47 protein-coding genes and 1 pseudogene (1 of these 48 running past the window's edge) are annotated in these 57,671 nt (G+C 65.1%); 30 read left to right on the plus strand and 18 right to left on the minus strand.

Features of this window, described 5'->3' with window-relative positions; translation table 11 throughout:
• Nucleotides 1-163: 163 nt before the first annotated feature.
• Nucleotides 164-1,381 carry an argininosuccinate synthase gene (locus WCE05_RS15190; protein WP_225788131.1) on the minus strand — a complete coding sequence of 406 codons (1,218 nt, stop codon included), beginning with the start codon at nucleotides 1,379-1,381 and terminating at the stop codon, nucleotides 164-166.
• A gap of 128 nt (nucleotides 1,382-1,509) precedes the next feature.
• Nucleotides 1,510-2,469: an OmpA family protein gene (locus WCE05_RS15195; RefSeq protein ID WP_368816134.1), complete on the minus strand. Its 960-nt coding sequence runs from the start codon at nucleotides 2,467-2,469 to the stop codon at nucleotides 1,510-1,512.
• A 130-nt stretch (nucleotides 2,470-2,599) separates the two neighbouring features.
• Between WCE05_RS15195 and pyrC the strand changes: the two genes are divergently transcribed.
• Both pyrC and rnt read left to right on the plus strand, forming a co-directional pair.
• Nucleotides 2,600-3,646 (plus strand): dihydroorotase, encoded by a 1,047-nt coding sequence (gene pyrC, locus WCE05_RS15200; RefSeq protein ID WP_225788129.1) that lies wholly within the window; start codon nucleotides 2,600-2,602, stop codon nucleotides 3,644-3,646.
• Nucleotides 3,643-4,314 carry a ribonuclease T gene (gene rnt, locus WCE05_RS15205; RefSeq protein WP_225788128.1) on the plus strand — a complete coding sequence of 224 codons (672 nt, stop codon included), beginning with the start codon at nucleotides 3,643-3,645 and terminating at the stop codon, nucleotides 4,312-4,314. Before pyrC ends, rnt begins: the two co-directional genes overlap by 4 nt.
• Nucleotides 4,315-4,406: 92 nt before the next feature.
• Here rnt and WCE05_RS15210 read toward each other — a convergent pair whose 3' ends face one another.
• Nucleotides 4,407-5,009: a peroxiredoxin gene (locus tag WCE05_RS15210; RefSeq protein ID WP_225788127.1), complete on the minus strand. Its 603-nt coding sequence runs from the start codon at nucleotides 5,007-5,009 to the stop codon at nucleotides 4,407-4,409.
• Between the two features lie 215 nt (nucleotides 5,010-5,224).
• On the opposite strand from WCE05_RS15210, the gene WCE05_RS15215 reads away from it, so the two are divergent.
• Both WCE05_RS15215 and bfr read left to right on the plus strand, forming a co-directional pair.
• Complete coding sequence (locus WCE05_RS15215) at nucleotides 5,225-5,446, plus strand: bacterioferritin-associated ferredoxin (RefSeq protein ID WP_225788126.1); 222 nt, start codon at nucleotides 5,225-5,227, stop codon at nucleotides 5,444-5,446.
• Between the two features lie 201 nt (nucleotides 5,447-5,647).
• Entirely contained in the window at nucleotides 5,648-6,121 is a 474-nt protein-coding gene (bfr, locus tag WCE05_RS15220; RefSeq protein ID WP_225788125.1) for a bacterioferritin, read from the plus strand.
• A gap of 240 nt (nucleotides 6,122-6,361) precedes the next feature.
• Here the strand turns inward: bfr and grxD are convergent, their stop codons facing one another.
• Entirely contained in the window at nucleotides 6,362-6,697 is a 336-nt protein-coding gene (gene grxD / locus WCE05_RS15225) for a Grx4 family monothiol glutaredoxin (protein WP_043206518.1), read from the minus strand.
• Between the two features lie 91 nt (nucleotides 6,698-6,788).
• The gene (locus tag WCE05_RS15230; RefSeq protein WP_368816135.1) at nucleotides 6,789-8,897 is read right to left on the minus strand and encodes a molybdopterin oxidoreductase family protein; all 2,109 of its coding nucleotides are present in this window, start codon (nucleotides 8,895-8,897) and stop codon (nucleotides 6,789-6,791) included.
• Nucleotides 8,898-9,261: 364 nt separating this feature from the next.
• Between WCE05_RS15230 and argF the strand changes: the two genes are divergently transcribed.
• The gene (gene argF / locus WCE05_RS15235) at nucleotides 9,262-10,182 is read left to right on the plus strand and encodes an ornithine carbamoyltransferase (protein WP_368816136.1); all 921 of its coding nucleotides are present in this window, start codon (nucleotides 9,262-9,264) and stop codon (nucleotides 10,180-10,182) included.
• Nucleotides 10,179-11,288, plus strand: coding sequence for an ABC transporter ATP-binding protein (locus WCE05_RS15240; protein ID WP_225788122.1), 1,110 nt, complete (start codon nucleotides 10,179-10,181; stop codon nucleotides 11,286-11,288). Before argF ends, WCE05_RS15240 begins: the two co-directional genes overlap by 4 nt.
• Before the next feature lie 62 nt (nucleotides 11,289-11,350).
• Here WCE05_RS15240 and ybaK read toward each other — a convergent pair whose 3' ends face one another.
• Entirely contained in the window at nucleotides 11,351-11,821 is a 471-nt protein-coding gene (gene ybaK / locus WCE05_RS15245) for a Cys-tRNA(Pro) deacylase (RefSeq protein ID WP_225788121.1), read from the minus strand.
• A gap of 303 nt (nucleotides 11,822-12,124) precedes the next feature.
• Here ybaK and WCE05_RS15250 point away from each other — a divergent pair, with 303 nt between their 5' ends.
• The 11 genes from WCE05_RS15250 to WCE05_RS15300 all read left to right on the plus strand — a co-directional run bounded on the left by WCE05_RS15250 (nucleotide 12,125) and on the right by WCE05_RS15300 (nucleotide 24,521).
• Nucleotides 12,125-12,976, plus strand: a complete 852-nt coding sequence (locus WCE05_RS15250) for an MIP/aquaporin family protein (RefSeq protein WP_225788120.1) — start codon at nucleotides 12,125-12,127, stop codon at nucleotides 12,974-12,976.
• Between the two features lie 65 nt (nucleotides 12,977-13,041).
• Nucleotides 13,042-14,532: a glycerol kinase GlpK gene (gene glpK, locus WCE05_RS15255; RefSeq protein WP_225788119.1), complete on the plus strand. Its 1,491-nt coding sequence runs from the start codon at nucleotides 13,042-13,044 to the stop codon at nucleotides 14,530-14,532.
• A 174-nt stretch (nucleotides 14,533-14,706) separates the two neighbouring features.
• The gene (glpR, locus tag WCE05_RS15260) at nucleotides 14,707-15,462 is read left to right on the plus strand and encodes a DNA-binding transcriptional repressor GlpR (protein WP_225788118.1); all 756 of its coding nucleotides are present in this window, start codon (nucleotides 14,707-14,709) and stop codon (nucleotides 15,460-15,462) included.
• Nucleotides 15,463-15,712: 250 nt separating this feature from the next.
• Entirely contained in the window at nucleotides 15,713-17,251 is a 1,539-nt protein-coding gene (gene glpD, locus WCE05_RS15265) for a glycerol-3-phosphate dehydrogenase (protein WP_253091429.1), read from the plus strand.
• Nucleotides 17,252-17,666: 415 nt separating this feature from the next.
• A complete protein-coding gene (locus tag WCE05_RS15270) occupies nucleotides 17,667-18,584 on the plus strand; it encodes a glutamate/aspartate ABC transporter substrate-binding protein (protein WP_225788116.1) in 918 nt (305 codons plus the stop codon).
• 144 nt (nucleotides 18,585-18,728) lie between these two features.
• Entirely contained in the window at nucleotides 18,729-19,475 is a 747-nt protein-coding gene (locus WCE05_RS15275) for an amino acid ABC transporter permease (RefSeq protein WP_225788115.1), read from the plus strand.
• Entirely contained in the window at nucleotides 19,475-20,146 is a 672-nt protein-coding gene (locus tag WCE05_RS15280) for an amino acid ABC transporter permease (RefSeq protein WP_225788114.1), read from the plus strand. Before WCE05_RS15275 ends, WCE05_RS15280 begins: the two co-directional genes overlap by 1 nt.
• Complete coding sequence (locus tag WCE05_RS15285) at nucleotides 20,143-20,877, plus strand: amino acid ABC transporter ATP-binding protein (RefSeq protein ID WP_225788113.1); 735 nt, start codon at nucleotides 20,143-20,145, stop codon at nucleotides 20,875-20,877. Before WCE05_RS15280 ends, WCE05_RS15285 begins: the two co-directional genes overlap by 4 nt.
• Nucleotides 20,878-20,942: 65 nt before the next feature.
• Nucleotides 20,943-22,847 (plus strand): ATP-binding protein, encoded by a 1,905-nt coding sequence (locus tag WCE05_RS15290; protein ID WP_368816137.1) that lies wholly within the window; start codon nucleotides 20,943-20,945, stop codon nucleotides 22,845-22,847.
• On the plus strand, nucleotides 22,844-24,169 hold the full coding sequence (locus WCE05_RS15295; RefSeq protein ID WP_368816138.1) for a sigma-54-dependent transcriptional regulator: 1,326 nt from the start codon (nucleotides 22,844-22,846) through the stop codon (nucleotides 24,167-24,169). The genes WCE05_RS15290 and WCE05_RS15295 overlap by 4 nt, the downstream gene beginning before the upstream one ends.
• Before the next feature lie 16 nt (nucleotides 24,170-24,185).
• The gene (locus WCE05_RS15300; protein WP_225788110.1) at nucleotides 24,186-24,521 is read left to right on the plus strand and encodes a GlpM family protein; all 336 of its coding nucleotides are present in this window, start codon (nucleotides 24,186-24,188) and stop codon (nucleotides 24,519-24,521) included.
• 89 nt (nucleotides 24,522-24,610) lie between these two features.
• Here WCE05_RS15300 and WCE05_RS15305 read toward each other — a convergent pair whose 3' ends face one another.
• Nucleotides 24,611-25,606 (minus strand): alpha/beta fold hydrolase, encoded by a 996-nt coding sequence (locus WCE05_RS15305; RefSeq protein ID WP_225788109.1) that lies wholly within the window; start codon nucleotides 25,604-25,606, stop codon nucleotides 24,611-24,613.
• 197 nt (nucleotides 25,607-25,803) lie between these two features.
• Here WCE05_RS15305 and metR point away from each other — a divergent pair, with 197 nt between their 5' ends.
• On the plus strand, nucleotides 25,804-26,721 hold the full coding sequence (gene metR / locus WCE05_RS15310) for a transcriptional regulator MetR (RefSeq protein WP_225788108.1): 918 nt from the start codon (nucleotides 25,804-25,806) through the stop codon (nucleotides 26,719-26,721).
• On the opposite strand, the gene WCE05_RS15315 is transcribed toward metR, so the two are convergent.
• Nucleotides 26,705-27,118, minus strand: coding sequence for an NUDIX domain-containing protein (locus tag WCE05_RS15315; RefSeq protein ID WP_225788107.1), 414 nt, complete (start codon nucleotides 27,116-27,118; stop codon nucleotides 26,705-26,707). The genes metR and WCE05_RS15315 overlap by 17 nt on opposite strands.
• A gap of 182 nt (nucleotides 27,119-27,300) precedes the next feature.
• Here WCE05_RS15315 and WCE05_RS15320 point away from each other — a divergent pair.
• Nucleotides 27,301-31,452, plus strand: a pseudogene (locus tag WCE05_RS15320) (DEAD/DEAH box helicase); the annotation flags it as partial.
• Nucleotides 31,453-31,516: 64 nt separating this feature from the next.
• Here WCE05_RS15320 and WCE05_RS15325 read toward each other — a convergent pair.
• Nucleotides 31,517-31,777, minus strand: coding sequence for a type B 50S ribosomal protein L31 (locus WCE05_RS15325; RefSeq protein WP_225788105.1), 261 nt, complete (start codon nucleotides 31,775-31,777; stop codon nucleotides 31,517-31,519).
• 178 nt (nucleotides 31,778-31,955) lie between these two features.
• Between WCE05_RS15325 and WCE05_RS15330 the strand changes: the two genes are divergently transcribed.
• Nucleotides 31,956-33,575 (plus strand): FMN-binding glutamate synthase family protein, encoded by a 1,620-nt coding sequence (locus WCE05_RS15330; RefSeq protein ID WP_253168352.1) that lies wholly within the window; start codon nucleotides 31,956-31,958, stop codon nucleotides 33,573-33,575.
• Nucleotides 33,576-33,623: 48 nt separating this feature from the next.
• Here the strand turns inward: WCE05_RS15330 and WCE05_RS15335 are convergent, their stop codons facing one another.
• Nucleotides 33,624-35,045 (minus strand): amino acid permease, encoded by a 1,422-nt coding sequence (locus WCE05_RS15335; RefSeq protein WP_253168353.1) that lies wholly within the window; start codon nucleotides 35,043-35,045, stop codon nucleotides 33,624-33,626.
• A 427-nt stretch (nucleotides 35,046-35,472) separates the two neighbouring features.
• On the opposite strand from WCE05_RS15335, the gene WCE05_RS15340 reads away from it, so the two are divergent.
• The 3 genes from WCE05_RS15340 (at nucleotide 35,473) to WCE05_RS15350 (ending at nucleotide 40,013) form a co-directional block, all read left to right on the plus strand.
• Nucleotides 35,473-38,595, plus strand: a complete 3,123-nt coding sequence (locus WCE05_RS15340; protein ID WP_368816139.1) for a transglycosylase domain-containing protein — start codon at nucleotides 35,473-35,475, stop codon at nucleotides 38,593-38,595.
• A gap of 126 nt (nucleotides 38,596-38,721) precedes the next feature.
• A complete protein-coding gene (locus WCE05_RS15345) occupies nucleotides 38,722-39,255 on the plus strand; it encodes a PadR family transcriptional regulator (RefSeq protein WP_225788101.1) in 534 nt (177 codons plus the stop codon).
• Nucleotides 39,252-40,013, plus strand: a complete 762-nt coding sequence (locus tag WCE05_RS15350) for a siderophore-interacting protein (protein WP_225788100.1) — start codon at nucleotides 39,252-39,254, stop codon at nucleotides 40,011-40,013. Before WCE05_RS15345 ends, WCE05_RS15350 begins: the two co-directional genes overlap by 4 nt.
• A gap of 140 nt (nucleotides 40,014-40,153) precedes the next feature.
• Here WCE05_RS15350 and WCE05_RS15355 read toward each other — a convergent pair whose 3' ends face one another.
• Nucleotides 40,154-40,804 (minus strand): Pr6Pr family membrane protein, encoded by a 651-nt coding sequence (locus tag WCE05_RS15355; RefSeq protein ID WP_225788099.1) that lies wholly within the window; start codon nucleotides 40,802-40,804, stop codon nucleotides 40,154-40,156.
• A complete protein-coding gene (locus tag WCE05_RS15360) occupies nucleotides 40,805-41,026 on the minus strand; it encodes a VF530 family DNA-binding protein (RefSeq protein ID WP_225788098.1) in 222 nt (73 codons plus the stop codon).
• Nucleotides 41,027-41,346: 320 nt separating this feature from the next.
• Here WCE05_RS15360 and WCE05_RS15365 point away from each other — a divergent pair, with 320 nt between their 5' ends.
• The 7 genes from WCE05_RS15365 to cmoB all read left to right on the plus strand — a co-directional run bounded on the left by WCE05_RS15365 (nucleotide 41,347) and on the right by cmoB (nucleotide 52,374).
• Nucleotides 41,347-43,401 carry a TonB-dependent receptor gene (locus WCE05_RS15365; RefSeq protein ID WP_368816140.1) on the plus strand — a complete coding sequence of 685 codons (2,055 nt, stop codon included), beginning with the start codon at nucleotides 41,347-41,349 and terminating at the stop codon, nucleotides 43,399-43,401.
• A gap of 315 nt (nucleotides 43,402-43,716) precedes the next feature.
• Complete coding sequence (locus WCE05_RS15370; protein WP_225788096.1) at nucleotides 43,717-45,063, plus strand: carbohydrate porin; 1,347 nt, start codon at nucleotides 43,717-43,719, stop codon at nucleotides 45,061-45,063.
• A 30-nt stretch (nucleotides 45,064-45,093) separates the two neighbouring features.
• Nucleotides 45,094-47,505 carry a glucose/quinate/shikimate family membrane-bound PQQ-dependent dehydrogenase gene (locus WCE05_RS15375; protein ID WP_253091437.1) on the plus strand — a complete coding sequence of 804 codons (2,412 nt, stop codon included), beginning with the start codon at nucleotides 45,094-45,096 and terminating at the stop codon, nucleotides 47,503-47,505.
• 150 nt (nucleotides 47,506-47,655) lie between these two features.
• Nucleotides 47,656-50,076: an endopeptidase La gene (gene lon, locus WCE05_RS15380; protein ID WP_225788094.1), complete on the plus strand. Its 2,421-nt coding sequence runs from the start codon at nucleotides 47,656-47,658 to the stop codon at nucleotides 50,074-50,076.
• Nucleotides 50,077-50,195: 119 nt separating this feature from the next.
• A complete protein-coding gene (locus WCE05_RS15385) occupies nucleotides 50,196-50,588 on the plus strand; it encodes a protease inhibitor I42 family protein (RefSeq protein WP_225788093.1) in 393 nt (130 codons plus the stop codon).
• Nucleotides 50,589-50,677: 89 nt separating this feature from the next.
• Nucleotides 50,678-51,421 carry a carboxy-S-adenosyl-L-methionine synthase CmoA gene (cmoA, locus tag WCE05_RS15390; protein WP_225788092.1) on the plus strand — a complete coding sequence of 248 codons (744 nt, stop codon included), beginning with the start codon at nucleotides 50,678-50,680 and terminating at the stop codon, nucleotides 51,419-51,421.
• Entirely contained in the window at nucleotides 51,418-52,374 is a 957-nt protein-coding gene (cmoB, locus tag WCE05_RS15395; protein WP_225788091.1) for a tRNA 5-methoxyuridine(34)/uridine 5-oxyacetic acid(34) synthase CmoB, read from the plus strand. Before cmoA ends, cmoB begins: the two co-directional genes overlap by 4 nt.
• A gap of 38 nt (nucleotides 52,375-52,412) precedes the next feature.
• Here cmoB and pdxJ read toward each other — a convergent pair whose 3' ends face one another.
• From pdxJ to lepA, 6 genes are all read right to left on the minus strand, one after another.
• Nucleotides 52,413-53,156 (minus strand): pyridoxine 5'-phosphate synthase, encoded by a 744-nt coding sequence (gene pdxJ / locus WCE05_RS15400; protein WP_253081250.1) that lies wholly within the window; start codon nucleotides 53,154-53,156, stop codon nucleotides 52,413-52,415.
• 43 nt (nucleotides 53,157-53,199) lie between these two features.
• Nucleotides 53,200-53,883: a DNA repair protein RecO gene (recO, locus tag WCE05_RS15405; RefSeq protein WP_225788089.1), complete on the minus strand. Its 684-nt coding sequence runs from the start codon at nucleotides 53,881-53,883 to the stop codon at nucleotides 53,200-53,202.
• A gap of 51 nt (nucleotides 53,884-53,934) precedes the next feature.
• Nucleotides 53,935-54,837, minus strand: a complete 903-nt coding sequence (gene era / locus WCE05_RS15410; RefSeq protein WP_225788088.1) for a GTPase Era — start codon at nucleotides 54,835-54,837, stop codon at nucleotides 53,935-53,937.
• Nucleotides 54,830-55,519 carry a ribonuclease III gene (rnc, locus tag WCE05_RS15415; RefSeq protein WP_225788087.1) on the minus strand — a complete coding sequence of 230 codons (690 nt, stop codon included), beginning with the start codon at nucleotides 55,517-55,519 and terminating at the stop codon, nucleotides 54,830-54,832. The genes era and rnc overlap by 8 nt, the downstream gene beginning before the upstream one ends.
• Before the next feature lie 163 nt (nucleotides 55,520-55,682).
• On the minus strand, nucleotides 55,683-56,537 hold the full coding sequence (lepB, locus tag WCE05_RS15420; protein WP_225788086.1) for a signal peptidase I: 855 nt from the start codon (nucleotides 56,535-56,537) through the stop codon (nucleotides 55,683-55,685).
• A 5-nt stretch (nucleotides 56,538-56,542) separates the two neighbouring features.
• Nucleotides 56,543-57,671, minus strand: partial view of a translation elongation factor 4 gene (lepA, locus tag WCE05_RS15425; RefSeq protein ID WP_225788085.1) — the 3' portion only. 671 nt of this gene lie beyond the right edge of the window; only the last 1,129 of its 1,800 coding nucleotides appear in the window; its start codon lies beyond the right edge, outside the window; the stop codon is at nucleotides 56,543-56,545.

Here is a 57,671-nt window from a genome sequence, read left to right on the forward strand (position 1 = left end):
GCCCGCTCCCACAAGCTACGCTGCAAACCTCGAGGAATGCACGATCCTGTAGGAGCGGGCTCGCCCGCGAAGGGCTGCAAGGCAGCCCCAATCGATGTCATATCCGACTTAAGTGAGCAGCATTACGGCACAAGGCCGGGGGTCTGTCTGCCCTACATGCCGATCAGAGCAGCGAACGGCCCTTGTTGGCGGCAATGCGCATGCGCAGTGCATTGAGCTTGATGAAGCCAGCGGCATCGGCCTGGTTGTAGGCGCCACCGTCTTCCTCGAAGGTCGCGATGTTGGCATCGAACAGCGAGTCGTCCGACTTGCGGCCGACGACGACGACGTTACCCTTGTACAGCTTCAGGCGCACCACGCCATTCACGTTGACCTGGGAGGCGTCGATCATCTGCTGCAGCATCAGGCGCTCCGGGCTCCACCAGTAGCCGGTGTAGATCAGGCTGGCGTACTTGGGCATCAGCTCATCCTTCAGGTGAGCGACTTCGCGGTCCAGGGTGATCGACTCGATGGCACGGTGGGCCTTGAGCATGATGGTGCCGCCGGGGGTTTCGTAGCAGCCGCGGGACTTCATGCCGACATAGCGGTTCTCGACGATGTCCAGGCGACCGATGCCGTTCTCGCCGCCGATGCGGTTGAGGGTGGCCAGCACGGTGGCCGGGGTCATCTCGACGCCGTCGATGGCGACGATGTCACCGTTGCGGTAGGTGAGCTCGATGTAGGTCGGCTTGTCGGGGGCGTTCTCCGGGGAGACGCTCCAGCGCCACATGTCTTCCTCGTGCTCGGTCCAGGTATCTTCCAGGACACCGCCCTCGTAGGAGATGTGCAGCAGGTTGGCGTCCATCGAGTACGGCGACTTCTTCTTGCCGTGGCGCTCGATCGGGATGCCGTGCTTCTCGGCGTAGTCCATCAGCTTCTCGCGGGACAGCAGGTCCCATTCGCGCCATGGCGCGATGACCTTGACGCCTGGCTTGAGCGCATAGGCGCCCAGCTCGAAGCGCACCTGGTCGTTGCCCTTGCCGGTGGCGCCATGGGAAATGGCGTCGGCGCCAGTTTCGTTGGCGATCTCGATCAGGCGCTTGGCGATCAGCGGACGGGCGATGGAAGTACCCAGCAGGTACTCGCCTTCATAGACGGTGTTGGCGCGGAACATCGGGAAGACGAAATCGCGCACGAACTCTTCGCGCAGGTCGTCGATGTAGATTTCTTTCACGCCCAGGGCCTGTGCCTTGGCGCGGGCCGGCTCGACCTCCTCGCCCTGCCCCAGGTCAGCGGTGAAGGTCACCACTTCGCAGTTGTAGGTATCCTGCAGCCACTTGAGAATCACCGAAGTATCAAGGCCGCCGGAATACGCCAGTACGACCTTTTTTACGTCCGCCATGCCATCACTCCACGGGGTTGTACGGAAAGCCGTCGATTCTACCGGCCCTGCCGAAAAATTTACAGTGGGGCGACAGCTTGTGACGACAAAGCGACAAGAACTGTCGAGAGCGCGACCACCGGTCGCACTCAGGACGCCTTGCCGGCCGGTGGTACGGCGGTAGCAGGGGCCGGTGCGTTGGCTGCCGGCGCCGCAGGTGGCTGCGCAGCAGGCTTTTGCTGGGGCTGCTCGACCGGCGTGACACGATCGAGGGTGATGTTGACCCGGCGGTTGCGCGCACGGTTGGCGGCACTGTTGTTCTTCACCAGCGGGTAGCGCTCGCCATGGAAGCGCACGCTGATCTGCTCGTCGGGCACGCCGTGGGCCTTGAGGTAGTCGGCGACCGCCAGGGCCCTGCGCCGCGAGGTGTCACGGTTGGTCAGGCGATTGCCGCTGTTGTCGGAGTGACCGTCGAGCTCGATGTGGTTCACCGACGGGTCGGCCTTGAGGTAGTCGAGGATCACGTCCAAGCGGGCGCGGGCCGCGCTGTCCAGGTCGATGCCCGCGCTGGGGAAGCCTACCTGGGTCTGGCGGATCTGGTCGAAGTTCATCGGCAACAGCTTGCCCACGCACAGCTGGTAGTCGCTGTAGGCCTTGGCGAAACTCACCGGCAGCACGCGCACTTCCATGGGCCTGCCACCTTCGCCGGTGTAGTTGCGCACCACCGTGCTGCGCCCATCGAGCAGGCCATTGATCAAACGGCTGGCCTGGCCCTGGGAGGAGCTCAAGAGCACCCCGCTGCGCCCCAGTCGTACCGCGCCGAGGTTGATGTCGCCCCGCCCGGGCTGCCAGGGCGCCGCGGCGGCCAGCAAGGTCGCCGAGCCTGCGCCCAGGACGTTGCTGTGCGAGCGCAGTTGGAAAACCGCCTGTTCACCGGCTCGCCGCACGAACTCGCCACTGCCGAAACCGTCGATCGGCTGGACCAGCCGGCATTCGAACTGATCGCCCTCGACTGTCCAGGCGATGTTCTCCACGCGCGTCTGGAAGGTCAGTGCCCCAGCCGGCAGGCTGGCAAGCAGGGTGAACAGGGCTAGGTAACGCTGGCGCACAGGCGGCTCCACAGATTCTGGCGGCTTACCAGCAGGCTATCGGACGCCGCCCGGAAAACTTGATAGCCGTGCTCGCCCCGGGGTTTTCCGGTAGCATTCGTCCTTGAGTTCGAACCGCCTGGAATCCCCAATGTCCGATCGCCTGACCCTCCTGCGCCCCGACGACTGGCACATCCATCTGCGCGATGGTGCCGTCCTCCCCCATACCGTCGGCGATGTGGCGCGCACCTTCGCCCGCGCCATCGTCATGCCCAATCTCGTTCCGCCGGTGCGCGATGCCGCCGAAGCCGGTGCCTACCGTGAGCGTATCCTCGCCGCGCGGCCTGCCGGCAGCCGCTTCGAGCCGCTGATGGTGCTGTACCTCACCGACCGCACCAGCCCCGAGGATATCCGCGCGGCCAAGGCCAGCGGTTTCGTGTACGCCGCCAAGCTGTACCCGGCCGGCGCCACGACCAACTCCGATTCGGGCGTGACCAGCATCGACAATATCTTCCCAGCCCTCGAGGCCCTGGCCGAGGCCGGTATGCCGCTGCTGGTGCACGGTGAGGTGACGCGCGCGGAAATCGACGTGTTCGATCGCGAGAAGCGCTTCATCGACGAGCATATGCGGCGTGTGGTCGAGCGCTTCCCCACGCTGAAGGTGGTGTTCGAGCACATCACCACTGCCGATGCCGCGCAATTCGTCACCGAGGCGCCCGCCAACGTCGGCGCGACCATCACCCCCCAGCACCTGCTGTACAACCGTAACCACATGCTGGTGGGCGGTATCCGCCCGCACTTCTATTGCCTGCCGATCCTCAAGCGCAACACCCACCAGGTGGCGCTGCTGGACGCGGCCACCAGCGGCAACCCCAAGTTCTTCCTCGGCACCGACTCGGCGCCGCATGCCCGCCATGCCAAGGAAGCCGCCTGTGGCTGCGCCGGCTGCTACACCGCCTATGCGGCCATCGAGCTGTATGCCGAGGCATTCGAGCAACGCAACGCACTGGACAAGCTGGAAGGCTTCGCCAGCCTGCACGGCCCGGCCTTCTATGGCCTGCCGGCCAACACCGACACCATTACCCTGGTCCGCGAAGAGTGGGCCGCCCCGGACAGCCTGCCGTTCGGCGACAACACCGTGGTCCCGCTGCGCGCCGGTGAAAAACTGCGCTGGCGCCTGCTGGAGGGCAAGGCGTGAGCGAAGTTCTCTTTGATGATGACCAGGAAGGTCAAGGCGGTGGTTCGCGCCATCCGATGGCCGAGCGTTTTCGCGGCTACCTGCCGGTGGTGGTCGACGTCGAGACCGGTGGCTTCAACTGCGCCACCGATGCGTTGCTGGAGATCGCCGCGGTCACCATCGGCATGGACGAGAAGGGTTTCCTGTTCCCGGAGCACACCTACTTCTACCGCGTCGAGCCGTTCGAAGGCGCCAACATCGAGCCGGCGGCCCTGGAGTTCACCGGTATCAAGCTGGATCACCCGCTGCGCATGGCGGTGAGCGAGGAAACCGCGCTCACCGACATCTTCCGCGGGGTGCGCAAGGCATTGAAGGCCAATGGCTGCAAGCGGGCGATCCTGGTCGGCCACAACAGCAGCTTCGACCTGGGCTTCCTCAATGCCGCGGTGACGCGCAACGACCTCAAGCGCAACCCGTTCCACCCCTTCTCGAGCTTCGACACCGCCACCCTGGCGGGCCTTGCCTACGGCCAGACCGTCCTGGCGCGAGCCTGCCAGAGCGCCGACATCGACTTCGACGGCCGCGAGGCCCACTCGGCACGCTACGACACGGAGAAGACTGCCGAGCTGTTCTGCGGCATCGTCAATCGCTGGAAGGAAATGGGCGGCTGGCGGGACTTCAACGACTGAGCGGCAAGCGAGAGTCGGGCACGAACAGCTTTTTCTCGAAACCCCAAGCGAAAAAAAACCGGCCGCGAAGGCCGGTTTTTTTTCGCGGGCGATTACAGCTTGCCGGCGTTCTCGCTCAGGTAGGCAGCGACGCCTTCCGGCGAAGCGGTCATGCCCTTGTCGCCTTTCTTCCAGTTGGCCGGGCAGACTTCGCCGTGCTCTTCGTGGAATTGCAGGGCGTCGACCAGGCGCAGCAGTTCGTCCATGTTACGGCCCAGCGGCAGGTCGTTGATGATCTGCGAGCGAACGACACCGTTCTTGTCGATCAGGAAGGCGCCACGGAAGGCAACGCCGCCCTCGGACTCGACGTCATAGGCCTTGCAGATCTCATGAGAGATATCGGCCGCCAGGGTGTACTTGACCTGGCCGATACCGCCCTTGTCGACCGGGGTGTTACGCCAGGCGTTGTGAGTGAAGTGCGAGTCGATCGACACGCCGATCACTTCCACACCGCGCGCCTGGAAGTCAGGAATGCGGTTGTCCAGGGCGATCAGCTCGGACGGGCAGACGAAGGTGAAGTCCAGCGGGTAGAAGAACACCAGGCCGTACTTGCCCTTGATGGCCGAAGCCAGGTTGAAGCTGTCGACGATCTCGCCGTTGCCCAGCACGGCTGGAACGGTGAAATCCGGGGCTTGTTTACCAACGAGCACGCTCATTCGTTATCTCCTGATGATGGTGAAAAACCGTGGCCCGGACGGGTAGGCCCGCCCGGCATCCGACAAAGGCCGCCCATCATACACGGCTTCGCGTGACAGGCCGAATGCCAACCGCCGGTCGCGCGAATGCGCACCGGGCGAGAATGCGCTTTGACAAGCATTCTCATTACCATTAATCTCCAAGCCATCAAATCAACCAGCGATGGTCTGACCTTATGTATGTGTGTCTTTGTGTCGGCGTTACCGACGGACAGATCCGCGATGCGATCTATGAAGGATGCTGCAGCTACAAGGAAGTCCGAGCCGCCACCAATGTCGGCAGCCAATGCGGCAAATGCGCCTGCCTGGCCAAGCAGGTGGTCCGCGAAACCCTGACCGACCTGCAGGTCAGCCAGCAAGCCGCCCTGCCCTACCCCGTTGAATTCAACGTGGCCTAGAGACAACGAATTCGAAGAACCGGACCTTGTGTCCGGTTTTTTTATGTCTGAAATTCAATAAGTTAGCACCATAACGCGGTTCACAAACATTCTTATTCCTATTAAATTTCACTTATTATTCAATAACTTAGGTTTGACAGAAGAAGTTATCGGGCTCAAACTTCCTTGTATTGGCACACTTCTACAGGGCAGGAACCCGACATGAAAGGCGACGTAAGCGTCATCCAGCATCTCAACAAGATCCTCGGAAACGAGCTGGTCGCGATCAACCAGTACTTCCTGCACGCGCGCATGTACGAAGATTGGGGCCTGAACAAGCTCGGCAAGCACGAGTACAAGGAATCCATCGACGAGATGAAGCACGCTGACAAACTGATCAAGCGTATCCTCTTCCTCGAAGGCATCCCCAACGTGCAGGACTTGGGCAAGCTGCTGATCGGCGAGCACACCAAGGAAATGCTCGAATGCGACCTGAAGATCGAGCAGAAAGGCCTGGTCGACCTCAAGGCCGCCATCGCCCACTGCGAGACTGCCGGCGACTTCGGTTCGCGCGAGCTGCTGGAAGACATCCTCGAATCCGAGGAAGAACATATCGACTGGCTGGAAACCCAGCTGGGCCTGATCGACAAGATCGGTATCGAGAACTACCTGCAGTCGCAGATGGGCGAAGAATAAGGCAAGCAATGGTCAGGGCTGCCTCGCAGTCCTTTCACGACACAAGGCCGCTTCCACACGCACAGCGCTTTATGAAGAATAGCGCCATGCCTGTGGAGCGGCCTTGTTTCATATGCCAGCCAGGCAAGCGGCATTGAGGCTGCTCGCCGGCAAACCGGCGATGGGCCGCGAAGCGGCCCCAGAATGGCGGCTGAAAGACCGGCCGTGAATACGTCAGCGGCCTCCCAGACGATGGCCGATTCAGGCCTCGGAAGCCTTGGCCTTGGCGGCAGCTTCCTTGATCAGGGTCTGCAGCTCACCCTTCTCGAACATCTCGAGCATGATGTCGCTGCCGCCGACCAGCTCACCGCCGACCCACAGTTGCGGGAAGGTCGGCCAGTTGGCGTACTTGGGCAGGTTGGCGCGGATTTCCGGGTTCTGCAGGATGTCGACGTAGGCGAACTTCTCGCCACAACCCATCACGGCCTGCGCGGCACGCGCCGAGAAGCCACACTGTGGGGCGTTCGGCGAGCCTTTCATGTAAAGCAGAATGGTGTTGTTGGCAATCTGCTCTTTGATTGTTTCGATGATATCCATGGAGCACCTCGGCTGAACTTTCCGACGCGGTCGTCGGCACGGTGACGCATTGTAACGGAAAGCCGAGCAGCATGCTCGGCCCTGCCGGCCTTCAGGCGGCCTCCACATGCACAGGGACGCCATTGAGCACGGCATTGCCCGATACAGCATCGAGCAGGTGCTCGTCGGTGAGGTCATTGGCGCTGACCCCGGGCTGGCTGCTGGCGATGCGCAATTGCGCGCCCTGGCGCCCGTGCCCGTAGCCATGAGGCAGGCTGACCACGCCCGGCATCATCTCCTCGCTGGCCTGGACCTGCACTTCCAGCTCACCTGTACGCGAGCGGATCCGCACCCATTGGCCATCCGCCAGCCCGCGCGCCTGCAGGTCCTGCGGATGCATCAGCAACTGATGGCGTGGCTTGCCTTTCACCAGCCGATGGAAATTATGCATCCAGGAATTGTTGCTGCGCACATGCCGGCGACCGATCAGCAGCAGTTGGTCCGGTGCAGGCGGCCTCTGCCGAGCCAGGCGTTGCAGGTCGTCCAGCAAGGCCGCAGGCGCCGCCTCGATGGCCTGGCTGGCGGTGCGCAGGCGCCCGGCCAGGTTCGGCCGCAACGGCCCCAGGTCCAGGCCGTGGGGATGGCGATCCAGGGTCTGCAGCGACAACCGCCAGGGTGAATCGTCGCCATGGCGGCCCTGGCGCAGGGCCAGGTCGATCATCTGCGCCGGTGCCAGGGTCGGCTTGAGTGCCAGCCCGGCACGCTCGGCGTAGGCCCTGGCCAGGCCGACGAAGATCTCCCAGTCGTGCAACGCGCCCTCCGGCCTGGGCAGGATCGCCCGGTTGAAGCGCGTGACATTGCGCACCGCCAGCAGGTTGAAGGTGGTGTCGTAGTGGTCGTTTTCCAGCGCCGAGGTAGAAGGCAGGATCAGGTCGGCGTGACGGGTCGTCTCGTTGATGTACAGGTCGATGCTGAGCATGAAGTCGAGCCCCGCCAAGGCCTCGTCCAACTGCCGGCCATTGGGCGTGGATAACACCGGATTGCCGGCCACGGTCACCAGCGCCCGCACCTGCCCCTCGCCGGGCGCCAGGATTTCCTCGGCCAAGGCAGCCACCGGCAGCTCGCCACCATATTCCGGCAGGCCCGAGACCCGGCTCTGCCACTGGTTGAAATGCCCGCCCGAGGTACTGCCCACCAGGTCGACCGCAGGCTCGGTGCACAGCGCCCCACCCTCGCGGTCGAGATTGCCGCTGACCAGGTTGATCAATTGCACCAGCCACTGGCAGAGGGTCCCGAAGGCCTGGGTGGAAACGCCCATGCGCCCATAGCACACCGCCCGCTCGGCCGCCGCGAAATCCTCTGCCAGTTGGCGGATATCGGCCGCCGCGATACCGCACAGCCCGCTCATCGCCTCGGCGCTGAACGGCATAATCGCCTCGCGTACCTGCTCGAGCCCGTTCACTGGCAGGTGCGAGCCCTGGGCCAGGCCCTCGGCGAACAGGGTGTTGAGCATCGCCGCCAGCAGCGCAGCGTCGCCACCGGGGCGAATGAACAGGTGACGGTCGGCCATCGCCGCTGTCTCGCTGCGCCGAGGATCCACCACCGCCAGCCGACCACCCCGCGCACGCAGGGCCTTCAGGCGCTTCTCCACATCCGGCACGGTCATGATGCTGCCATTGGAAGCCAGCGGGTTGCCGCCGAGGATCAGCATGAAATCGGTGTGGTCGATATCCGGCACCGGCAACAGCAGGCCATGGCCGTACATCAGGTAGCTGGCCAGATGGTGGGGCAATTGGTCCACCGAGGTGGCGGAAAAACGGTTGCGGGTCTTGAGTAGGCCGAGAAAGTAGTTGCTGTGGGTCATCAGCCCGTAGTTGTGCACGCTGGGATTGCCCTGGTACACCGCAACGGCATTGCGCCCATGGGCCTGCTGGATACTCCACAGCCTGTCGGCGGCCAGGGCGAAGGCCTCGTCCCAGGCGATCGGCTGCCAGCCCCCGCCGACCCGCCGGTGGGGTTGGCGCAAGCGGTCGGGGTCGTCCTGGATGTCCTGCAGGGCCACGGCCTTGGGGCAGATATGGCCACGGCTGAACGGGTCGTGCGGGTCGCCCTTGATCGAGGCGATGCGTACCCGCCCATCGGCTTCGTGGGCCAGTTCGATGTTCAGGCCACAAATGGCCTCGCACAGGTGACAGGCTCGGTTATGCAAGGTCGTGCTCATGGCCGCCTCCGCCGTGACGTTGTGGAACTGCGACTATGCGCTCGCCCCGCAGCGCCGACCAGCGAGGTTCGCCGCATGAATCCCGCGACATCAGGCGGCACGATTGGCGACGCAAGGTTTGCCAAGCGGCCTGCAAGCCGTGTACAAAACCTGTAGAAAATAAAAAACAGTCGCTGCACAACGGGTTACGACATCCTTTGCAACAGAGCGACCGTTCCCCCCTTGGTTTGAGGCGACATTTAATTATAGTATTGCGCCTTTCCCTATTCCGTCCGCCCCGTGCGGCTTACGCCGCAGGTCACTCCCGTTGTCAAGAAAACCCATACGGTCGACCTGCAAACCGTTGCAGATAAGGTAGTCAATCATGAGCGCTAGGCACTTTCTCTCCCTGATGGATTTCACTGCTGACGAATTGCTCGGCGTGATCCGTCGAGGCATCGAGCTGAAGGACCTGCGTAACCGCGGCGTGTTGTTCGAGCCGCTGAAGAACCGCGTGCTGGGGATGATCTTCGAGAAGTCCTCCACGCGCACCCGCCTGTCGTTCGAAGCCGGCATGATCCAGCTCGGCGGCCAGGCCATCTTCCTGTCGCCCCGCGATACCCAGCTGGGCCGCGGCGAGCCGATCGGCGACAGCGCCATCGTCATGTCGCGCATGCTCGATGCGGTGATGATCCGTACCTTCGCCCACAGCACCCTGACCGAGTTCGCCGCTCACTCGCGCGTCCCGGTGATCAATGGCCTGTCCGACGACCTGCACCCTTGCCAGCTGCTGGCCGACATGCAGACCTTCCTCGAACACCGTGGCTCGATCCAGGGCAAGACCGTGGCCTGGATCGGCGATGGCAACAACATGTGCAACACCTATGTCGAAGCGGCGATCCAGTTCGACTTCCAACTGCGCGTGGCCTGCCCGGAGGGCTATGAGCCCGATCCGCGCTTCCTCGCCCAGGCCGGCGATCGCGTGCAAGTCATGCGCGACCCGAAGGAAGCGGTGCGCGGCGCTCACCTGGTGAGCACGGATGTCTGGACTTCCATGGGCCAGGAGGAGGAAACTGCACGGCGCCTGGCGCATTTCGCGCCTTACCAGGTCAACCGCGAACTGCTCGACCTGGCGGCACCCGACGCCCTGTTCATGCACTGCCTGCCCGCCCACCGTGGCGAGGAAATCAGCCTGGACCTGCTCGACGACCCACGCTCGGTCGCCTGGGACCAGGCCGAGAACCGCCTGCATGCGCAGAAGGCCCTTCTGGAATTCCTTGTAGAACCGGCTTACCACCACGCATGAGTCAACCCCTATTGCTCAACCTGCGCAACCTCGCCTGCGGCTACGGCGACCAGCGCATCGTCCAGAACCTCAACCTGCACCTGAACGCAGGCGACATCGGTTGCCTGCTGGGCTCCTCGGGCTGCGGCAAGACCACCACCCTGCGCGCCATCGCCGGCTTCGAGCCGGTGCACGAAGGCGAGATCCAGCTGGCCGGCGAGGTCATTTCCCGCGCCGGCTTCACCCTCGCGCCGGAAAAACGCCGGATCGGCATGGTATTCCAGGACTACGCCCTGTTCCCGCACCTGACCGTGGCGCAGAACATCGCCTTCGGGTTGGGCAAGCATCCACGCCAGGGCGAGGTGGTCGAGGAGATGCTCGAGTTGGTCAAGCTCGGCAAGCTGGGGGGACGCTATCCTCATGAGTTGTCCGGCGGCCAGCAACAGCGCGTGGCCCTGGCCCGGGCCCTGGCTCCGGAACCACAACTGCTGCTGCTCGACGAACCCTTCTCCAACCTCGACGTGGAACTGCGCCGGCGCCTGAGCCATGAGGTCCGCGACATTCTCAAGAGCCGCGGGACCAGTGCCATCCTGGTGACCCATGACCAGGAAGAAGCCTTCGCCGTCAGCGACCATGTGGGCGTCTTCAGGGAAGGACGCCTGGAGCAGTGGGACACGCCCTACAACCTCTACCACGAACCGCAGACGCCCTTCGTGGCCAGCTTCATCGGCCAGGGCTATTTCATCCGCGGGCAGATGAGCAGCCACGAGGCGGTCAATACCGAGCTGGGCGAGCTGCGCGGCAACCGTGCCTACATCATGGCGCCAGGCAGTTCGGTGGATGTGCTGTTGCGCCCGGACGACATCGTCTACGCACCGGACAGCGACCTGCGGGCGAACATCATCGGCAAGAGCTTCCTCGGCGCCTCTACCCTGTATCGCCTGCTGTTGCCCACCGGCAGCCAGCTGGAGGCGATCTTCCCGAGCCATGTCGATCATCAGGTCGGCGAGGATGTCGGCATTGCCGTGTCTGCCGACCACCTGGTGCTGTTCCCGGCACCAGGCAGCGTCGCGGCGCAGTTGCCACGCCCGGAGAACGGGGTACGACGCTACAGTTCGGCGACCTGAGTTTCAGCGGAGCTTGGGCTTGCTCGCGAAAGGGCCAGCTCAAGCTTCGCAACGGCAAAAACTCAGCCCCGCCCAATCCCGGCGAACGTCGCCTGGGTATGCGTAGCCAGCACCGCCGCCGCCAGCTCCACCTCCAACCCGCGTCGTCCAGCGCTCACATGGATGGTTTCGAACTGTTGCGCCGATTCGTCGATGAAGGTGCGCAAGCGCTTCTTCTGCCCCAGCGGGCTGATCCCGCCCACCAGGTACCCCGTGGCGCGCTGCGCTGCAGCTGGATCGGCCATCTCGCATTTCTTCACGCCCGCCGCCTGGGCCAGCGCCTTCAGGTCGAGGGTGCCGCCCACCGGCACCACCGCCACCAGCAACTCGCCCTTCTCGCTGCAGGCCAGCAGCGTCTTGAACACCCTCTGGGGATCGAGCCCGAGCTTTTCCGCCGCCTCCAGGCCATAGGACGCAGACTTGGGATCATGTTCGTAGCTGTGCACGCGGTGTTCGGCACGTGCCTTCTTCAGCAGGTCGAGGGCGGGGGTCATGTACGGCTCCAGTCGATGACAGGTCGGCGGCTACTTTAGGGCAAATCCTACAGGCCAGCCAGCACATGGCTGACATGCCTCACGACCTCCGAGTTCGCAGTGAATGCAACCAGTCAGATTGTGGCCGACCGTTCACTTTCGACCTTTGACATCAGCGTTTCTTGTCTATATTTTTTCGTTTGCGAATATTCTATGCACTTTTAAGGTGCATTTTCTTACGTCCGCCCGGGGTCAATGGGGATAGACACCGGGCTTTGCTGTCGAGCGCCCAGCGCCTCACAACAACAAGAACCGAGGTCATACATGACGACTGCTGCAAGACAACCGACGCTTTCCGGCCAGTGCACGGCCGAGTTCCTCGGCACCGCTCTGCTCATCTTCTTCGGCACAGGCTGCGTCGCCGCGCTCAAGGTCGCCGGCGCCAGCTTCGGCCTGTGGGAAATCAGCATCATCTGGGGGATCGGCGTGAGCATGGCGATCTACCTCACCGCCGGCGTGTCCGGCGCGCACCTGAACCCGGCCGTGAGCATCGCCCTGTGCCTGTTCGCCGGCTTCGACAAGCGCAAGCTGCCGTTCTATGTCCTCGCCCAGGTCTGCGGTGCCTTCTGCGCCGCCGCGCTGGTCTACACCCTGTACAGCAACCTGTTCTTCGATTTCGAACAAGCCCACGCCATGGCCCGTGGCAGCCAGGCCAGCCTGGAGCTCGCCTCGGTGTTCTCCACCTACCCGCATCCGGCGCTGTCCATCGCCCAGGCCTTCCTGGTCGAATTGGTCATCACCGCTATCCTCATGGCGGTGATCATGGCCCTGACCGACGACGACAACGGCCTGCCCCGCGGCGCCATGGCGCCCTTGCTCATCGGCCTGCTGATCGCCGTGATCGGCAGTGCCATGGGCCCGCTCACCGGCTTTGCGATGAACCCGGCGCGGGATTTCGGGCCCAAGCTGATGACCTTCCTGGCCGGCTGGGGCGAGATCGCCTTCACCGGCGGACGCGACGTGCCCTACTTCCTGGTGCCGCTGTTCGCTCCGATCCTCGGCGCCTGCCTGGGCGCCGCCTTGTATCGCGGCCTGATCGCCCGCCACCTGCCGATGGCACAAGCCGCGAACCGGCAAACAGACGATAATCCTCAGGGCGACACCCAGGTTTCCTGACGCCGCCGCCGGGCCCCGGGCCCGGCCTGCCCTGACCTACTCCTATTTTGTGCAAGGCCACCGACATGACAGATACCCAGGACAAGAACTACATCATCGCCCTGGACCAGGGCACCACCAGTTCGCGGGCCATCATCTTCGACCGTGACGCCAACGTGGTCGGTACCTCCCAGCGCGAGTTCGTGCAGCATTATCCGCAGGCCGGCTGGGTCGAGCACGACCCGATGGAAATCTTCGCCACGCAGAGCGCGACCATGGTCGAAGCCCTGGCCCAGGCCGGCATCAGCCATGCCCAGGTGGCCGCGCTGGGCATCACCAACCAGCGCGAGACCACCGTGGTCTGGGACAAGGAAACCGGCCGCCCGGTGTACAACGCCATCGTCTGGCAATGCCGGCGCAGCACCGAGATCTGCGAGCAGCTCAAGCGCGACGGCCATGAGGCGTACATCCGCGAAACCACGGGCCTGGTCACCGACCCGTATTTCTCCGGCACCAAGCTCAAGTGGATCCTCGACAACGTCGACGGCGCCAGGGCCCGCGCCGAACGGGGCGAGCTGCTGTTCGGCACCGTCGACAGCTGGCTGATCTGGAAATTCTCCGGTGGCAAGGTGCATGTCACCGACTACACCAATGCCTCGCGCACCCTGATGTTCAACATCCACACCCTGCAGTGGGACGAGAAGCTCCTCGAGATCCTTGGCATTCCACGGCAGATGCTGCCAGAGGTACGTCCGTCTTCGCAGGTGTACGGCCATACCAAGAGCGGCATCGCCATCGCCGGCATCGCTGGCGACCAGCAATCGGCACTGTTCGGCCAGATGTGCGTGGAGCCCGGCCAGGCCAAGAACACCTATGGCACCGGCTGTTTCCTGCTGATGAACACCGGCGACAAAGCGGTGAAATCTTCCCATGGCCTGCTCACCACCATCGCCTGCGGCCCTCGCGGCGAGGTGGCCTATGCCCTGGAAGGCGCGGTATTCAACGGCGGCTCCACCGTGCAATGGCTGCGCGACGAACTGAAGATCGTCAACGATGCCTTCGACACCGAATATTTCGCCAGCAAGGTCAAGGACAGCAACGGCGTCTACCTGGTGCCGGCCTTCACCGGCCTTGGCGCACCGTACTGGGACCCCTACGCCCGTGGCGCACTGTTCGGCCTGACCCGTGGGGTGAAGGTCGATCACATCATCCGTGCGGCCCTGGAGTCGATCGCCTACCAGACCCGTGACGTGCTCGACGCCATGCAGCAGGACTGCGGCCAGCGCCTGAGCGAACTGCGCGTGGACGGCGGCGCGGTGGCCAACAACTTCCTCATGCAGTTCCAGGCCGACATCCTCGGCACCTGCGTCGAACGGCCAAGGATGCGCGAGACCACGGCGCTCGGCGCCGCCTACCTGGCCGGCCTGGCCTGCGGCTTCTGGAGCGGCCTGGACGAGTTGCGCGACAAGGCGATCATTGAGCGCGAGTTCAGCCCGCAGCTGGACGAGGCGCAGAAGGAGAAGCTCTACGCCGGCTGGAAGAAAGCGGTGGATCGTACCCGCGATTGGGAGGCGTAGGCTGCAAGCTGCAAGCTGCAAGCTGCAAGCTGCAAGCTGCAAGCTGCAAGCTGCAAGCCAAGCATAGGGACACCGGCTGGCGTGTTCGGCTTTTCTTGTCGCTTGTAGCTTGCCGCTTGCCGCTGCCTTTTGGTTTCATTGCAGAATTTGTCCGGCAGCCCAAAAGGACCGCCCATGAATCTGCCTCCCCGCCAACAACAAATCCTCGAACTGGTGCGCGAGCGCGGTTACGTCAGTATCGAAGAAATGGCCCAGCTGTTCGTCGTCACCCCGCAAACCATCCGCCGCGACATCAACCAGCTCGCCGAAGGCAACCTGCTGCGCCGCTACCATGGCGGCGCAGCCTACGATTCGAGCATCGAGAACACCGCCTACGCCATGCGCGCCGACCAGATGCGCGACGAGAAACAGCGCATCGCCGAAACCGTGGCCCGGCAGATTCCCGACCATGCCTCCTTGTTCATCAACATTGGCACCACCACCGAATCCATCGCCCGTGCCCTGCTCAACCACAACCACTTGAAGGTCATCACCAACAACTTGCACGTGGCCGCGATCCTCGGCGCCAAGGATGATTTCGAGGTGCTGGTGGCCGGCGGCACCGTACGCCGCGACGGCGGTGTGGTCGGCCAGGCCAGCGTCGACTTCATCAATCAGTTCAAGGTCGACTTCGCCCTGGTCGGCATCAGCGGCATCGACGAGGATGGCAGCCTGCTGGACTTCGACTACCAGGAAGTCCGGGTATCCCAGGCGATCATCGCCAATGCCCGCCAGGTGATCCTCGCCGCCGACTCCAGCAAGTTCGGCCGCAACGCCATGGTACGCCTCGGCTCGATCAGCCTGGTCGACTGCCTGGTGACCGACCAGGCGCCCTCTCCCGCCCTGACCCAGCTACTCAACCAGCACAAGATCCGCCTGGAAGTGGTCTGAGCAGCCCAGGACTGCTGTCCAGACCACTCGCGCTCCTTCTCAAGGGCGCTGGGGCTGCCTTGCAGCCCCAAACGGCAACTGCCTCACCGCAAAGCGCCAACCTTATGTTCGATAATGTTCATTTTCTTGTCATCTGATCAGCTTTTCCTATAAGGACTGACTGGCGACAGGCGTTTCATTGCGCTAGTATTTTCGAAAACGAACATAAATGTTCACATTCGATATGAACAGCACTCCCGGAGGCCTTCCCGTGTCACAGCCCGCTTCGTCCTTGCTCCCCCTCGCCGATTGCTACGACCTCGCCGTGATCGGCGGCGGTATCAATGGCGTGGGCATCGCCGCCGACGCGGCCGGGCGCGGCCTGAAGGTATTGCTCTGCGAAAAGGACGACCTCGCCAGTCACACCTCGTCGGCCAGCAGCAAGCTGATCCACGGCGGCCTGCGTTACCTGGAGCACTACGAGTTCCGCCTGGTCCGCGAGGCGCTGGCCGAGCGCGAGGTGCTGCTCGCCAAGGCGCCGCACATCGTCAAGCCGATGCGCTTCGTGTTGCCCCACCGCCCGCACCTGCGGCCGGCCTGGATGATCCGCGCCGGCCTGTTCCTCTACGACCACCTGGGCAAGCGCAAGCGCCTGGGCGCCTCGCGCAGCTTGCGCTTCGGCCCGGGCAACCCGCTCAAGCCCGCCATCACCCGCGGTTTCGAATACGCCGATTGCGCCGTCGACGACGCCCGCCTGGTGGTGCTCAATGCCATGGCCGCCCGCGAGAAAGGCGCACACATCCGCACTCGCACCCGTTGCCTGGGCGCCGAGCGGGTCGATGGCCTGTGGCAGGTAGAGCTGTCGCTCGCCGATGGCAGCCGGCAGACCATCCGTGCCCGTGCCCTGGTCAACGCCGCCGGCCCCTGGGTCGCCAGCTTCATCAAGGACGACCTGGGGCTCGACGCGCCCTACGGCATCCGTCTGATCCAGGGCAGCCACCTGATCGTGCCGCGCCTGTACGAGGGCGAGCATGCCTATATCCTGCAGAACGAAGACCAGCGCATCGTCTTCGCCATCCCCTACCTGGAGCGCTTCACCCTGATCGGCACCACCGACCGCGAATACAGCGGCGATCCGGCCGAGGTGGCGATCACCGAGGCGGAGACCGACTACCTGCTGAAGGTGGTCAACGAGCACTTCAACCACCAGCTCGGGCGGGCCGACATCCTGCACACCTATTCCGGGGTACGGCCGCTGTGCAACGACGAATCGGACAACCCCTCGGCGGTCACCCGCGACTATACCCTGGCGTTGTCCAGCGCCGAGGGCCAGGCGCCGCTGCTGTCGGTGTTCGGCGGCAAGCTGACCACCTACCGCAAGCTGGCCGAGTCGGCCATGGCGGAACTACGGCCGTTCTTCACCCACATGCGCGACAGCTGGACCGCCAGCGCGCCCTTGCCCGGCGGCGAGCGCATGACCACCGTCCAGGCCCTGGTCGACGGCCTGCTGGCCCGCTGCAGCTGGTTGCCGGAGGATATTGCCAGGCGCTGGGTGCAAACCTACGGCAGCCGAGCCTGGCGCCTGCTCGAAGGCGTGCAGGGTCCGGAGGACCTCGGTCAGGCCATCGGCGGCGGCCTGTTCAGCCGTGAGGTGGATTACCTGTGCAGCGAGGAATGGGCGATCAGCGCCGACGATATCCTCTGGCGCCGCACCAAGCTGGGTCTGTTCACCAGCCAGGCCGAGCAGCAGGGGCTGCGCGAGTACCTGCAGCGTGCCGAGTCGAACCGTGCGCGCGTGCGTGCGGCCTGAGCCTGGCCTGGACCTGCTTCTGCCAATAGAGCTGCTTTGCAGCCCATCGCCGGCAAACCGACTCCACACAGGGTGGTCGTGCCGTTCTTGAGATCGGTGCCGAACCTGGGAGCCGGCTTGCCGGCGATGGAGCGCGAAGCGGCCCCGAATGGCAGGCCTGCACACAACCGCCAACCCGTTCGGATTCCCGAACGGCTCACACCCATCCATTCGGAAATCCGTACACAAACATTCCCTGGAAAACCGTCAGAAAAGATTAATCCCCAGTATTTACGCGGCGTTATGATCAGTATCAGGGCTTGGCATGAGTCATGCTCTACACTTGGTAGCCGAATGCACACCGCTTCATGCTGTATTCGTTGAACGAAGAGTCCGCCAACGGCTCCATAAAAAAAACAACGTCGAGGAAAATTTGATGCGCATCGTTCGTCATCTGTTGGGCGCCGCCATCGCGGCCGCGGTCATCGCTTCGCCAGTCATGGCCGAGGAACTGACCGGCACCCTGAAGAAGATCAAGGACTCGGGGACCATCACCCTGGGGCACCGCGACTCCTCCATTCCGTTTTCCTACCTGGCCGGCAAGCCACAACCCGTGGGCTACTCCCACGACATCCAGCTGGCCGTCGTCGAGCACCTGAAAAAGCAACTGGGCACCGACATCAAGGTCCGCTACAACCTGGTCACCTCCCAGACCCGCATCCCGCTGGTGCAGAACGGCACCGTCGACCTGGAATGCGGCTCCACCACCAACAACGTCGAACGCCAGCAGCAGGTCGGCTTCTCCGTGGGCATCTTCGAAGTCGGTACCCGCCTGCTGACCAAGGTCAAGGACGGCCAGCCGGCCTACAAGGACTTCCCGGACCTGGCCGGCAAGAACGTGGTGACCACCGCCGGCACCACCTCCGAGCGCATCCTCAAGGCGATGAACGCCGACAAGCAGATGAAGATGAACGTGATCTCCGCCAAGGACCACGGCGAAGCCTTCAACATGCTCGAAAGCGGCCGCGCCGTGGCCTTCATGATGGACGATGCCCTGCTCGCCGGCGAAATGGCCAAGGCACGCAAGCCTGCCGACTGGGTCATCACCGGTACCCCGCAGTCCTACGAGATCTACGGCTGCATGGTGCGCAAAGGTGACGAGGCGTTCAAGAAAGCGGTCGACGAGGCGATCGTGGAGTACTACAAGTCGGGCGAGATCAACAAGACCTACGAGAAGTGGTTCCAGCAACCGATCCCGCCAAAAGGCCTGAACCTGAACTTCCCGATGAGCGAAGAGCTGAAGAAGCTGATCGCCGAGCCGACCGACAAGGCAGCGGACGAAAAGCAGTCCTGACCCCTGAACGTGGCCCGTGGCTCACCTCGAGCGCGAATTAACCCGACGGGCCACTCGTTAGTGTCTAACCTTTCATCCGAGGGCGCATACCGCCCTCGGATGTTCGAAGGTGCCCGTGAAACAACCGTCTGAGGGGAAATCCCGATGAATTACAACTGGGACTGGGGCGTGTTCTTCAAGTCCACCGGCGTGGGCAGCGAAACCTACCTGGACTGGTACCTCACCGGCCTGGGATGGACCATCGCCATCGCCGTCTCCGCCTGGATCATCGCACTGCTGCTGGGCTCCATACTCGGCGTCATGCGCACCGTGCCGAACCGCCTGGTGGCCGGCATCGCCACCGCCTACGTGGAGCTGTTCCGCAACGTGCCGCTGCTGGTGCAGCTGTTCATCTGGTACTTCCTGGTACCGGACCTGCTGCCCGAAGGCCTGCAGGAATGGTTCAAGCAGGACCTCAACCCGACCACCTCGGCGCTGATCAGCGTGGTCATCTGCCTGGGCCTGTTCACCGCCGCGCGGGTCTGCGAACAGGTGCGTACCGGCATCCAGGCCCTGCCGCGCGGCCAGGAAGCGGCCGCCCGTGCGATGGGCTTCAGCATGCCGCAGATCTACACCAACGTCCTGTTGCCGCAGGCGTACCGGATCATCATTCCGCCGCTCACCTCGGAGTTCCTGAACGTGTTCAAGAACTCTTCCGTGGCCTCGTTGATCGGCCTCATGGAGCTGCTGGCCCAGACCAAGCAGACCGCCGAGTTCTCCGCCAACCTGTTCGAGGCGTTCACCCTGGCCACCCTGATCTACTTCACCTTGAACATGGGCCTGATGCTGCTCATGCGCATGGTCGAGAAGAAAGTCTCGGTACCTGGCCTGATTTCCGTGGGAGGTAAGTAATGGACATGGATTTCACCGAGATCGTCCCGGCCCTGCCTGCGCTCTGGGAAGGCATGCTGATGACCCTCAGGCTGATGGTCATGGGCGTGATCGGCGGCATCGTGCTGGGGACCATCCTGGCCTTGATGCGCCTGTCGTCGAGCAAGCTGCTGTCGAACATCGCCGGCGCCTACGTCAACTACTTCCGCTCCATCCCGCTGCTGCTGGTGATCACCTGGTTCTACCTGGCCGTGCCATTCGTGCTGCGCTGGATCACCGGCGAGGACACCCCGGTCGGTGCCTTCACCTCCTGCGTGGTGGCGTTCATGATGTTCGAGGCCGCCTACTTCTGCGAAATCGTGCGGGCTGGCGTGCAATCGATCTCCAAGGGCCAGATGGGCGCCGCCCAGGCCCTGGGCATGACCTATGGCCAGACCATGCGCCTGATCATCCTGCCCCAGGCCTTCCGCAAGATGACCCCGCTGCTGCTGCAGCAGAGCATCATCCTGTTCCAGGACACCTCGCTGGTCTACACCGTGGGCCTGGTGGACTTCCTCAATTCGGCACGCTCCAACGGCGACATCATCGGGCGCTCCCATGAGTTCCTGATCTTCGCCGGTGTCGTCTACTTCCTCATCAGCTTCACCGCTTCGTGGCTGGTCAAGCGCCTGCAAAAAAGGATCGCCGTATGATTTCCATCAAGAACGTCAACAAGTGGTACGGAGACTTCCAGGTGCTGACCGACTGCAACACCGAAGTCAAGAAAGGCGAGGTGGTGGTGGTCTGCGGCCCGTCCGGCTCGGGCAAGTCCACCTTGATCAAGTGCGTCAATGCCCTCGAGCCGTTCCAGAAGGGCGACATCGTGGTCGACGGCACCTCGATCGCCGACCCCAAGACCAACCTGCCCAAGCTGCGCTCGCGGGTCGGCATGGTGTTCCAGCACTTCGAGCTGTTCCCGCACCTGACCATCACCGAGAACCTGACCATCGCCCAACGCAAGGTGCTCGGCCGCAGCGAAGCGGAGGCCACCAAGAAAGGCCTGGCCCTGCTCGAGCGGGTCGGCCTGAGCAGCCAGGCCAAGAAGCACCCTGGCCAGCTTTCGGGCGGTCAGCAGCAACGCGTGGCGATCGCCCGCGCCCTGTCGATGGACCCGATCGTCATGCTGTTCGACGAACCGACCTCGGCACTGGACCCGGAAATGGTCAGCGAAGTCCTGGATGTGATGGTCGAACTGGCCCATGAAGGCATGACCATGATGTGCGTGACCCACGAGATGGGCTTTGCCCGCAAGGTCGCCAACCGGGTCATCTTCATGGACAAGGGCAACATCATCGAAGACTGCACCAAGGAAGAGTTCTTCGGCGACCAGGCCGCCCGCGACCAGCGTACCCAGCACTTCCTCAGCAAGATCCTGCAGCACTGAGCAGGCCCCACGCCGCTGCCCGGCCCCGCCGGGCAGCGGATGCTGGTGGTGACAAGGCCACTGTGATGAAATGCGACCCTTCGCTCCTTCGCCCTGCCCAGCCTGCCGTGAAATCCCGCTTGATCCGCCAGTTGCTCCTACCGCCCCTGATCATCCTGCTGATGGTCGGCCTGGGCATGGCCGGCTACCTGGTCAGCGAGAGCAACGGCATCCGCGCCCTGAGCGAGAATGGCGAGCGCCAGCTGGAACTGCACGCGCGCACCGTCGAGAGCGAGATCAGCAAGTACACCTACCTGCCGAGCCTGCTGGAGCTGGAAAACAGCGTCTCGCAGTTGCTCACCGACCCTGACAGCGGTTTTCGCCAGCGGGTCAACGAATACCTCGAGGGCCTGAACCGCCGCAGCCGCAGCCGGGCGATCTTCGTCCTCGACACCAACGGCCGGGTCCAGGCCACCAGCAACTGGCGCGATGCCGACTCCTTCCTCGGCGAGGACCTGTCGTTCCGTGCCTATTTCCAGGATGCCGTGCGCGGCGAGCCTGGGCGCTTCTATGGCATCGGCAGCACCACCGGCGAGGCCGGCTACTACCTGGCCCACGGCCTGGAGGAGCATGGCAAGATCATCGGCGTGGCGGTGATCAAGGTCCGCCTGGACACCCTCGAGGAGCGCTGGCAACGCGCCCGCCTGGAGGCGTTCGTCAACGACGAGAACGGCATCATCATCCTCTCCAGCGATCCGGCCCGCCGCCTCAAGTCGGTGCGCCCGCTGACCCCGCAGATCAAGGAGCGCCTGGCGCGCAGCCTGCAGTACTACTGGTGGCCGCTGAACGAGTTGCAGCCCCTGGCTCGCGAAACCCTGGCCGATGGCGTCGAGAAGCTGACCTTCCCGGCCAACAGCGAGAACGGCCGCAGCAAGCCCCACGAGGTGGCCTACCTGACCCAGACCCGGCGCCTGGCCGACACCCCCTGGCATTTCACCCTGCTCACTCCGCTGCAGGACCTGCACCGCGAATCCACGGTGCAGGGCATCCTGGTGGGCGCGGCCTTCGCCTTGCTGGCCATCCTGGCGATCGCCTGGAACGAGCGCCGCAAGGTGATCGCCACCCGCCTGGCCGCCCGCGAGGCCCTGGAAGAGGCCAACAGCCAGCTGGAGCGGCGGATCGCCGAGCGTACCGCGGACCTTCGCGCCAGCAACGAGCGGCTCAAGGGCCAGATCCGCGAGCGCCGGCATGCCGAACAGACCCTGCGCCACGCCCAGGACGAACTGGTCCAGGCCGGCAAGCTGGCGGCCATCGGGCAGATGTCCACCAGCATCGCCCACGAATTGAACCAGCCCCTGGCGGCCCTGCGTACCCTGTCCGGCAATACCGTGCGTTTTCTCGAGCGCGGTGCCCTGGAGACCGCCAGCACCAACCTGCGCACCATGAACGACCTGATCGACCGCATGGGCCGCATCACCGCCAGCCTGCGCTCGTTCGCCCGCCGCGGCGACGACAGCGGCCAGGCCTCGCTGGCCAAAGCGGTGGAGGCCACCTTGCAGGTGCTGGGTAACCGCATCGCCAGCTGCCACCTGCAGTTGCACAGCCAGTTCGACGACCAGCGGCTGGCCATCGACCAGACCCGCCTGGAGCAGATCCTGGTCAACCTGATCGGCAACGCCCTGGACGCCATGGCCGGCCAGCCTCAGCCGCAGTTGTGGCTGGAAGGCGAACCGCAGGGCGACAAGTACCGCCTGCGGGTGCGCGACAACGGCCACGGCATCGATGCCGAGGCACGCAAGCACCTGTTCGAACCCTTCTTCACCACCAAACCGGGCGAGCACGGCCTGGGCCTGGGCCTGACCCTGTCGGCGAGCCTCGCCGCCGCCGCCAAGGGCACCCTGGGCGTCGAGCATCCCGCCAGCGGCGGCACCGCCTTCGTCCTCGCCCTGCCCCTGGTCACGCCCCCAACCGAATTGGCTGAGCCTCTATGAACCAAGCGCCCCTCACCGTCCTGATCGTCGAAGACGACCCGCATGTGCTGCTCGGCTGCCAACAGGCACTGGCCCTGGAAGACATCGCCTGCGAAGGCGTGGGCAGCGCCGAACGGGCGCTGGAACGCATCGGCGACGACTTCGCCGGTATCGTCGTCAGCGACATCCGCCTGCCGGGCATGGACGGCCTGGAACTGCTCGGCCGGCTCAAGGCCCGCGACCGCAGCTTGCCGGTGGTGCTGATCACCGGCCATGGCGATATCGACATGGCGGTCGGAGCCATGCGCAACGGCGCCTACGATTTCATGGAGAAACCCTTCTCCCCGGAGCGCCTGGTGGACGTGGTGCGCCGGGCCCTGGAGCAACGCGGGCTGTCCCGCGAAGTGCATGCGCTGCGCCGCCAGCTGGCCGGCCAGAGCACGCTCGAAGGGCGCATCATCGGCCGCTCGCCGGCCATGCAGAACCTGCGCGAGCTGATCGCCAACGTCGCCGACACCTCGGCCAACGTACTGATCGAGGGCGAGACCGGCACCGGCAAGGAACTGGTCGCCCGTTGCCTGCACGACTTCAGCCGACGCCAGGGCCAGCCCTTCGTCGCCCTCAACTGCGGCGGCCTGCCGGAAAACCTGTTCGAGAGCGAGATCTTCGGTCACGAGGCCAACGCCTTCACCGGTGCCGGCAAGCGGCGCATCGGCAAGATCGAGCATGCCAATGGCGGTACCCTGTTCCTCGACGAGGTCGAGAGCATGCCGCTCAACCTGCAGATCAAACTGTTGCGCGTGCTGCAGGAACGCACCCTGGAGCGCCTGGGCTCGAACCAGAGCATCCCGGTGGACTGCCGGGTGATCGCCGCGACCAAGTCCGACCTCGACGCCATGGGCCAGAGCGGCCAGTTCCGCAGCGACCTGTACTACCGCCTGAACGTGGTCACCCTCGAGCTGCCGCCGCTGCGCGAGCGCCGCGAGGACATCCTGCAACTGTTCGAGCACTTCCTCCAGCAATCGGCGCTGCGCTTCGACCGCGAGGTGCCGGAGCTGGACAGCCAGACCTTGTCGCGTCTGATGGCCCACGACTGGCCGGGCAACGTGCGCGAACTGCGCAATGTCGCCGAACGCTACGCGCTGGGCCTGCCGGCATTCAAGAAAAGCGGCGGCGGTGCCAGCCAAGGCCTGGGCTTCGCCGAAGCGGTGGAGGCCTTCGAGCGCAACCTGCTCAGCGATGCCCTGCAACGCACCGGGGGCAACCTCAGCCAAGCCAGCCAGGAGCTGGGCATGGCCAAGACCACGCTGTTCGACAAAGTGAAGAAATACGGCCTCGCCTGAGCCGAAGGAAACCGACGTGGACCTCGTACTGAAAGCCGGCCTGGGTGCCGCCGTGGTGGTGCTCCTGGCCATCCTCTCCAAGACCCGCAACTACTACATCGCAGGCCTGGTGCCGTTGTTCCCGACCTTTGCCCTGATCGCCCACTACATCGTGGGCAAGGGGCGACCGCTGGCGGACCTGAAGACCACCATCCTGTTCGGCATGTGGTCGATCATTCCCTATTTCGTCTACCTGGCGGCGCTGTACCTGTTGGTCGACCGGATGCGCCTGGAGACCTCGCTGGCCCTGGCCACGCTGGCCTGGCTGGTGGCGGCGACCGTGCTGGTGACACTGTGGATGCGCTTTCACTGAGACTGGTCGCGTCTGTACCGGCCCCATCGCCGGCAGCCCCGAAAATGACAACCCGCCGCTTAACTGACCGGCCTCGAGACGGTGCAGCGTCAAAGCCTGGCAAGGTGGGTCAGGTCTTCACGATGCGCCTTCAGGTAAGGCAGCACCGCCCCCAGCAACGGCGCCTTGAACGGCTCCTGGAAGCGATGGGCCAAACCCGGGATCAGCCGCAGCTGGCTCCCCCGGATATGCGCAGCCAGGTGCACCCCATGCATCACCGGCAACAGCGGGTCGGCCGTGCCATGCACCACCAGCGTGGGTACGCGCAACTGGTTGAGCAGCGCCACCCGGCTCGGCTCGGCGAGGATCGCCATGATCTGGCGCTTCACCCCTTCCGGGTTGAAGGCCCGGTCGTAGGCCATCGCCGCCTGGTGCAGCAGGGCCGCACGGTCATCGGCGACCTCGGGGCTGCCCAAGGCCGCCAGCAGGTCGGCCTGGTGCTCGATGGCCAGCGCCCGGTTCGGCGCATCGCGGCGCGCCAACAGTTGCACCAACGCAGGGCTGGGCGCCGGCAGGCCCTCGGCGCCCGAGCTGGACATGACCAGGGTCAGGCTGCGCACACGCCCGGGCGCCATGGCCGCCAGGTGCTGGGCGATCATCCCGCCCATGCTCACCCCCAGCACATGGAACCGCTCGACCCCGAGTGCATCCATCAGGCGCAAACCGTCCCCGGCCATGTCGGTCAGCGTATAGGGCGCAGCCACTGGCAGCCCCAGGCGGTAGCGCAACAGCTCGACCGTCAAGTTGGCCGAGGCCGGCAGTTGGTTCCAGCGCGACAGGCCGACATCCCGATTGTCGTAGCGAATCACCCGAAAGCCCTGGCGACACAGGGCCTCGACCACGTCGTCGGGCCAGTGGATCAATTGTCCGCCCAGGCCCATGACCAGCAGCAAGGCAGGGTCCGACGGTGCACCGACGCTCTGGTACACCAGGCTCAGTTCGCCCAGCTCGGCCCGTTGCACCGGCACCTGGGCGTCGCAGCGCTGAACGGCGAAGCTGGCCGGCACGCTACACAGCAAGAAGAAGAAAACCAGTAAAACCCGCATGAAAAGAAACACCAGAATGCAAATCCCCAGTAGAGCGCGAGTCTGATGAAATTCATGCGGGCGCGCTGCCACAGTTGCGTGACAGTTTGATGAATGGCGCCGAGCGGTCAGCGGGCGTTGCCAGTCGACAGCATCTGCAACATGAGGGAAACTCAACACCCTGTATTTTTTACCAAGTGTTTCCCCGGAGTGCTGCAGTGCTGGAAATCCGCCACCTGAAAACCCTTCATGCCCTGCGCGAGGCCGACAGCCTGGTGGAGGCCGCCGAACGCCTGCACCTGACCCAGTCGGCACTGTCGCACCAGTTCAAGGAACTGGAAGAACGCCTGGGGTTGCCGCTGTTCGTGCGCAAGACCAAGCCGATCCGCTTCACCAGCGCCGGCCTGCGCCTGCTGCAACTGGCCGATGCCACCCTGCCGCTGCTGCGCAGCGCCGAACGCGACATCGCCCGCTTGGCCGGTGGCACCGCCGGGCGCCTGCACATGGCTATCGAGTGCCACAGCTGCTTCCAGTGGCTGATGCCGACCATCGACCAGTTCCGCGACGCCTGGCCAGAGGTGGAACTGGACCTGGCCTCGGGCTTCGCCTTCGCACCGTTGCCGGCCCTGGCCCGGGGCGACCTCGACCTGGTGGTGACCTCCGACCCGCTGGACCTGGCCGGCATCACCTATGTACCGCTGTTCACCTACGAGGCCATGCTCGCCGTGGCCAACCAGCACCCCTTGGCCAGCAAGCCCTATATCGTGCCCCAGGACCTGGCCGACCAGACCCTGATCACCTATCCGGTGGAGCGCGACCGCCTGGATATCTTCACCCGCTTCCTGGAGCCGGCCGACATCGAGCCGGCCGCGGTGCGTACCTCGGAGCTGACGGTGATGATGATGCAACTGGTGGCCAGCGGCCGTGGCGTGTGCGGCATGCCCCACTGGGCGCTGCACGAATACAGCTCACGGGGCTACGTGAAGGGCAAGCGCCTGGGCGAGAAGGGCCTGTTCGCCACGCTCTACGCGGCAGTACGCACCGACATGCTCGATGCGCCGTACATGCGCGACTTCCTGCTGACGGCCAAGGATACGTCCTTCGCCACCCTCGACGGGGTCAGCGCGGTGCGTTGAGGGCCTTGCGGTAGAGCGGCAGGATCAGGTCACGGGTCAGCGGCGCCAGGGGCTGGGCCGGCACTTCGTCGGCGGCCAGCCACACCGCCTCCTCGATCTCCGCCGCCGGGGCCACGGCCTCGGCACTGTCGACCCGGAACAACTCGGCCTGCACCTCGAAACCCGGCTCGTTGGCCGCCGGGGCGCTGAAGCTGCCCAGGTAGACGGCCTGCTGCGGGTCGATCCGCAACCCCAGTTCTTCATGCAGCTCGCGCACCAGGGCCGCTGCGGGCGACTCCTCGGCATCGATCTTGCCACCCGGCTGCATGAAGGCTTGGGTGCCACGCTTGCGCACCAGCAAGGTACGCCCCTGGGGGTCGATCAGCAGGGCGGCGGCGATGCGAATGATCTTGCTCATGGGCTGGGCTCTTGGGCGGGCTGAAGGCGCGGAAGGATCACATGGGGTGGCCTGGCTGACAAGCCTCGTGCCATCCGCTTCGCGGGCAAGGCCCAGTCAAGCGACATCGGGGCTGCGTTGCAGCCCTTTCAGCGGACGAACGGCCCCTTGCCAACCTGTCCCAGGCCCGCCATAAACGACACATGAACCTCCCCGCCCTGCACCACCCGGTGCTCGAACTGTTCCACCCCGCCGTCGGCGCCTGGTTCGGCCAGCAGTTCGCCACCGTGACCGACGCCCAGGCCCGCGCCTGGCCGCTGATCCATGCCGGCCAATCGATGCTGCTCGCCGCGCCGACCGGCTCGGGCAAGACCCTGAGCGCCTTCCTCGCCGTCCTCGACGAACTGCTCCGCCAGGGCCTGGCGCACGCCGGCCCCCTGCCCGCCCAAACCCAGGTGGTGTACGTTTCGCCGCTCAAGGCGCTGTCCAACGATATCCGCCTGAACCTGCAGGCTCCCCTCGAAGGCATCAGCCAGGCCCTGCAAGCCCAGGGCCTCGAAGCGCCGCGCATCACCACCGCGCTGCGCACCGGCGACACCCCGCAGAAGGAGCGTGCCGCCATGCGCAAGCTGGCGCCGCACATCCTGGTGACCACCCCCGAGTCGCTCTATGTACTGCTCGGCTCGGCGTCCGGGCGCGAAGGCCTGGCCAACGTGCACACGGTGATCGTCGACGAGATCCATGCTCTGGCCGGCAACAAGCGCGGCTGCCACCTGGCGTTGACCCTGGAACGCCTGCAGGCGCTGTGCGCCAGGCCCTTGCGGCGTATCGGGCTGTCTGCCACGCAACGACCGGTGGAGCGCGTCGCACACTTCCTGGTGGGGCACGAGCGCCCCTGCGCCATCGTCGACATCGGCCACGCCCGCCGCCGCGACCTGGCCATCGAAGTCCCGCCCGTACCCTTGGGCGCGGTCATGGCCACGGATGTCTGGGACCTGGTCTACGACCGCATCGCCGCCCTGGCCCGCGAGCACCGCACCACGCTGGTGTTCGTCAACACCCGGCGCCTGGCCGAACGCCTGACCCGTCACCTGGGCGAGCGCCTGGGCACGCAGGCGGTGGCGGCGCACCACGGCAGCCTGGCCAAGGAATATCGCCTGGCCGCCGAACAACGCCTCAAGGGTGGTGAGCTGCAGGTCCTGGTGGCCACCGCCTCGCTGGAACTGGGTATCGACATCGGTGACGTCGAACTGGTGTGCCAGATCGCCTCGCCCGGCTCGATCGCGGCCTTCCTGCAACGCGTCGGCCGCTCCGGGCACCAGATCGACGGCGTGCCCAAGGGACGGCTGTTTCCGACCTCGCGGGACGACCTCATCGAATGCGTGGCCCTGCTCGACTGCGTGCGCCGTGGTGAACTGGACGAGCTGCATGTCCCCCGGGCCCCGCTGGACGTGCTCGCCCAGCAGATCGTCGCCGAGGTGAGCAACCAGCCCTGGGCGGAGCAGGCGCTGTACCACTGCCTGCGCCAGGCCACGCCCTACGCGCAGTTGGACGAAGCACACTACCAGGCCGTGCTGCGCATGCTCGCCGAAGGCTTCAATGGCCGCCAGGGCGTACGCAGCGCCTACCTGCACCGCGATGCCGTCAGCGGCTCCCTGCGCGGGCGCCGGGGTAGCCAACTGACCGCGTTGACCTGCGGCGGCACCATCCCCGAGACCGCCGACTATGCCGTGCTGCTCGAGCCGCAGGCGCTGAACATCGGCAGCGTCAACGAAGACTTCGCGGTCGAGAGCATCGCCGGTGACATCTTTCAGCTGGGCAATGCCTCCTACCGCATCCTGCGGGTCGAGCCCGGGCGGGTACGGGTCGAGGACGCCCATGGCCTGCCGCCGACCATCCCGTTCTGGCTGGGCGAAGCTCCCGGGCGCAGTGACGAGCTGTCCGCCGCGGTCGCCCGCCTGCAGGCACGGCTCGATGAACAGTTGCAGCGCAGCGCCGGCGACATCGCCACGGTGCTGGCATGGCTGCAGGAAAACTACGCACTGGCCCCGGACAGCGCCAGCCAGTTGCTCGACTACCTAGGCCGTACCCACCAGGTCCTCGGTGCCCTGCCCTCCCAGCAGACCCTGGTGATGGAGCGCTTCTTCGATGAGTCCGGCGGCACCCAGCTGGTCATCCACTCGCCCTATGGCAGCCGTATCAATCGTGCCTGGGGGCTGGCCCTGCGCAAGCGTTTTTGCCGGACCTTCAATTTCGAACTGCAGGCCGCGGCCAGCGAGGACGCCATCGTGCTGTCGCTGTCCACCAGCCACAGCTTCGAGCTGGACGAGGTCTGGCGCTACCTGGCGAGCCGCAGCGCCGAGCCGATCCTGGTCCAGGCCCTGCTCGACGCCCCGCTGTTCGGGGTGCGCTGGCGCTGGAACGCAGCCGTGGCCCTGGCCTTGCCGCGCTATGTCGGCGGACGCAAAGTGGCGCCGCAGATCCAACGAATGAAAAGCGAGGACCTGGTCGCCGCGGTGTTCCCCGACCAGATCGCTTGCCTCGAGAACATCGTCGGCGAGCGGCAGATCCCCGACCATCCGTTGGTGGCGCAGACCCTCGACGACTGCCTGCACGACGCCATGGATTGCGAAGGCTGGCTGGCCCTGCTGCGGCGCATGGAAAACGGCGAGGTGCGCCTGCTCAGCCGCGACCTGCCCGCCCCTTCGCCACTGGCCTCGGCCATCCTCAATGCACGGCCGTATACCTTCCTCGACGACGCCCCGCTGGAGGAGCGCCGCACCCAGGCCGTGCTCAACCGACGCTGGAACGAGACAAGCAGCAGCGACGACCTGGGCGCGCTGGATCCCGAGGCCATCGCCGCCGTAAGGGACGAAGCCTGGCCGCAACCGGCCAGCACCGACGAGATGCACGAAGCGCTGATGAGCCTGGGTGCGATCAGCCGGGCGGAAGCACAGGCCAATGCTGGCTGGGAGAGCTTGCTCGATCAATTGGCGAAGGCCGATCGCGCCTGCCTGCTGCAGGATGCAGGGCAGGCCCTGTGGCTGGCCCGCGAACGCCTCGACCTGCTGACGGCCCTGTATCCCCTGGGCCGTCTCGAACCACCCCTGGGGCTGCTGCCCGGCTTCGACCAACCGATCGACGCCGATACCGCGCTGACCGAACTGCTGCGTGCCCGGCTCAGCGCTTTCGGCCCGTTGACGGTGACGCAGATCGCCGCGCCCCTGGGCCAGCCGAGCCTGGACATCGAGCAGGCGCTGGCTCGCCTGGAGGGCGAAGGCTATGTGCTGCGTGGTCACTTCAGCCCCGGCCAGCAAGCGCAGCAATGGTGCGAAAGGCACCTGCTGGCGCGCATCCACCGCTACACGATCAAACGCCTGCGCCGGGAGATCGAACCGGTCAGCCTGCAGGACTTCATGCGCTTTCTGTTCGACTGGCAGCACCTGGCCACCGGGACGCGGCTGCGCGGCCCGCAGGCGGTGGCCGAGGCGCTCGGCCAGTTGCAGGGTTTTCCCTGCGCCGCGGGGGCCTGGGAGGCGGAGCTGCTGCCGGCGCGGATCGAGGACTACAGCCGGTACTGGCTGGACGATGCCTGCCGCAGCGGTCAATGGGCCTGGAGCCGGCTGGCCGCCACGGTGTCCACCAGTACGCTGTCCAGCACGCCCCTGGTGCTGCTGCCCCGCGAACACCTCGGGCTGTGGCGCAGCCTGGCCAACACCCCCGACCCCGAGCAATTGGCGCCGCGTGCGCAACGGGTGCACCAGGCTCTTCAGGAGCAGGGTGCGCTGTTCTTCGACGAACTGGCCCACGAGGCCCATCTGCTGCCCAGCGAACTGGAAACGGCGCTGCAGGAACTGGTGGGTTCGGGGTTGGTCGGGGCCGACAGTTTCAGCGGCCTGCGCAGCCTGATCCTGCCGGCGGCGAAGCGCACGTCGCGCAACAGCCGCCGTGGCCATCCGCCGCTGTCCAGCAGCATGGCCCATGCCGGACGCTGGGCGCTGCTCCGGCGTGGGGGCGGCACTGCGGACACCGAGCAGCGCCTGGAACACATCGCCCGTACCTTGCTGCGGCGCTACGGGGTGATCTGTTGGCGCCTGCTGGAACGGGAAAGCGATGTCCTGCCGCCCTGGCGCGACCTGCTGCGCTGCTATCACCGACTGGAGGCGCGAGGGGAGATTCGCGGTGGGCGCTTCATCGCCGGGCTGGCCGGCGAGCAGTTCGCCCTGCCGGAGGCGGTCGGGCTGTTGCGCCAGGTCAGGCGCCGGGGCATGGACGGCGCCTTGGTGATGGTCAGTGCGTGCGACCCGTTGAACCTGCTCGGAACCTTGCTGCCGGGGGCGAAGGTGCCGGCGATGGGGCGCGAAGCGGCCCCAAATGGCAATCAGGCCCCTTAACTGCGAATGAAGCAGCGCAACCGTATCACCTGACCTTGCCGGCAAACCCGGCGAAGCGCTTGTTGAACCCAGCCACCCGCCCTTCGACGGTAGCCTTGCGCTGTTGGCCGGTGTAGACCGGATGCGAGGCGCTGGACACATCCAGGGCCACATAGGGATAGGTCTGGCCATCACTGTGCACCTGGGTACGGTCAGTCTCCACGGTGGAGCCGATCAGGAAATACACATCGGCAGCGGTGTCATGGAACAGCACAGGACGGTAGGCGGGATGAATATCGGGTTTCATGGTGAATCACCTCAGGTTTGAATCGATACTTTATAACATAATTTATCGAGAATGATTTTCGATACCCGAATTTTCATTTTTCTCCTCCCCTGCACGCTGGCAAAGCGCCGTCCAACCGGGCTATGGTCGGGGTTTGCCCAGGCCCTGAGCCTGACCGAGCCATTCGCAAGGACCCCGTATGAGCCTGTCACTTCTCAGTCGCTATGCCTTCTTCGCTGCCTGCGTGTTGTTCACCCTGGCCAGCCTGCCGTTCCTCCACCACGAGTGGCTGTGGCCATTCACCCTGGCCACCGCCGTGCTCAGCCTGATCGGCCTGTTCGACCTGCTGCAGCAACGCCACGCGGTACGGCGCAACTACCCGATCCTCGGCAATATCCGCTACCTGGTCGAAGGCATCCGCCCGGAAATCCGCCAGTACCTGCTGGAAGCCGACAGCGACGCCCTGCCCTTCTCCCGGGCACAGCGCTCGCTGGTCTACGCACGGGCCAAGAACGAAGCCTCGGACAAACCGTTCGGTACCCTCATCGATGTCTATGAGTCTGGCTTCGAGTTCATCGGCCACTCCATGCGCCCGGCGCCACTGGCCGACCCGGCGAGCTTTCGCGTGGAGGTCGGCGGCCCGCAGTGCAGCCAGCCCTACTCGGCGTCGATCTTCAACATCTCGGCCATGAGCTTCGGCTCGCTCAGTGCCAATGCCATCCGTGCGTTGAACCAGGGGGCCAAGCTCGGCAATTTCGCCCATGACACCGGCGAAGGCAGCATCAGCCCGTACCACCGCGAACACGGCGGCGACCTGGTCTGGGAGCTGGGCAGCGGCTACTTCGGCTGCCGCACGCCAGACGGGCGCTTCGACCCCGAGCGCTTCGCCGAACAGGCGCGCAGCCCGCAGGTACGGATGATCGAGATCAAGATGAGCCAAGGCGCCAAGCCCGGCCATGGCGGCATCCTGCCCAAGCACAAGGTGACCAAGGAAATCGCCGAGACCCGCGGCATCCTCATGGGCGAGGACTGCATCTCGCCGTCACGCCACACCGCGTTCTCCACGCCGATCGAGATGATGCAGTTCATCGCCCGCCTGCGCGAGTTGTCCGGCGGCAAGCCAGTGGGTTTCAAGTTCTGCCTGGGCCACCCCTGGGAGTTCATGGGCATCGCCAAGGCCATGCTGGAAACCGGCATCCTGCCGGACTTCATCGTCGTCGACGGCAAGGAGGGTGGCACCGGTGCGGCCCCTGTGGAGTTCACCGACCATATCGGCGTGCCGCTGCGCGAAGGCTTGCTGTTCGTGCACAACACCCTGGTCGGCCTGAACCTGCGCGACAAGATCAAGCTCGGTGCCAGCGGCAAGATCGTCAGCGCCTTCGACATCGCCAGCGTGCTGGCCATCGGTGCCGACTGGGCCAACTCGGCACGCGGCTTCATGTTCGCCATCGGCTGCATCCAGTCGCAGAGCTGCCACACCAACAAGTGCCCGACCGGCGTGGCGACCCAGGATGCCTTGCGCCAGCGTGCGCTGGTGGTCCCCGACAAGGCCCAGCGGGTGCTCAACTTCCACCACAACACCCTGCGCGCCCTGGCCGAGATGCTCGCCGCGGCGGGCCTTGAGCATCCGTCGCAGCTGGAGGCCAAGCACCTGGTGCGACGCATCAGCGCCACCGAGATCAAGCTGTTCTCGCAGATGCACGTGTTCCTCAAGCCCGGTGAATTGCTCACCGGCGAGGTCAATGGCCAGTTCTACTCACGCATGTGGCAACTGGCCCGGGCCGACAGCTTCGAGCCGCACAGCGAGGTGGCGGCCTGAAGCATTCATCGTGGCCTGGGGCTGCTTTGCAGCCCCAGGCCCACTGGGTCAGGAGGCGGTGTTCGCCACCCCTTGCGCTTGGCCCTTGGGCGCCAGGCGGAACACGTGGTACAGCACCGTCAACAGCACCAGGAACGCCGGGCCGATGTACAGCGCCACGCGGGTGTCCTCGAAGTACGCCATCAGCCCCACCACCAGCACCAGGAAGGCCAGCGCCAGGTAGGAACTCAGTGGCCACAGCCACATGCGGTACTTCAGGCCCTGGCGCTCGGCAGTGGAAAGCCCGGCACGGAACTTGAGCTGGGCCAGCAGGATCATCACCCAGGTCCAGATCGCACCGAAGGTGGCGATCGAGGTCACCCAGACGAACACCTTCTCCGGGACCAGGTAGTTGGCCAGCACGCCCAGCAACAGCGCACCGATCGACAGCAGCAGGGCATTGCGCGGTACGCCGTTGTTCGAGGTGCGGGCGAAGATGGACGGTGCCTGGCCGTTCTGCGCCAGGCTATAGAGCATGCGCCCAGTGCTGAAGATACCGCCGTTGCAGGACGACAGCGCGGCGGTGATCACCACGAAGTTGATGATGCCGGCAGCGGTCTTGATCCCCAGGCGCTCGAAGGTCATCACGAACGGGCTGCCCTGGCTGCCGATCTCGTTCCACGGGTAGATCGACAGGATCACGAACAGCGCGCCGACATAGAACAGCAGGATGCGCCAGAACACCGAGCCGATGGCCTGGGGAATGGTCTTCTGTGGGTTGCGCGCTTCACCGGCGGTCAGGCCGATCATTTCCACGCCCAGGTAAGCGAACATCACCATCTGCAGCGACATCAGCACGCCGGTCACGCCGTTGGGCATGAAGCCGCCATTGCTCCACAGGTTGGAAATGCCTACGGCCACGCCGTCGTTGCCGAAACCGAAGGCGATGATGCCGATGCCACCCAGGACCATGGCGATGATGGTGACGATCTTGATCAGGGCGAACCAGAACTCGAACTCGCCGAACGCCTTGACCGCGATCAGGTTGATCGCCCCCATGCTGCCCAGGGCCGCCAGGGCCCAGATCCAGCGCGGTACGTCAGGGAACCAGATGCCCATGTAGATGGCCACGGCGGTGATTTCCGCGACGCAGGTGACCAGCCACAGGAACCAGTAGTTCCAGCCGGTGAGGAAGCCCGCCAGCGGGCCGAGGTAATCCTGGGCGTAGCGGCTGAAGGAACCGGCGACCGGGTTGTGCACGGCCATCTCGCCGAGGGCGCGCATGATCACCAGGATCGCCAGGCCGCCAATGATGTAGGAAAGCATGATCGCGGGGCCGGCCATTTCGATGGCCTTGGCCGAACCGAGGAACAGGCCGACACCGATACAGGCGCCCAGCGCCATCAGACGGATGTGCCGTTCGCCCAGTTCTCGCTTGAGTGGGCCGCCCTGGGCGGTCTCACCATGGGCAGGGTGGTTGCCGACTGGCATAGCAATACAACCTCATTTTGTTATTGGATATGACCTTCGTGCAGAGCCGACCCTGCCGATGGGCCGGGTGTCGTCTTGCCGGGCGAGCCTTGTGGGCCAGCCCGTCCACCGCTGCGCAAGGCAGCCGGCAGGGCGAAGGGGTCGAGCAGTATAGGAATCCGCCGGTAGGGCTTTTCACTATATAAACAAGGAAATTTGGCGAGAATTCTCGGTCAAAAAGCCTTTTGCGGAGGGCATTCAAGCCCTTCCAGCCCCTCTCCACGGATCGGGGCGGCTACCATAGCAACATTGCCGAAGAATGGAAGCAGCACCAAAGCCGCATATTCCCACCTCGGTTTTCGACGCTTCTTACAAATTTTTCACCAAATCCGGCCAACGTCTAAGCTTCAGACAAGCAAGACGAAAATACCCGGCCGGATTGAAGACTATGGGCGCACTGTGGCAATCGGAACCAACCAGAATGGAAGCACCCGAAACACATCTGGCTGAAGCCCCATTGCCAAAGACCCCACGCCAACGCCGCCTGTGGTGGAGGCTGATCGTCCTGGTCCTGCTGCTGGCGATCATCGCCATCGGCTTCGCCGTCTATGACGAAGTGCAGACTTCGAAGCTGCAGTCGCGGGAGTTCAGCCGCCTGGCCAGCACCCTCACCTACTCCCTGGAGCCGGGCCCCAGCGATGCCATCATCTACCCAGGCGACGGCCCGTTCGACAAACGCCTGGGCTACAGTTCGCTGGGCGAGTTCCTGCCACGCCTGCTCAAGCGTGACTATCTGATCAGCGAACAGGTGCGTTTTTCGCCGGCGCTGATGAACTATGTCGAGCACGGCCTGTTCGCGCCCTACGTGGAGAAGATCCAGACCGGCCTGTCGATCACCGACTGCCGCGGCGACACCCTCTATCAATACAAATACCCACAACACCTGTACCCGGACTTCGCCTCGATCCCGCCGGTGATCGTCAACAGCCTGCTGTTCATCGAGAACCGCGAACTGCTCGACCCGAACGATCCACGCAACAACCCAGCCGTGGACTGGCCGCGCTTCGCCAAGGCGGCGTACAGCCAGGTGGCCAAGTACCTGGCCTTGCCCGGCCAGTCCGCTGGCGGCAGCACCCTGGCCACCCAGCTGGAGAAATACCGCCACTCGCCCGACGGGCTGACCGTTTCCGGCGCCGAGAAGATCCGCCAGATGATTTCCGCCAGCGTACGCGCCTACCAGGGCGGGCCGGATACCACGGTGGCGCGCCAACGCATCGTGCGCGACTACCTCAACAGCGTGCCGCTGTCGGCCGTGCCCGGCCATGGCGAAGTGCATGGCATGGCCGAAGGGTTGCGGGTCTGGTATGGCGCCGACTTCGCCCAGGTCAACCGGGCCCTGGCCTCCACCGCCACGGATGCCCAGAGCATGGCCGAGCGCGGCCTGGCCCTGCGTCAGGTGCTGTCGCTGATGATTGCCCAGCGCCGGCCATCCCACTACCTGACCAAGGGCCGGGTAGACCTGGCGCGGCTCACCGATGCGCACATCCGCGTGTTGAGCGCCAATGGCGTGATCGACCAGGCGCTGGCCGATGCGGCACTGGCCAGCAAGGCGGTGTACCGTGACTGGGTGGCCCAGCCGACCATCGTGCCGATCATCACCAACAAGGGCATCAGCCTGGCCCGCAACCGCCTGGCGGCCATGCTCAATCGCCCGCTGTACGACCTCGATCGCCTGGACCTGTCAGCCACCAGTACCCTGCAGGCCGACCTGCAGATGCAGGTCAGCCAGTACCTGAGGAACCTCTCCGACCCCGAGTTCGCCGCCCAGATCGGGCTGATCGGCGAGCGCCTGCTCACGCCCAAGACCACCGATCAGGTGCGCTACAGCTTCACCCTGTTCGAGCGTACGGCCGACGGCTCGCGGGTACGGGTGCAGACCGACAGCACCGACCAGCCGTTCGACATCAACGAAGGCAGCAAGCTGGAGCTCGGTTCGACGGCCAAGCTGCGGGTCCTGACCACCTACCTGGAAATCATCGCCGAACTGCACGACAAGTACGCCGGCAAGCCGGTGGCCGAGCTGAAGCAGGTCGAGGTGGCAGCCCTTGACCGCATCACCCGCTGGTCGCTGGACTGGCTGATGCAGAACAGCAAGGACCAGAACCTCGACGCCATGCTCGATGCCGCCCTGGAGCGCAAGTATTCGGCCAACACCGGCGAAGCCTTCTTCACCGGCGGCGGCATGCATGTGTTCAACAACTTCCGCAAGGAAGACAACAGCCGCAACCCGACCCTCAAGGTGGCCCTGCGCGAGTCGATCAACCTGCCGTTCATCCGCCTGATGCGCGACCTGGTCCGCTACGTCACCTACCAGCAGCCCTACAACCGCGAGCCGCTGCTCAAGGACGATGCCGACCCGCGCCGCCAGGAGTACCTGGCCCGCTTCGCCGATCGCGAAGGCACCAGCTACCTGATGCGCTTCTGGCGCAAGTACCAGCGCAAGACCTCCCAGCAGCGCCTGGACACCTTCCTCGACAGCATGCGCGTCACCCCGCAGCGCCTGGCCGCGGTGCACCGCTACCTGTTTCCCGAGGCCGGCCAGGAAACCTTCAACGCCTTCGTCCGCGCCCATAGCCAGAAGGACAAGCAAGCCCTGGCCAAGCTCACCGACGGGCGCCTGTCGCAGATGTACGATGCCTATGGCCCCGGCAAGTACGACCTGCCCGACCAGGGCTACATCGCCAAGGTCCACCCGCTGGACCTATGGCTGCTCGGCTACCTGCTGAAGAACCCCGGCGCCTCGCTCACCGAGACCATCAACGCCAGCCGCTTCGAGCGCCAGGAGGTCTACAGCTGGTTGTTCAAGAGCCGCCACCAGGGGGCCCGCGACAGCCGCATCCGCACCATGGTCGAGATCGAGGCCTTCCTGGATATCCACCAGCGCTGGAAGCGCGTGGGCTATCCGTTCGACCACCTGGTGCCGTCCCTGGCCACGGCCATCGGCAGCTCCGGCGACCGCCCCGCGGCGTTGTCCGAGCTGGTCGGCATCATCCAGAACGATGGCGTGCGCCTGCCTACCCTGCGCATCGACACCCTGCACTTCGCCGCCGATACACCCTACGAGACCAAGCTGATCAGCGACCCGGACCGTGGCCAGCGGATCCTCCCGGTGGAAGTCGCCCGGGCCCTGAAGGGCGCCCTGTCGCAGGTGGTCGATGCCGGTACCGCGCGGCGCATCTCCGGCAGCTTCAAGCTGCACGACGGCACCTCGCTGGTGATGGGCGGCAAGACCGGCACCGGCGACAACCGCATCGAAAGCTTCGGCGCCGGCGGCCGGCTGATCGCTTCGCGCTCGCTCAACCGTACTGCCACCTTCGTGTTCTTCCTCGGCGACAACCACTTCGGCACCCTCACCGCCTTCGTCCCAGGGCGCGCGGCCGAAGCGTTCAAGTTCACCTCGGCCCTGCCGGTGCAGGTGCTCAAGGGCATGGCGCCGATCCTCATGCCGTACCTGGAACCGGGCAGCGCCACCCAATGCAAGGCGCCGGAGGTCGCGCACGCGGCCCCTTGAATGGGCATTACCCGAGCCCTGGGAAATGCATCGAATATCCAGATGATAATCATCATCATTCACGGCTTGTCTAAAGATATATCTTGAGTAATATCTAGCGATATATCGTCAAAGACGGAGCCTTGCATGCGTGACCATGACCCATTCGAACGCCGCCCTGGTCGCGGCGAGCGCGGCCCTCGAGTGTTCGCCCCGGGCGATCTCAAGCTCCTGCTGCTGTCGATGCTCGCCGAACAACCCGGCCACGGCTACGACCTGATCCGCCAGATCGAAAGCCTCTTCGATGGTAGCTACAGCCCCAGCCCAGGGGTGATCTACCCGACCCTCAATTTCCTCGAGGAGGCCGAACTCATCAGCGGCCAGGTGCAGGGCAGCAAACGTCTCTACGCCATCACCGACAGCGGCCGCGACGCCCTGCTCGCCCAGGCTGTGGCGCTGGACGGCGTGCGCATGCGTATTGAGGTGAGCAAGCGCGCCTTGCGTGGCCATGACCGCCCCCCACAAATCCACGAAGCCGTCGGCAACCTGCGCCACGCGCTGCACATGCACAGCGGACGCTGGTCGCCCGAAGAGATCGAGCGGGTGCGCACGCTGCTCAACGACACTGCCAAGGCCATCGCCTCCGGGCCGGCCGATTCCGTTCAGGAGAACACCCCATGAGCGACACCATCCACCGCGTCAACCACACGATCAAGCAACGCCGCCTGCAGGTACTGCGGGTCACCGAGCTGACCCCGCGCATGCGCCGCATCACCCTCGGCGGCCCTGAGCTCGCCGGCTTCACCAGCCTCGGCAGCGACGACCACATCAAGCTGTTGTTCGCCCTCACGCCCGAGCAGCAACAAGCCATCGATGCCCGCGACCTGGGCCGCGACGGCGGCGCTCGCCCGACCATGCGCGAATACACGCCACGGCGTATCGACCTGCAGGCCAACGAGCTGGACATCGACTTCGTCCTGCATGGCGACGGCCCCGCCTCCACCTGGGCGGCCCAGGCCACGCCAGGCCAGACCCTGGACATCGCCGGCCCGCGCGCCTCGATGGTGGTGCCGGACATCTTCGATAGCTACCTGCTGGTCGGCGACGAGACCGCCATTCCCGCCATCGCCCGGCGCCTGGAGGAACTGCCGACCGGCCGCCAGGTACTGGCGGTGATCCAGGTCGAGGATGAACAGGAACGCCAGCCACTACCGAGCAAGGCCCAGGTGGAAGTGATCTGGGTGCGTCGCCACGAGGAAGACCTGCTCGACCGGGTGCGACACCTGGCACTGCCAGCGGGCCGGCTGTACGGCTGGATCGCCCTGGAAAGAACCCTGACCCGCCAGGCCAAGGCGTTGCTGCTGGAGAAAGGTGTGCCCGAGGATGCCTTGAAGGCTGCGGCCTACTGGCGTGTGGACGGTAGCGCTGACGACGAATGAGGTTTGCAGCCCCGATGCCGTTTGGGGCCGCTTCGCGCCCCATCGCCGGCAAGCCCTCCCCTAGAGGGCCCCTGCAAAGCGCATCATTTGTGGTCGACTCGGCCCCTGTGGGAGTTGCCCACGAATGGGGCCCCAGCGATTCACCGCGACTGCGCCATCCCCGGCAACCGCCTGCCCCGCCAACGATCCACCCCCAGCAGCACCAGGCCGATGCCCCAGAACCCCACCAGTACCCCCAGGGCATTGAGCATCACCTGCCCGTACCCCAGGCTGGCCACATCGATGAACGGATAGGCATACACCCCGATCTCGTGCCCACGCCACAGGGCAAAGGCGAAGTACAGCGCCGGGTACAGGCTCCAGGCCGGCAAGTGCCAGAGCCGCAGACTGCCCTTGGGTACCTCGAGCCACCAGTACAGGACGAACACCAACGGCATCACGTCGTGCAGCAGTGCATCCGCCAGCCATTGCCACCCCTGCGGCTGCCAGAGGTGCCGCAGCAACAGGTTGTAGGCCACGGCGACCAGGACGATGCTCGTGGCAATCCCCGAACTCACCATGGGTGAAAGAAAGATCCCCCTCGCCCGCGACGCCCTGCCAAAGGCCCGGTAGCTCAGCACCGTGGCCACCAGGGTATTGGTCAATACCGTGAAATAGCCGAACACATTGATCAGGCCGCCGACCAGGCTGGCCTGCTCCTGCCAACGCGCCAGCAGCACCAGCCAGACCTGTATCGCCAGGCCGCTCCAGCCAAGCAGCGCGGCCAGGACCAGCCAGGGATGACGCGGCATTCAGCCGGCCCGCTGCAGCTTCACGTAGAGCTGCTCGACCCGCTCTCGGGCCCAGGGTGTCTTGCGCAGGAAGGTCAGGCTCGACTTGATGCTCGGGTTGCTCTTGAAACAGCGGATGTCGATGCGCTCGGCCAGGCCCTGCCACTGGTAGTGGGCCACCAGCTCGGTGAGGATCTGCTCCAGCGTCTTGCCGTGCAGTGCGTTGTGTTGGGCCGTGCTCATGCCAGTGCTCCAGCGGTGAAAAGATGCGCACCTTACACGAGTCTAGCGGCCGGTGGGGCTGGCGGAGCGGTTCCAGGCAGATGGGGCCGGCAGCTGCCGGTTGCCATTTTGCGGTCCATCGCCGGCAAGCCGGCGCCCACAGGGTTCGAGTCGATCCCCCCATGATGATGCGGTTCGCCCAAGACCCTGGGCGCGGCTTGCCCGCGAAGGGGCCGGCATCGACGACACAAAACCCCTGGCCAGAGGCCATACCCTTGTGCTGAAATAGTGATGTTATATTGTAACAGCACAACTATTCTGCCAAGGAACGTCACAGCCCCATGCTTCACATGCCCTTGCGTCTCTCCCCACTCGCCGTCGCGCTCTGGCTGGCCTCGACGCCCAGCCAGGCGGTGGAACTGGAACCCCAGGTGATCACCGCCAACCCGCTGGGCAGCCGCCAACTGGCCACGCCGAGCACCGTCCTCGAAGGCGACGACCTGCTGCAACAGCAGCAGGGCAGCCTCGGCGAAACCCTCAACAAACAACCCGGTGTCGCCTCCACCTGGTTCGGGCCCGGCGCCAGCCGCCCGGTGATCCGTGGCCTGGACGGCGACCGTATCCGCATCCTGCACAACGGCGTGGGCGCCCTGGACGCCTCGTCCCTGTCCTATGACCATGCCGTGCCCCTGGACCCGGTCAATGTCGAGCGCATCGAAATCGTCCGGGGCCCGGCCGCCCTGCTCTACGGCGGCAATGCCATCGGTGGCGTGGTCAATACCTTCGACAACCGCATTCCCGACTCGCCCATCGACGGCATCCACGGTGCCGGCGAACTGCGCTATGGCGGCGCCGACACCACCCGCAGCAGCGCCGGCAAGCTGGAAGCCGGCAACGGCGCCTTCGCCCTGCACCTGGATGCCAACAGCCGCCAGTTCAACGACCTGCGCATCCCAGGCTACGCCCGCAGCTCCAAGGTCCGCGATGCCGACGAACCGGGCAGCCGCCACCGCCTGGAGAACAGCGACGGACGCCAGGACGGCGGTGCGCTCGGGGGGGCCTACCACTGGGACCACGGCTATGCCGGCCTGTCCTACAGCCGCTACGACAGCAACTATGGCTCGGTGGCCGAGCCCGGCGTACGCCTGGACATGCAGCAGGACCACTACGGCTTCGCCTCGGAGCTGCGCGACCTGCAAGGCCCGTTCAGCTCGGTCAAGGTCGATGCCGGCTACACCGACTACGAACACCGCGAGATCGAAAGCGGCGAAGTGCATACCACCTTCAAGAACAAGGGCTACGAAGCCCGCATCGAAGCGCGCCACCAGCCACTCGGCCCGGTCGAGGGCGTGATCGGCGCCCAGGTCAGCCGCAACGAGTTCTCCGCCCTGGGTGAGGAAGCCTTCGTCCCGCACACCGACACCGACAGCCTGGCGCTGTTCATGCTCGAACAGTGGCAGGCCAGCGAACGCCTGAACCTGAGCCTGGGTGCGCGCCTGGAACACACCCGGGTCGACCCGGACGCCAAGGGCAACGAGCACTTCATCGGCGCCGACGACGCCAGCAGTTTCACCGCCGCCAGCCTGTCGTCCGGCGCGGTGTACCAGTTCGACCCGGTCTGGTCGCTGGCCGCCAGCCTCGCCTACACCGAACGCGCACCGACCTTCTATGAGCTGTACGCCAACGGCGCACACGTGGCCACCGGCGCCTACGAAGTGGGCGACCCAGGCCTGAACAAGGAAAAGGCCATCTCCGGCGACCTGGCACTGCGCTTCGACAATGGCACCCACAAGGGCAGCGTCGGAGTGTTCTACAGCCACTTTCGCAACTACATCGGCCTGATCGGCAGCGGCAACCTGCGCGAAGGTCACGATCACGATCATGACCATGACGACGATCACGACCATGACCACGAACATGAGCACGGCGACATTCCCGAGTACCTGTACCAGGGCGTGCGCGCTCGCTTCTACGGCATCGAGGCCCAGGACCGCTGGCAACTGGCCGAGAACCGCTATGGCAGCTTCGCCCTGGAGCTGTCTGGCGATTACACCCGGGCCAAGAACCTCGACAGCGGCGAGCCGCTGCCGCGCATCGCGCCGTTGCGCCTGAACAGTGCCCTGCTCTGGGAGCGCGATCGCTGGCAGGCGCGCGTCGACGTCCAGCATGCCGCCTCCCAGCACCGCAAGCCGTCGAACGAGACCAGCACCGATGGCTACACCACCCTCGGTGCCAGCCTCGGTTATCGCTTCGACATCGGCCAGAGCCAGTGGCTGGCGTTCGTGCGGGGCGAGAACCTGACCGACCAGACCGTGCGCTACGCCAGCTCGATCCTGCGGGATATCGCCCCGGCGCCGGGGCGTAGCGTCCAGGTGGGGTTGCGTACGTCCTTCTGATCGCAAGGGGGCGCTGTGCGCCCCATTCGCCGGCAAGCCGGCTCTCAGGTCCGGCGCCGACCTCAAGAACGGCGCGGTCCCTGTGTGCGCAGCTTGCCGGATAGGCTGCGAAGCAGCCCCCGACGCGCCCGACTGTTACCCCAGCGACAACAATCCCCTGCGACATTTTGTCTTTTTTTCTTACAACTTCCCCTATATCCTCCTCGCCACACGCTGAAACGCTTCACCCACGAACCTTGCACGCAATCTCATCGACGGGCCCGTCTCGTCGATGCGTTCGCCGTTTTTTCAATAATCAAAAGATAGCGCTATCTCATGCTCCAACTGCCTCTATCCCGATACCCGGGCCTTGCCCTTGCCACCCTGCTCGGCAGCCTGTCACCCCTCGTCGGCGCCAGTGAAATGTTCGCCAGCGACTCGCCATGGATGCTCGGCGACTGGGACGGCACCCGCAGCGAACTGCTGGAAAAAGGCTACGACTTCACCCTTGGCTATACCGGCGAGATGGGCAGCAACCTGCAGGGTGGCTACGACCATGACCGCACCGCGCGCTACAGCGACCAGTTCACCTTCGCCAGCCACCTGGACCTGGAGAAGATCCTCGGCTGGCACGACGCCGAGTTCCAACTGACGATCACCGAGCGCCATGGCCAGAACATCAGCAATGACCGGATCAACGACCCACGGGTCGGTGGCTTCACCTCGGCCCAGGAAGTCTGGGGCCGTGGCCAGACCTGGCGGCTGACCCAACTGTGGATCAAGCAGAAGTACCTCGACGGCGCCCTGGACGTGAAATTCGGCCGCTTCGGCGAAGGCGAGGACTTCAACAGCTTCCCCTGCGACTTCCAGAACCTGGCGTTCTGCGGCTCCCAGGTGGGCAACTGGGTCGGCGACATCTGGTACAACTGGCCGGTCAGCCAGTGGGCCCTGCGCGTGCGCTACAACCTGCGCGACGACCTCTATGCCCAGGTCGGCCTCTTCGAACAGAATCCCTCCAACCTCGAGTCCGGCAACGGCTTCAAGCTCAGCGGCAGCGGCACGCAAGGCGCCGTGATGCCGGTCGAACTGGTCTGGAGCCCACGGGTCAATGGCCTGAAAGGGGAATATCGCGCCGGCTACTACTACAGTAATGCCAAGGCACAAGATGTTTACCGGGACGACAACGGCCAGGCCGCGGCCCTCAGTGGCCAAGCCTACCGCAGCAGGTCCAGCAAGCACGGCTTCTGGCTCGGCGGCCAGCAGCAGTTGACGTCCCTGGCCTCTGACCAGTCGCGTGGCCTGAGCCTGTTCGCCAATGCCACGTTGCACGACAAGAAGACCAATGCCATCGACAACTATGTTCAGGCAGGTGTGGTGTACAAAGGGCCCTTCGATGCCCGCGCCAAGGACGACATCGGTTTCGCCCTCGCTCGCGTGCACGTCAATCCCGCCTACCGCAAGAACGCGCGCCTCATCAACCAGGCCGCGGGCCTCGACGACTACGACAACCCAGGCTACCTGCCCGTCCAGGACACCGAGTACAGCGCCGAGCTCTACTACGGCATCCACCTGGCCGACTGGCTCACCGTACGCCCCAACCTGCAGTACATCCGCCATCCGGGCGGTGTGTCGCAGGTCGACGCCGCCCTGATCGGCGGCCTGAAGATCCAGAGCAGTTTCTAAACCCACCCTTCGACCTACGGAGAACATACGATGAGCACTGACGGTGCCAAGAATGGAACCCGCTGGCTACCGCGCCTTCTGGGCGTGCTGCTGTTGCTGATGGGCCTGGCCCTGCTGGCCGGCGGCATCAAGCTGAGCCAGTTGGGAGGTTCCCTGTACTACCTGATCGCCGGTATCGGCTTCGCCCTGTCCGGCATCCTGCTGCTGGCCATGCGCCGCATCGCCCTGGGCCTGTACGGCCTGGTGCTGCTGGGCAGCACGCTCTGGGCCCTGTGGGAAGTGGGCCTGGACTGGTGGCAACTGGTGCCGCGCCTGGCCATCTGGTTCGCCATCGGCGTGCTCCTGCTGCTGCCCTGGGCGCGTCGCTCGCTGGTGGGCCCTTCCTCCAAGGTCAACACCGCCGTGCTGAGCCTTGCGGTCGTCGCCTCCGGTGCTACCGCCGTGGCCAGCCAGTTCACCCACCCGGGCGAGATCCATGGCGAACTGGGCCGTGACAGCAGCGAAATGGCCAGCGCCGCCCCGGCGATGCCCGACGGCGAATGGCAGGCCTACGGCCGTACCGAGCATGGCGATCGCTACTCGCCGCTGCGCCAGATCACCCCACAGAACGTCTACCGCCTGGAGGAAGCCTGGCGCATCCGCACCGGCGACCTGCCGACCGAAAACGACCCGGTGGAGCTGACCAACCAGAACACCCCGCTGAAGGTCAACGGCATGCTCTATGCCTGCACCGCCCACAGCAGGCTGCTGGCCCTGGACCCGGACACCGGTGCCGAGATCTGGCGCTACGACCCGCAGATCAAAAGCCCAGTGGGCACCTTCAAGGGCTTCGCCCACATGACCTGCCGTGGCGTCTCCTACTATGACGAGAACCGCTACGTCAGCCGCGACGGCAGCCCGGCGCCGAAGATCTCCGACGCGGGCCTGGCAGTCGCCCAGGCCTGCCCGCGCCGGCTCTACCTGCCTACCGCCGACGCCCGCCTGATCGCCATCAACGCCGACACCGGCAAGGTCTGCGAAGGCTTCGCCAACCAGGGCGTGATCGACCTGACCACCGGCATCGGCCCGTTCACCGCCGGCGGCTACTACTCCACCTCGCCCGCGGCGATCACCCGTGACCTGGTGATCATCGGCGGCCACGTCACCGACAACGAGTCGACCAACGAGCCGTCCGGGGTGATCCGCGCCTACGACGTGCACGACGGCCGCCTGGTGTGGAACTGGGACAGCAACAACCCGGACGACACCAAGCCCCTGGCCGCCGGCCAGATGTACAGCCGCAACTCGGCCAACATGTGGTCGATCGCCAGCGTCGACGAAGACCTTGGCATGATCTACCTGCCCCTGGGCAACCAGACCCCGGACCAGTGGGGCGCCGACCGCACCCCAGGCGCCGAGAAGTACAGCGCCGGCATCGTCGCCCTGGACCTGGCCAGCGGCAAGGTGCGCTGGAACTACCAGTTCACCCACCACGACCTGTGGGACATGGACGTGGGCAGCCAGCCGACCCTGGTCCACCTGAAGACCGACGACGGCATCAAGCCAGCGGTCATCGTGCCGACCAAGCAGGGCAGCCTGTACGTGCTCGATCGCCGCGACGGCACGCCGATCGTGCCGATCCGCGAGATCCCGGTGCCGCAAGGTGCCGTCAAGGGCGACCGTACCGCGCCGACCCAGGCCCGCTCCGACCTCAACCTGCTCGGCCCTGAGCTGACCGAACAGGCCATGTGGGGCGCCACGCCGTTCGACCAGATGCTCTGCCGCATCCAGTTCCGCGAGCTGCGCTACGAAGGCCAGTACACCCCGCCCTCCGAGCAGGGCACCCTGGTCTACCCGGGCAACGTCGGCGTGTTCAACTGGGGCAGCGTATCGGTCGATCCGGTGCGCCAACTGCTGTTCACCACCCCGAACTACATGGCCTTCGTGTCGAAGATGGTACCTCGCGAGAAAGTCGCCGCCGGCAGCAAGCGCGAGAGCGAGACCAGCGGCGTGCAACCGAACACCGGCGCACCCTACGCGGTGATCATGCACCCGTTCATGTCGCCGCTGGGCGTACCTTGCCAGGCACCGGCCTGGGGCTACGTGGCAGCCATCGACCTGTTCACCAACAAGGTGGTGTGGAAGCGCAAGAACGGCACCACCCGCGACAGCACCCCGGTGCCGATCGGCCTGCCGGTAGGTGTGCCGAGCATGGGCGGCTCGATCGTCACCGCCGGCGGCGTGGGCTTCCTCAGCGGCACCCTGGACCAGTACCTGCGTGCCTATGACGTGAACAACGGCAAGGAGCTGTGGAAAGCCCGCCTGCCGGCAGGCGGCCAGGCCACGCCGATGACCTACACCGGCAAGGATGGCAAGCAGTACGTGCTGGTCACCGCCGGAGGCCACGGCTCGCTGGGCACGAAGATGGGCGACTACATCATCGCCTACAAGCTCGCCGAGTAAGCTGCAAGCTGCAAGCTGCAAGAAGAAAGTGGAGCATGCACGATCTGCTTCTTCTTGCAGCTTGAAGTGAAGCGCCTTGCCCCTGGGACGGGTTGAAACCCGTCCTCCCCCGCCCCATCTAAGCACCATAGCCATTCACGCAGGTGCCCCATGAGCGACCAGCAGGATTTCCCGGAACATCCCGACGAACACAGCGAAGTCGAGCATCTCGAAGCCAAGGCCACCACCGGCCACCACCTCGCCCTGCCCGGCCAGCAACTGCCGGACAAGGTCTACGTGATCCCGATCCACAACCGCCCGTTCTTCCCGGCCCAGGTGCTGCCGGTGATCGTCAATGAAGAGCCCTGGGCGGAAACCCTCGACCTGGTGGCCAAGACGCCCCACCACTCCCTGGCCCTGTTCTTCATGGACACCCCGCCAGAAGACCATCGCCATTTCGATACCTCGGCCCTGCCGCAGTACGGCACCCTGGTCAAGGTCCACCACGCCAGCCGCGAGAACGGCAAGCTGCAGTTCGTCGCCCAGGGCCTGACCCGGGTACGCATCCGTACCTGGCTCAAGCACCATCGTCCACCCTACCTGGTAGAGGTCGACTACCCCCGCCAGCCGGCCGAGCCGACCGACGAGGTCAAGGCCTACGGCATGGCCCTGATCAACGCGATCAAGGAGCTGCTGCCGCTGAACCCGCTGTACAGCGAGGAGCTGAAGAACTACCTCAACCGCTTCAGCCCCAACGACCCGTCGCCGCTGACCGACTTCGCCGCGGCACTCACCTCCGCCACCGGCGCCCAACTGCAGGAAGTGCTCGACTGCGTGCCGATGCTCAAGCGCATGGAAAAGGTCCTGCCGATGCTGCGCAAGGAGGTCGAGGTCGCGCGCCTGCAGAACGAGATCTCCGCCGAGGTCAACCGGCAGATCGGCGAGCACCAGCGCGAATTCTTCCTCAAGGAGCAGCTCAAGGTCATCCAGCAGGAACTGGGCCTGACCAAGGACGACCGCAGCGCCGACCTGGAGCAGTTCCAGCAACGCCTGGAGGGCAAGACCCTGCCCGAGTCGGCGAAAAAGCGCATCGACGAGGAAATGAGCAAGCTGGCGATCCTCGAGACCGGTTCGCCGGAATACGCCGTTACCCGCAACTACCTGGAATGGGCCACCGCCCTGCCCTGGGGCGTGTACGGTGCGGACAAGCTCGACCTCAAGCACGCCCGCAAGGTCCTCGACCAGCACCATGCAGGGCTGGACGACATCAAGGAACGCATCCTCGAATTCCTCGCCGTGGGCGCCTGGAAGGGCGAGATCAGCGGCTCGATCGTCCTGTTGGTCGGCCCGCCCGGGGTCGGCAAGACCAGCATCGGCAAGTCGATCGCCGAATCCCTCGGCCGGCCGTTCTACCGCTTCAGCGTCGGCGGCATGCGCGATGAAGCCGAGATCAAGGGCCACCGGCGCACCTACATCGGCGCCCAGCCAGGCAAGCTGGTGCAGGCGCTCAAGGAGGTCGAGGTGATGAACCCGGTGATCATGCTCGACGAGATCGACAAGATGGGCCAGAGCTACCAGGGCGACCCAGCCTCGGCGCTGCTGGAAACCCTGGACCCGGAGCAGAACGTCGACTTCCTCGACCATTACCTGGACCTGCGCCTGGACCTCTCCAAGGTGCTGTTCGTGTGTACCGCCAACACCCTGGACTCGATCCCCGGCCCCCTGCTCGACCGCATGGAGGTGATCCGCCTGTCTGGCTATATCACCGAGGAAAAACTGGCCATCGCCAAGCGCCACCTGTGGCCCAAGCAGTTGGCCAAGGCCGGCGTGGCCAAGAGCAGCCTGGGCATCAGCGACAGCGCCCTGCGCCTGGTGATCGAAGGCTATGCCCGCGAAGCCGGTGTGCGCCAGTTGGAGAAACAACTGGGCAAGCTGGTGCGCAAGGCCGTGGTCAAGCTGCTGGAAGACCCGGACGCCAAGCTCAGGATCGGCCCCAAGGACCTGGAGCCGGCGCTGGGCATGCCGGTGTTCCGCAGCGAACAGGTGCTGGCCGGCAAGGGCGTGATCACCGGCCTTGCCTGGACCAGCATGGGCGGCGCCACCTTGCCGATCGAGGCCACGCGTATCCATACCCTCAACCGTGGTTTCAAGCTGACCGGCAAGCTGGGTGATGTGATGAAGGAGTCCGCTGAGATCGCCTACAGCTATGTCAGTGCCAACCTCAAGCAGTACGGGGGCGACCCTGGTTTCTTCAACGAGGCCTTCATCCACCTGCACGTGCCGGAGGGCGCCACGCCCAAGGACGGCCCCAGCGCCGGCATCACCATGGCCAGCGCCCTGCTGTCCCTGGCCCGCGACCAGTCGCCGAAGAAAGGCGTGGCCATGACCGGCGAGCTGACCCTCACCGGCCAGGTCCTGCCCATTGGCGGAGTGCGCGAGAAAGTGATCGCCGCAAGGCGCCAGAAGATCTTCGAGCTGATCCTGCCGGAAGCCAACCGGGGGGATTTCGAGGAGTTGCCGGACTACCTGCGCGACGGGTTGACGGTGCACTTCGCCAAGCGCTTCGCCGATGTGGCGAAAGTGCTGTTCTGAAGGCCGGCGGCCGCAGTGCGGCCCATTCGCAGCGGTTCGAGGCGAATGGGCCGGCACAGGCTACACATTGATCCGACACCTTCGGTATCCTCAGGCCATCGCCAGCCTCCGGAGCCAACATGACCGTCCTTCGCCTGCTCGTTCCCCTGAGCCTCGCCCTGCTCGCCGCCTGCGCCCAGCAGCCACGCCAGAATGTCGACCTGGACGCCGAGAGCGAATGCCCCAGGCACCTGCAGGTCGGCCAGACGCTGACCCTGACCCTGCCCAGCAATCCCTCCACCGGCTATCGCTGGCTGCTGCAAGACCCCGCTGCGAACATACTGCGCAGCCTCGGCCCCGAGGTCTACAGCGCCCCTGAAGAGGCCGGCATCGTCGGCAGCGCCGGTGTTTCCACCTGGCGCTTCCAGGCCCAGGCCGCCGGCGAGGGCCACCTGATCCTGGTCTACCAGCAACCTTGGGCACCGGAAGTCCGCCCCGTGCAGACCTTCGACTGCACGATCCGGGTGCAATGAGCACACGGCGCCGGTCAGCCAACCATGCAAGCTTGCCGCGGTTTGGCTAGAATGCCGGCCCTCTAGTTTGCCAGCCGCCTGGATCCACCGTGAGCAAAGAACCCGACCGCCTATTCGCCCAGCCCTTGGAGCAGGTGCCCGACTTCGTCTTCAACGAGGATGTGGTGCGGGTGTTCCCGGACATGATCAAGCGCTCGGTGCCCGGTTACCCGACCATCGTCGAGAACCTTGGCGTGCTGGCGGCCCGCTTCGCCCAGCCGCACACGGCCCTCTATGACCTGGGCGCCTCGCTCGGCGCGGTGACCCAGGCCCTGCGCCGCCATGTACGTACCGACGGCTGCCGGGTGATCGCGGTGGACAACTCCGTCGCCATGGTCGAGCGCTGCCGCCAGTACCTCACCGCCCAGGACTCGATGTTCCAGGAACTGCTGCCGGTGCAGGTGCTGGAAGCCGACATCCTCGCCCTGCCGTTCGAACCGGCCTCGGTGGTGGCGATGAATTTCACCCTGCAGTTCATCGCCCCGGAGCAACGCCTGGCACTGCTTGGCCGCATCCACCAGGCCCTGCTGCCCGGCGGTGCGCTGATCCTCTCCGAGAAACTGCGGTTCGAGGATGACCAGGAACAGGCGCTGCTCAACGAACTGCACCTGGACTTCAAGCGTGCCAATGGCTACAGCGAACTGGAAATCGCCCAGAAGCGCAGCGCCATCGAGAACGTGATGAAGCCCGACAGCCTGGAGAGCCACAAGCAACGCCTGCGCGACGCCGGCTTCTCCAAGGTCGTGCCCTGGTTCCAATGCCTCAACTTCGCCTCGCTGATTGCCCTGCCATGATCGATCTGTCCCCTCTCGTCCGCCGCCTGGCGGGTACGCCTCTCGCCACCTGGTCCCAAGGCCTGCAGGCACAACTGGAAGCCAAGCTGGAAAAAGGCCATGGCGATCTCGACCGCTGGCGTGGCGCCCTGGAGGCCCTGCCTGATTTACAGGCGAGCGAAATCGACCTGGCCGACGGCCTGCGCCTGGACTGTGCGTGCGACGACGCTACCCGCGCCGTGCTACACCAGGCACTGATGGGGCTCTCGCCCTGGCGCAAGGGGCCGTTCGACCTGTTCGGCGTGCACGTGGACACCGAATGGCGCTCGGACTGGAAATGGTCGCGAGTCTCCCCGCACCTGGACCTCAAGGGCAAACGCGTGCTCGACGTGGGCTGCGGCAATGGCTACTACCAGTGGCGCATGCTCGGCGCCGGGGCCGACATGGTCATCGGCGTCGACCCCAACTGGCTGTTCTTCTGCCAGTTCCAGGCCGTGCAGAAATACCTGCCCGACCTGCCGGCCTGGCACCTGCCGTTCGCCCTGGAAGACCTGCCCGCCAACCTGGAAGGTTTCGACACGGTCTTTTCCATGGGCGTGTTCTACCATCGCCGCTCGCCCATCGAGCACCTGCTGGCGCTCAAGGACTGCCTGGTCAAGGAGGGCGAGCTGGTGTTGGAAACCCTGGTGATCGAGGGCGACGAACACCAGGTGCTGGTGCCCGAGGACCGCTACGCACAGATGCGCAACGTCTGGTTCCTGCCGTCGGTACCGGCGCTGGAGCGCTGGCTGCGCCGGGCCGGGTTCCGTGACGTGCGCTGTGTCGACCTGAGCGTCACCAGCGTGCAGGAGCAGCGCAGCACCGAGTGGATGCGCTACCAGTCGCTCGGCGACTTCCTCGACCCGCACGACCACAGCCTGACCATCGAAGGCCTGCCAGCCCCGCGTCGGGCGACGCTGCTGGCGCGCAAGTAAGCCATTCGCGAAAGGGCCGCAAGGCGGCCCCACCTGGGTCAGCGCGCGCTGGCCGCGACGATCAAGGCCTTCATCTCGGCCACCGCCGCCTTGAAACCGACGAACAACGCATGCGCCACCAGCGCATGGCCGATGTTCAGCTCATTGATGCCCTTGATCGCCGCCACCGCCTCGACGTTGTGGTAATGCAGACCATGGCCTGCGTTGACGATCAGGCCCTGGCCAACGCCGAAGGCGACACCGTCGACGATACGCTTGAGTTCCTCGGCCACCTCGGTCGGCGACTGAGCATCGGCATAGCGCCCGGTATGCAGTTCGATGGCCGGGGCACCGACCCGACGAGAGGCTTCGATCTGCCGTTCGTCGGCATCGATGAACAGCGAAACCTCCGCACCGGTACGCGCCAGGCGCTCCACCGCCGCCTTGATCCGCGCTTCCTGGCCGGCGACGTCAAGGCCACCTTCGGTGGTCAGTTCCTGGCGCGTCTCGGGGACCAGGCAGATATGCGCCGGACGGATCTTCTCGGCGAAGGCCATCATCTCTTCGGTGACGCCCATCTCGAAGTTCATGCGGGTCTGCAGCACGTCCTTGAGCAGCAGCACGTCGCGCTCCTGGATGTGCCGGCGGTCTTCGCGCAGGTGCACGGTGATGCCGTCGGCGCCCGCTTCCTCGGCGTCCAGCGCGGCCTTGACTGGATCCGGGTAACGCGTGCCCCTGGCCTGGCGGAGCGTCGCCACGTGGTCGATGTTGACGCCGAGAAGCATGCGGTTGCTGTGAGTCACGAAAGGCTCTCCTGAAAATCGGGCCTCACAGCATACGACGTGCTCAGCGCTTGCGAAACAGTTCCCGGCTGACCAGTGGCTTGGGCCCCAGGTGCACGGCCAGGGCCTGGCGCATCAGGCGCTTGGCCGCCAGCAAGGCACCCGGTGCATCCCAGTCGGCCTCGGCCAGGGCCAGCAGCTCGGCACCGTTGAACAGCCCAGGCTGGACCAGGTACACCCGCTCCAGCCCGGCATCCACCTGCAGACGATACAGGCCGTCGGCCTGGACCGGATCGTCGTTGATGTCGCGGTCCAGGGCGAAGGCATAGCCCAGCTCATCCAGCAGGCGCCATTCGAAGGCGCGCAGCAACGGCTCCAACGGCCGGCCGGCGGCCAGGGCCTGGAGGGTCAAGGTGTAATGCTCGAACAACAGCGGATGGGCCACTTCCGCCGGCAGCAGGCGCATCAGCAGCTCGTTGAGGTAGAGCCCGCTGAACAGCGCGTCGCCATGCAGCCAGGCGGCCACGCCGACGCTGTCCAGGCGGCCGACGTTCTTCAGCTCGCCACGCCCGCGCAGTTCTACCTCCAACGGCACGAACGGCCGCACCAGGCTGCCGCCCTTGCCCCGGGCCCGGCGCAGCACCGCGCGCACGCGCCCCTGGGGCGTGAGGAAATCCACCAGCGCGCTGGTTTCCCGGTAGGCGCGGCTGTGCAGCACGTAAGCCGGTTGGCCGACTGGTTGTTCCATGGGGAAGGGCCCGGAGGGTGGGCGGCCCGTGAAGCGCCGGGCCGCCGGAGATTACAGGTCGCCGTAGCCCAGCGAGCGCAGGGCGCGCTCGTCGTCGGACCAGCCGCCCTTGACCTTGACCCAGAGGTTGAGCATGACCTTGGCGTCGAACAGCAGCTCCATGTCCTTGCGCGCGTCGGAGCCGATGCGTTTGATGCGCTCGCCCTTGTCGCCGATGATGATCTTCTTCTGCCCGTCACGCTCGACCAGGATCAGCGCATGGATGTGCAGCACATGGCCCTGCTGCTTGAACTCCTCGATCTCCACGGTGATCTGGTACGGCAGCTCCGCGCCGAGCTGGCGCATGATCTTCTCGCGTACCAGCTCGGCGGCGAGAAAGCGGCTGCTGCGGTCGGTGATCTGGTCTTCCGGGAAGAAATGCTCGTTCTCCGGCAGGTGCTGGCCGATCAGTTCTTCCAGCGCCTGCAGGTTGTGCCCCTGCTGGGCGGAGATCGGCACGATCTCGGCGTTCGGCAGTTGCTCCTGGAGCCATTGCAGGTGCGGGATCAGCTCGGCCTTCTCGTCCATGCGGTCGGTCTTGTTGACCGCCAGGATCACCGGGCCCTTGACGTACTGCACGCGCTCGAGCACCAGTTGGTCCTCGTCGGTCCAGCGGGTGCGGTCGACCACGAAGATCACCACGTCCACGTCCTTCAGGGCGGCCGAGGCGGTGCGGTTCATGTAGCGGTTCAGGGCCTTGTCGTTGGCCTTGTGCATGCCGGGCGTGTCGACGTAGATCGCCTGCACGTCGCCTTCGGTCTTGATGCCGAGCATGGTGTGACGGGTGGTCTGCGGCTTGCGCGAGGTGATCGCCAGCTTCTGGCCGAGGATGTGGTTGAGCAGGGTCGACTTGCCCACGTTGGGGCGGCCGACGATGGCCACGTAGCCGCAGCGGGTCGGGTTGCTATCAGTCATTGCCATTCTCCACGCCCAGGGCGATCAGTGCAGCGGCGGCGGCGACCTGCTCGGCGATACGCCGGCTCACGCCCTGGCCGCGGCTCTTGTTGTTCAGCAGCACCACTTCGCACTCGACGAAGAAGGTCCGGCAGTGAGGTTCGCCCTGGATGTCCACCACTTCATAGCGCGGCAGCTCGCAGGCACGCGACTGCAGGAACTCCTGCAGGCGGGTCTTGGGGTCCTTGTTGGTGTCGACCAGGGTCAAGCCGTCGAACTCGCCAGCCAGCCAGGCCAGGATGCGTTCGCGGGCGGTCGCCATGTCGGCGTCCAGATAGATCGCCCCGATCAGCGCCTCGAGGGCGTCGGCGAGGATCGACTCACGGCGAAAGCCGCCGCTCTTGAGCTCGCCAGACCCCAGGCGCAGGTACTCGCCCAGGTCGAAGCCGCGGGCCAGGCGGGCCAGCGTCTCGCCCTTGACCAGACGCGCGCGCAGGCGCGACAACTGGCCTTCGCGGGCCTGCGGAAAGCGCTCGAACAGCGCCTCGCCGACCACGAAGTTGAGGATCGCATCGCCCAGGAACTCCAGGCGCTCGTTGTTGCGCCCGGCATAGCTGCGATGGGTCAGGGCCAGGAGCATCTGCTCCTGGTTCTTGAAGGTATAGCCGAGCTTGCGCTCCAGGCGGGCAAGGGAAGCACTCATGGGGCCACCCGTGGGTTGTTCAACGCGTTGTTCAAATCAACATCCTGAAAGACTGTTTGGCTGTGGCCCACCACCCCGGGGCGGTGGAATCTCCCGATCCCTGAGAACACAGCCTATGTCAGAAAAGCATTCGGCGCTGTCTATCAGGACAGCGCCGTTGGTATCAATGGATCAGGCCGACCCGCGACAGGTTGGGGAAGTGGCTGAGCTTGGGCTCCGGCCAGCTCATCCACACCGCGAAGGCCTTGCCGACGATGTTCCGATCCGGAACCATGCCGTGCAGTTCCTTCGGAATGTTCGGATCGTCCCAGTAGCGGCTGTCGTTGGAGTTGTCGCGGTTGTCGCCCATCATGAAGTAGTGACCGGCCGGCACGGTCCATTGCTGGTCCGGCGGCATACGGTAACGGCTCATTTCCTTGCGGATCAGGTGCTCGGCCTCGCCCAGTTTCTCCTTGTACAGCTGGGCGCTGCCCAAGGTACCCGGCTCGGCGCCGACCAGCTGCTCGGCGACCGGCTGGCCATTGACGTACAGGCGCTTGTCGCTGGTATAGCGGACCTGATCGCCCGGCAGGCCGACCACGCGCTTGATGTAGTTGACGTTCGGGTCGCTGGGGTAGCGGAACACCATCACGTCGCCGCGCTGCGGGTCACCCACCTCGATGACCTTCTTGTCGATCACCGGCAGGCGAATGCCGTAGGAGAACTTGTTCACCAGGATGAAGTCGCCCACTTCCAGGGTCGGTTTCATCGACCCCGAAGGGATCTGGAACGGCTCGACCAGGAACGAGCGCAGCACCAGCACGATGAACAGCACCGGGAAGAACGACTTGCCGTACTCGACCAGCAGCGGTTCCTTGCTCAGACGCTCGACCACCGCCATCTCGGGCTGGCTGACGCTGCCCTGGTAGTTGGCGACCGCCGCCCGCCGGCGCGGAGCCAGGAACAGCAGGTCGATCAAGCCCAACAGGCCGCAGACGGCAACGGCGATGACTAGCAACAGCGGGAAATTTAGCGACATAGGACCTAGCTATCCAACCTGAGCACGGCGAGGAAGGCCTCCTGTGGAATTTCCACGTTGCCCACCTGTTTCATGCGTTTCTTACCGGCCTTCTGCTTCTCCAGCAGCTTCTTCTTACGGCTGACGTCACCGCCATAGCACTTGGCCAGTACGTTCTTTCTGAGCGCCTTGACAGTGGTGCGCGCGATGATCTGGCCGCCGATGGCTGCCTGGATCGCCACGTCGAACATCTGCCGAGGGATCAGTTCCTTCATTTTCTCCGTCAACGCACGGCCCTTGTAGTGGGCATTGTCGCGGTGAACGATCAGCGCCAGGGCGTCTACCTTGTCGCCGTTGATCAGCACGTCCAGCTTGACCAGGTTGGCCGACTGGTAGCGATCGAAATGATAATCCAGCGAGGCATAGCCGCGGCTGGTGGACTTCAGACGGTCGAAGAAGTCGAGCACCACCTCGTTCATCGGCAGGTCGTAGCGCACCTGCACCTGGGAGCCGAGGAACTGCATGTCGCGCTGAACGCCACGCTTCTCGATGCACAGGGTGATGACGTTGCCCAGGTGCTCCTGGGGCACCAGGATGGTGGCCTGGACGATCGGCTCGCGGAAGTCGGCGACCGCCGAGACGTCCGGTAGTTTGGACGGGTTGTCGACGTAGATGGTCTCGCCGGTCTTGAGCTCGAGTTCGTAGATCACGCTCGGCGCGGTGGTGATCAGGTCCAGGTCGTATTCGCGCTCCAGGCGCTCCTGGATGATCTCCATGTGCAGCATGCCGAGGAAGCCGCAGCGGAAGCCGAAGCCCAGGGCGTCGGAGCTCTCCGGCAGGTATTGCAGCGAGGAGTCGTTCAGGGTCAGCTTCTGCAGCGCTTCGCGAAAGTCCTCGAAATCGTCGGAACTGACCGGGAACAGGCCGGCATAGACCTGCGGCTGGATCTTCTTGAAGCCGGGCAGGACCTCGACCTCGGGCGTCGAGGACAGGGTCAGGGTATCACCGACCGGGGCACCGTGGATGTCCTTGATGCTGGCGATGATGAAGCCCACCTCGCCGGCCTTGAGGTCGGCGGTCTGGGTGTGTTTCGGGGTGAAGACGCCGACGCTGTCGACCAGGTGCACCTTGCCGGTGGACTTGACCAGGATCTTG

The organism is Pseudomonas sp. I2, assembly GCF_040984075.1.
GTDB classification, from domain to species: Bacteria; Pseudomonadota; Gammaproteobacteria; order Pseudomonadales; family Pseudomonadaceae; genus Aquipseudomonas; species Aquipseudomonas guariconensis_B.

What these genes read in the sequence shown, in the direction of transcription:
- WCE05_RS15190 (WP_225788131.1), bottom strand. Translation starts at nt 1,381, where the DNA reads ATGGCGGACGTAAAAAAGGTCGTACTGGCGTATTCCGGCGGCCTTGAT.
- pyrC (WP_225788129.1), top strand. Translation starts at nt 2,600, where the DNA reads ATGTCCGATCGCCTGACCCTCCTGCGCCCCGACGACTGGCACATCCAT.
- WCE05_RS15210 (WP_225788127.1), bottom strand. Translation starts at nt 5,009, where the DNA reads ATGAGCGTGCTCGTTGGTAAACAAGCCCCGGATTTCACCGTTCCAGCC.
- WCE05_RS15215 (WP_225788126.1), top strand. Translation starts at nt 5,225, where the DNA reads ATGTATGTGTGTCTTTGTGTCGGCGTTACCGACGGACAGATCCGCGAT.
- bfr (WP_225788125.1), top strand. Translation starts at nt 5,648, where the DNA reads ATGAAAGGCGACGTAAGCGTCATCCAGCATCTCAACAAGATCCTCGGA.
- grxD (WP_043206518.1), bottom strand. Translation starts at nt 6,697, where the DNA reads ATGGATATCATCGAAACAATCAAAGAGCAGATTGCCAACAACACCATT.
- WCE05_RS15230 (WP_368816135.1), bottom strand. Translation starts at nt 8,897, where the DNA reads ATGAGCACGACCTTGCATAACCGAGCCTGTCACCTGTGCGAGGCCATT.
- argF (WP_368816136.1), top strand. Translation starts at nt 9,262, where the DNA reads ATGAGCGCTAGGCACTTTCTCTCCCTGATGGATTTCACTGCTGACGAA.
- WCE05_RS15240 (WP_225788122.1), top strand. Translation starts at nt 10,179, where the DNA reads ATGAGTCAACCCCTATTGCTCAACCTGCGCAACCTCGCCTGCGGCTAC.
- ybaK (WP_225788121.1), bottom strand. Translation starts at nt 11,821, where the DNA reads ATGACCCCCGCCCTCGACCTGCTGAAGAAGGCACGTGCCGAACACCGC.
- WCE05_RS15250 (WP_225788120.1), top strand. Translation starts at nt 12,125, where the DNA reads ATGACGACTGCTGCAAGACAACCGACGCTTTCCGGCCAGTGCACGGCC.
- glpK (WP_225788119.1), top strand. Translation starts at nt 13,042, where the DNA reads ATGACAGATACCCAGGACAAGAACTACATCATCGCCCTGGACCAGGGC.
- glpR (WP_225788118.1), top strand. Translation starts at nt 14,707, where the DNA reads ATGAATCTGCCTCCCCGCCAACAACAAATCCTCGAACTGGTGCGCGAG.
- WCE05_RS15270 (WP_225788116.1), top strand. Translation starts at nt 17,667, where the DNA reads ATGCGCATCGTTCGTCATCTGTTGGGCGCCGCCATCGCGGCCGCGGTC.
- WCE05_RS15275 (WP_225788115.1), top strand. Translation starts at nt 18,729, where the DNA reads ATGAATTACAACTGGGACTGGGGCGTGTTCTTCAAGTCCACCGGCGTG.
- WCE05_RS15280 (WP_225788114.1), top strand. Translation starts at nt 19,475, where the DNA reads ATGGACATGGATTTCACCGAGATCGTCCCGGCCCTGCCTGCGCTCTGG.
- WCE05_RS15285 (WP_225788113.1), top strand. Translation starts at nt 20,143, where the DNA reads ATGATTTCCATCAAGAACGTCAACAAGTGGTACGGAGACTTCCAGGTG.
- WCE05_RS15290 (WP_368816137.1), top strand. Translation starts at nt 20,943, where the DNA reads ATGAAATGCGACCCTTCGCTCCTTCGCCCTGCCCAGCCTGCCGTGAAA.
- WCE05_RS15295 (WP_368816138.1), top strand. Translation starts at nt 22,844, where the DNA reads ATGAACCAAGCGCCCCTCACCGTCCTGATCGTCGAAGACGACCCGCAT.
- WCE05_RS15305 (WP_225788109.1), bottom strand. Translation starts at nt 25,606, where the DNA reads ATGCGGGTTTTACTGGTTTTCTTCTTCTTGCTGTGTAGCGTGCCGGCC.
- WCE05_RS15315 (WP_225788107.1), bottom strand. Translation starts at nt 27,118, where the DNA reads ATGAGCAAGATCATTCGCATCGCCGCCGCCCTGCTGATCGACCCCCAG.
- WCE05_RS15325 (WP_225788105.1), bottom strand. Translation starts at nt 31,777, where the DNA reads ATGAAACCCGATATTCATCCCGCCTACCGTCCTGTGCTGTTCCATGAC.
- WCE05_RS15330 (WP_253168352.1), top strand. Translation starts at nt 31,956, where the DNA reads ATGAGCCTGTCACTTCTCAGTCGCTATGCCTTCTTCGCTGCCTGCGTG.
- WCE05_RS15335 (WP_253168353.1), bottom strand. Translation starts at nt 35,045, where the DNA reads ATGCCAGTCGGCAACCACCCTGCCCATGGTGAGACCGCCCAGGGCGGC.
- WCE05_RS15340 (WP_368816139.1), top strand. Translation starts at nt 35,473, where the DNA reads ATGGGCGCACTGTGGCAATCGGAACCAACCAGAATGGAAGCACCCGAA.
- WCE05_RS15345 (WP_225788101.1), top strand. Translation starts at nt 38,722, where the DNA reads ATGCGTGACCATGACCCATTCGAACGCCGCCCTGGTCGCGGCGAGCGC.
- WCE05_RS15350 (WP_225788100.1), top strand. Translation starts at nt 39,252, where the DNA reads ATGAGCGACACCATCCACCGCGTCAACCACACGATCAAGCAACGCCGC.
- WCE05_RS15355 (WP_225788099.1), bottom strand. Translation starts at nt 40,804, where the DNA reads ATGCCGCGTCATCCCTGGCTGGTCCTGGCCGCGCTGCTTGGCTGGAGC.
- WCE05_RS15360 (WP_225788098.1), bottom strand. Translation starts at nt 41,026, where the DNA reads ATGAGCACGGCCCAACACAACGCACTGCACGGCAAGACGCTGGAGCAG.
- WCE05_RS15365 (WP_368816140.1), top strand. Translation starts at nt 41,347, where the DNA reads ATGCTTCACATGCCCTTGCGTCTCTCCCCACTCGCCGTCGCGCTCTGG.
- WCE05_RS15370 (WP_225788096.1), top strand. Translation starts at nt 43,717, where the DNA reads ATGCTCCAACTGCCTCTATCCCGATACCCGGGCCTTGCCCTTGCCACC.
- WCE05_RS15375 (WP_253091437.1), top strand. Translation starts at nt 45,094, where the DNA reads ATGAGCACTGACGGTGCCAAGAATGGAACCCGCTGGCTACCGCGCCTT.
- lon (WP_225788094.1), top strand. Translation starts at nt 47,656, where the DNA reads ATGAGCGACCAGCAGGATTTCCCGGAACATCCCGACGAACACAGCGAA.
- WCE05_RS15385 (WP_225788093.1), top strand. Translation starts at nt 50,196, where the DNA reads ATGACCGTCCTTCGCCTGCTCGTTCCCCTGAGCCTCGCCCTGCTCGCC.
- cmoB (WP_225788091.1), top strand. Translation starts at nt 51,418, where the DNA reads ATGATCGATCTGTCCCCTCTCGTCCGCCGCCTGGCGGGTACGCCTCTC.
- recO (WP_225788089.1), bottom strand. Translation starts at nt 53,883, where the DNA reads ATGGAACAACCAGTCGGCCAACCGGCTTACGTGCTGCACAGCCGCGCC.
- era (WP_225788088.1), bottom strand. Translation starts at nt 54,837, where the DNA reads ATGACTGATAGCAACCCGACCCGCTGCGGCTACGTGGCCATCGTCGGC.
- rnc (WP_225788087.1), bottom strand. Translation starts at nt 55,519, where the DNA reads ATGAGTGCTTCCCTTGCCCGCCTGGAGCGCAAGCTCGGCTATACCTTC.
- lepB (WP_225788086.1), bottom strand. Translation starts at nt 56,537, where the DNA reads ATGTCGCTAAATTTCCCGCTGTTGCTAGTCATCGCCGTTGCCGTCTGC.